Raw genomic sequence first — 57,671 nt, 5'->3', positions numbered from 1 at the left:
AAATTTTATAACCAAAGTTTTCCTCCTTTTTAATCTATTTTATCCCAAGTAAAGAGTGTATATCCTATACAAACCTAGTTAACATAATCCGACATTATCAGCAGTCAATGTATCTAAAAACTTATAAAAAATACCCTCCAGCTAAGTGATCTGGAGGTATTGCTAATTCACATACTTCTCGATATAGAAAATGACCACGCATCACTTAGTATTTTTCCTGTTAAAAATGAAAGGAAGTAAAGAGATAAAAACAACAAGTGAAGCCGCAATTAAAACAAGTTTTAGTATCCGCATGCTTTCCTGTATGGATGCCAAGCTTTCTATCACTTCTAATGTCACAATATTTCCATCTTTCCATGTCATAGGAAGATGTGCAACAGCGTACTGGACCCCGTTGATGGATTTCACTTCAGTTGTTTGAGAACTGTTAAACATAGGTTTATTTAATAGTTCTGTTTCCTTTGTAACTGTCATAATCACGTTTGAGTCCTTATCTACGATACGAATCATTCCATTCAATGGTAAACGTGCTTTTAAAATATCAGATACACTAATATCAGATACATCCGTGTGATTCATAACAGGCTTCAATGTTTCAGCAATAGTTTCAGTCTGTAAACGAATGTGATCCAATTTATCGTCCGTTGTAATTTTATAAAATAATAAATAAAGAGATATATTGATAACGGGTATAATCAGTAATAACCAAATAGTTAAAAATAGATGAATTTTCTTAGTAAACATACATTTTTTCAATTAGGATTTCGCCCCTTTTATTAAACTTAATCTCATAATAAGAGCATTAAATGATAAGAAGATAACAGGATGATTAGAAAATGGTGAGAAAATATTACCAATAAAGGTAAAGCAAAATGTATATTCTATTCACGTGAGGTTAACATATTATCGGAATTCAATGTATTTAAGAGACTAGCAAAAACCCTTCAGTTAAAGCTGTCTGAAGGGTTTTAGTTTTCATATTTTTTGTAAATATATGTATTAATTGTATTTATTTTAAGGTCCGGTACCACAAGAAACTTCATATTTCCCATTTTCTAATTTTTTAGCATAACAGATGGGAGCCATCATCTCACCAGTTGGATCATCATAATCAAACCAGTATACATTATATCGCTGTCCGTATTCTTTATCTTCATAGTCACCCTTGAAAATAAGAGCGAAAAAACTTTGATACGGGTGTCCGGACTTATAGATCATTTCTCGGAATGCTGATCTTGCTGAATCGTTACTGTGAACAACGGGTGCTAATATTGGAGGGAAAATTCCAACTAATACTACTAAGAGTGCAATGAAAATTAAAACTTTTTTCTTCATAAATTCTCCTTTTTAGTAATTACTGTCATAAATTGTATCATGTAGAAATAGAAATTTTCTAAAGAAAAATTTTCCTGTATACCCTATACATGTCAGGTTAACATAACATCTCATTATCGGGAGTCAATGTATCTAAAAAACTATAAAAAATACCCTCCAGTTAAGCGATCTGGAGGGAGCGTATTAACATAATCCTCGAAATCGGAAGTTAAAAATTCTTAGTTTCTTGTTCAATTAAAAGATTCAATTAGTTCAACAAAAGTTACTAATACCACTTTATTTTTTAGGGGACAATACTTTTGAGGTGGTTGAAGTGATTAAAAAGGTATTAGTATGTATTTTTGTTTTCCAACTAATTTCAACAAATGGGATTGCTCAAACTAATCAGCAAATACAAATATTCGATATAAATAAAGGTAAGGTAATAAAGGTTTTACAAATGAACACTAATTTACAGCAAGAGGTAGAGAAATTTTTTGAAAGCATAACAGGTGTATATGTTAAATACAATCCTATTCCAAATAAAGGATTTATGATAAGAATTCCTTTAGAACCTAATATTAAGGTTAGAAACCAATGGTTTAATGACCTTGTAGATGAAGTAACAATCATATTTTCAGGTCAAGAGGAACCATATTTAATGGTTTTTGACGATGAAAACAGACCACATTTTTTAACATTTGAAGGTAATATAAGAAAATTCCTGGGATTAATGAACTTTAAACCATAGACCTCATGAAAAAGAAGTCTTTTTGATGTTCCTAAGAAATGATATTAAAAAACAGCCCTAAGGCTGTCAGTTAACATAACATTTGTTATTGGCAGTTAATATTTAATGTTTAGATATTCCAGTAGTTCATCAGCAGGTGCAAGATGTCCATAGATTTCAATTTTGGATGGGTCATCTTTTTCATCTGATGGTACGTTGTTTGAACCATAATTATTCATTACCCAGTTTTCCAATCTTTCATCAGGCGATGGAACCAGCTTGAAATAGACAGGAGCATAATGGGTCTTTGTGTACTTATAGATGAGATAATCCCCCTGCTTTGCAATCTCATTGTCGTCAATTATCAGTTTGAGTACACCTAGTGTTTTTGTTTGTCTGGCGTTATTGAGCTGAATGATTCGTTCGAATCTCTTGTTATTACTTTTATAGACCGTTTCCACGCCATTGTGCAAATACACAAGCTGGTCGGGTGTAGCCAATTTCGTAATATCTGTTAGATTCTGTCCCTTCACTTCAACATCTTGTACAGCTTTGTCTTCGGACTTCACTGTTGTTTCTTTGTTTACAGATGCCGAGCATCCTCCCAACACTACAATGACAACAAACAGACTGAATCCCCATAATAATTTCCTCATGGTTCCCCTCCTTTTCCTTATTGTACCATTTGGAAGAATTGATTGTTATGAAGATTCGGATGTATATTCTATACATGTGCGGTTAACATAACGCGACATTATCGGGAGTCAATGTATCTAGAAACCTATAAAAGCCCTCCAGATCCAAGCAGAGGGCTCTTGTGTTCATACAATCAAGTTTATCGGTAGTTGTTGAATTATTTTAAAACTTTTCCATATGCTACATGCCAGTGAAGATGTTTAGAATCTTGGTATTCTCCAAGGTTTGTGATAATCCGGCATGCTCCATGCTGTTCTTTTACTTGCGAAGCAACCTGCTGTAAAACACATAATAAATCTTCCCATATGTCTTTATCTTTTAAAGTTAGGAATGAGTCAATATGTTTCTTTGGCACAACTACAATATGGACTTCATAATAAGGGTTTGTATGATGATATGCTAATACATGTTCTGTTTCAAGTACGATTTTTACTTTTGTTTTTCCACTGAAAACTTCTTCACAGTAAAAGTCGTTCCCCATTTATCTGTCTCCTTTGAGATTAGTTAACATAAGATTCGTTATTGGCAGTTGAAACAGGCTACTCTCGAACTCCGTATCCGATAATTTTCAACGTCTCTTTGTCGGCGTAAACGAGCATATTGTTCGGTGCCTTCTTCTCGTTCGTTGTAAAGTAAAGAACTTGAATTTCTCTGCCCATGTAAGATGTGTCCTTGATTGGATAGCTCTTAATTGTATCCTTTGTTAAAACAAAAGTAGACACTTCTGCATCTCTCCATGTACCCCGTATGAGGTCTTTCCGTTCTTGTGGGAGTTGATTCCAAACTACCTCCCTCACATCTCCCGTCTTACTACTTTTGCTCATGGATGAACTCGTATTTGAAGCATTGCTTGTCTTCTTGCCATCTTGGTTCGAACAAGCAATCAGTCCTGACATCAGAATGGCTGAAACAGATAACAGCACCCATTTTCTCAAGCCAACTCTCTCCCATCTTCCTTCAAATGAACAGCAAACCCCTCTCATTCCGAGAAAGGGTTCATATCTTTAATACTTAACTAAAAAAACGAAAAAGGAGTCCAACTAAAATCAAAAATGAAAAAAACACTCCGACAAGAATCCCAAACACAAATAAAAGGCTGGATAAAATTTCCCATAATTCTTTCATTGTTTATACCCTTTTCCCTTTAAAAAAACCATATTAACCCATCTCCTCTTCTTCATTGTACCATTCAGAAGAAGCGATTTGTCGTTCCTTTTTGGATGAATATGGTATTCATGTGAAGTTTACATAACATATCATTACCGGCAGTGCCATACCCAGGGCATCCGCACCAACACTGGGTTTCTCTCATTCTAGGACAGTAGCAAATATGCAGGATTTTATGCAATGCCCTAGCAGCGCGGGTTTGGGACTCCCCATCCTTTGACAAGTCTCCTTACTTTTTGCATAAAATCCCGCATATTTTTTGGACATATTTTATTCATGGCAGAGATATAATGACAGGGAAATGGACAAGGACTCCCTGACTTGCAAGTTTGTTCATTTCTCCTTCTTGTTTTTTTGCGCCCCCCTCTGTTTTCAACGGCCCAGAGGGGTGTTCTTATTTGTCTTAAAACACAGATATTAGCCAGTAATACATTTTAGCTAAAACCCTGATTTTCTTACGCTAAGTCGGAAGCAAAATGTATGTTTTGTTTCATTACAGTTAATTGTATTTTCGACTGAAAAGCCAATATTTCTCTTCAGTACCTTTTATAACTATATCTTTAAGCATTGATTCAGAATAAATTATATCCCCCTCCAACTTAGAGAGGTTTATTTCTATCGCAGAAATACTGCTTTTTTCAATCTTTTGTGGCTTATGCTCGTCAACCTTATAAGTGTCACTTCGGAAGATAAACTGCACTGTTTTAAAGTAATAAATTGTCCTGAAAAAAAGTTGAGTCCTAAGACGATTCAACTTCTTTTTTATCTGGTAAAGAGTTGGTCGAGTAATGTCATTTTCTTCAGCAATAGGTACTCATCTTTCAACATTTGCAAAACATGTTGATAAATGACTCTATTCTGGAGATCTTTTGATGTATTTGAATATTCAATAGGACATCCTTTATAAACACCTTTTTCTTTTGCGATTACAATTAATACAACAAGAAACTAGACAAAGCTAGCTCCCAAAAAAGCCATTTGGAGTTGCTGCTTTTTTTATAAATTGTCACAAAAGTTTGCACCCGTTCGTTATATAGAGTGCGAGGAGGAGTTACATGAAAGATACAAACAAGGATTATGAAAAGATGGAAGAGTTATATGAGCTGTATGAACAAAAAATTTATTATGTAGCCTATTCTATTTTGAATAATATTCAGCAAGCCGAAGATGCAGTCCAAGAGACGTTTATTACTCTTTACCAGCATCTAGGGAAAATCCGCAGCTTGAACACCGAAGAGCTTAAACGCTACATTTTGAGAATTGCGAAAAACAAAGCGATTGACAGCTACCGGAAAAATAAACGACATGGAATATTCTTAGAAGAATATCAAAGAGAGGCGACAGATGTAGCAGATGAAAATATTGAAGATTGGGAACAACGTTTAATGTCTGAAGCTCAAATTGATACGTTGCTAACAACGTTAAATGAATCTTACAAACATGTTTTTAAGTACAAAATCTTCTATGAATTGAATTATCAGGAAATTTCAGAGCTAATGGGGATTACTGAAGTCAATGTCCGCAAACAGTTTGAACGAGCTCGAAAACGAGTACTTAATATGATAGGAGGTAGAGAAAATGAAGAATTCAAAGAACTCAAAAAAAATGGATGACTTAGCTGAAAAAATCGCTTTAGACGATTTTGATAAACTTGATGAACAACATACATTTTCAGATACATATACGTACAAAAAGAAATTGTTTATGGAGGAAATCAAGATGAAAGGTGAACAACCACAGGCCAAGCGTAAAAGGAATCGTATTTTAATTGCAGCTGCCTGCTTATTGATTGGCATGCCGACAACTGCTTTTGGAGCAGTAAAAGTATATGATATGATTGTCCAAAAACAAAATTATGAAGTAAATGTTTCAGTGACAAATAAGAACCCCAAAAAGATTGACAATTGGTATAAGTTGAAAGTCGACTATTTACCAGAAAATATGGAAGCAATTGACGACACTGCAATGAAATATTCTTTTAAAGATAACTACGCAGAGGGTGGGTTTTCATTCATTCTCTGGAAATTGGAGGAAAATTCAGATTTTTCAACTCTGTACTCAAACAGCTTCGAAGAAAAAGAAATCAATGGCAGAAAAGCAGTAATTGTCAATAAAGATGCTGGCAACGATAATTTAATGTTTAACAGACAGGTCTTTCTCTTATTCGAGGAAGAGGGGATTATGTTAGAAAGTTATATTGGAGCCGATATAAGTGAAGAACAAATGATGAAAGTCATAGAGAACATTTCACTTGAACCAACATCAGAGGAAAATGCATCATTTACAATGGATTATGATGAAACCCTTTTAAGCAAAGCGAATGAATCAACGGAATCAAGCGTCATTCCTTTGAAAAAAGACAGCAAACAACTATTTAGCGTAGGTCAAACGGTTCCAGTAACCATAATAGGTGGCAGCAAACTTGAATATGTTATAGAAAAAGTTGAAGTCTTTGATTCAATCATAGATTTTAAACAAGAGAACTTTAATGAAGTTGGACTAGTGAAACTAAGCGAGAATCAGGCTTTAGATCAGACGAAGAAGTTGATACCGTACAGACGGGATGCATATAAACTGGGAAATGGTAAAGATTCAATTGACAAATTAGTAGAGTCTCAATTAGTTAATCCTAAATTTGTCTACCTGACAACAACATTGAAAAATAATGGTAAACAAGCAACTGAAGAAATCTACATGCATCCGTCCTTACAAGTGCTTAAATCTGAAAATAATGCATGGAACTATGCTAGAGAAGATGGAATTGCGGAAGAAAGTATTATGACGACAGAAGTTGATTATCTAGAACCGCATGGAAACGGAAAAAGCTTTTACAATATTGGCAGTATTCCGCCAGGACAAACACTGAAGATTAACTTAGGTTATTTTGTAGATGAGGATAAACTGGATTCAATCTTCCTTGATGCTTTCCATTACAGTGGGTTTGGTGACAATGAAGACATGAATGCGGAAGATCGTTGGTGGATTGATATTCGTCAATAGTAAAAATAATAGAAACAAATAGATAAAAAAGTTGCTTATATTTAGCAACTTTTTTAGTGCAAAGAAACTTTTAAAAATACTCATTTCCCTTTATTTATAATAAAACACAATCTATCTTTTGTTTCTTTCTGGAACCCGAATTATACCGACGGATATTTCTGCAGAAGGCTTAAGAAAGCTTTTATCGTTGCTTTGAAGTAAAGTTTGATCAAAAATACCTCACAAACTTATATTTTATGGCAAATAAGAAGAATCCATTTTAAAAAAAGCTTGATCAAAATGGATTCCTCTCTAGCATATTTAAGTTTCGGTTTTATCAAAAAGTTTGATCGTTTTCTATCCTTGATCTTCAACAATAGCACCCATTACTTTAAGTACAATGCTTCACAATCCCCCACAGACTAAAAACTCCCTTCTAGAAGTAAGAAAGGGAGTTTTTCAGATTAGTCGTTATAAAACAAGGGTAATAAGGTTAATAAAGATGTAAAGATTAAATTTTGCTTGTTATAATTTTTTCCCATTTGTTGCTATTACATCTTTATACCAGAAGAAGGACTTTTTCTTTTTTCGTTCTAATGTCCCGCTACCATCATCGTGTTTATCGACATAAATGAGACCATAACGTTTGGACATTTCTCCTGTTGAAGCACTGACCAAATCAATACAGCCCCAAGGAGTATACCCCATCAGTTCAACGCCATCTTCAATTGCTTCCGCCATTTGTTCGATATGGGTGCGGAGGTACTCAATTCGATAATCATCGTGAATTGAGCCATCTTCCTCTACTTTGTCTTTGGCTCCTAAACCGTTCTCAACAATAAAAAGTGGTTTACGATATCTGTCATATAATTCGTTCAAGGAAACTCTTAATCCGATAGGGTCTATTTCCCATCCCCACTCACTCGCTTTTAGGAATGGATTTTTCATTCCTCCTAAAATATTCCCTTCTCCAATGTCAGAATCTTCCTTTTCTTTCCTTTCTGTAAGTGACATATAATAACTAAAGCTAATAAAATCAACTGGATAAGTTCTCAGAAGCTCTAAATCACCAGGTTGCATTTCAAGATTAATGTTATGTTCTTTAAAGTAACGCTTGATGAAAGCAGGGTATTCTCCTCTTACCTGAACATCACCACAGAAATTATTAAGGAAGCGCGATTTTTGTAGAGCATACATTACATTTTCAGGGTTACTATCATAAGAATATATAGGTGCATATATAATCATACACCCTATTTTTGCATCAGGAATGATTTCATGGCAAGCCTTTACCGCTAAACTGCTTGCAACAAATTGATGATGGAACGCCTGAAAGGTTGGCTGGTATTTGTCCTCCTCCCTTTGAATCGCAAAACCAAGACCCAGAATTGGCAGTTCAAGACCAGAATTGATTTCGTTGAATGTCAGCCAATACTTTACCTTGTTTTTGTAACGGTTTAAAATTACTTTTGTATATCTTTCAAAGAACGTAACAACTTCTCGACTTCTCCAGCCGCCATATTCTTTCACAAGATTTACCGGCATTTCATAGTGGGACATCGTGACAACTGGTTCAATACCATACTTATGCAATTCATCAAACACACGGTCATAAAAAGCTAAACCTGCTTCATTTGGTTCCAGCTCATCTCCATTAGGAAAAATCCTTGTCCAAGCGATGGACATACGGTATACTTTGAATCCCATTTCCGCAAATAACGCGATATCTTCTTTGTAGCGATGATAGAAGTCGATCGCCTCATGGTTCGGATAACTATATTTTTCTGTATCAATTTCAAAATCGAAGCCTGGTGACTGTAATAACTTGAGTCGTTCTTTTCCACCCGGTAGAACATCTGCAATATTTAATCCTTTATTCCCTTCATGAAAACCGCCTTCTAATTGATTTGCTGCGGTAGCTCCGCCCCATAAGAAGCCTTCTGGAAATTTTTTGTTTTCATAATTCATAATGTAAATCCTCCTCCATTACTATCTATTTACAATAGTTAAAACAATTTATATGAGGAAGAGTAATCAAGTCTCTCCCCGTATTTCTAAAAGAAGATGATTAAATGACTACTGTCAGTAAACCTTCGTTTGCCTGAATAGTTTCTTTATTGGTTTCAATAACATCTACATAATGATTTGTATTTGTAATAATAATTGGGGTAGTAATTGGATACCCAGCTTCTTTTATTTTTTCAATATCAAAGTTAACTAATAAGTCACCTTGGTTCACCCGATCTCCCTGTTTAACGACCGATGAATAGTATTTTCCTTCTAATTGGACAGTATTGATTCCGATATGGATTAATATTTCTGCACCTTGGTCTGACGTGATACCAATTGCATGCCCTGTCGGAAAAATTGTTGTAACAATACCATTAACAGGAGAGACAGCTTTACCAACAGTTGGCTCGATTGCGATTCCTTTTCCCATAGCTCCTGATGAAAACACTTGATCATCCACTTCTGCTAATGGCTTAACTACCCCTGTTAACGGGCTGACAATTGCTTCTTGTTTTGCAATTGGCTGTCCTGCTTCTACCTTGTTTTCTGCAACTTCTCTTTTCTTTTTATCTTCATATCCAAAAATTAAAGTTAAAATTGTTGTAGCAGCAAAAGAAATCAGCATAGCAATGGTGTATGGTACCAATGGTGAGTAGGCTGGAATACTTAAGAAAGATGGAAACGCAATTGACATTGCTTTTGCTCCAACGGAACCACTAATCGCTCCTCCAACAGCTCCAGCTATTACAATATAAGGAATAGTGCGCTTGTTACGTAGAATTAACCCATACAGAATTGGTTCTGTTACACCAGATAATGCTCCGGGCAATAACGTAGATCCAGCAAATGATTTTATGGTTTTGTCCGTAGTTTTTAAGAAAACACCCAATGCCAGTCCCACTTGTGCAAATATAGCGGCAGCAGCCATTGCTAGCAATGGATCTCCACCATTAGCTAAGTTTGCTACAACAATCGGTGTAAATCCCCAATGAAGACCAGTTAAGACGATGAAAGGCCAAGCGCCGCCCATTACAGCACCTGTTAAGATTCCACTTTTGGTAGATAAAAAGCTGATTCCCTGCCCAATACCATTACTCAGATATACACCGAAAGGACCTAAAGCAATTACAGTTAATGGTACGATGATGATTAATGACAACATTGGAACCAAAAACATTTGTATATCTTTATGAATAATTTTCTTAAGAAATCTGTCCAAAACAACATAGGCTCCGATTGCGATAAAAGCAGGGAACACGGAAGAAGAGTAATTCATCAAAACAACCGGAATACCAAGAAAATCAGAGACATCACCCGTATTCTTTAACAAGCTTGTAAAATTCGGCTCTAGTAATGCAGCTCCAATGGCTCCGCCCACGTAAGGATTTGCTCCAAGTTTTGTAGCAATTGTAATACCTAGAAAAATTGGCAGGAAGTAAAAGACAGCGTTTGCAGCTGCGGATAAAATAAAGTAAGTTCCACTTTCTGCTGATAATACCCCAGTCATTGTTAAAATAGCTAATAACACTTTAAGCATACCTGAACCAGCAAAGGCTCCGAGCAATGGAGAAAAACCCCCTGAAATAACTTCAAAAATTTGTGCCCCAATACTTCCTTTTGGTTCGTCTTTGGATTTTGTTTCATTACCCACATTCGCAATCTTTGTAATTACTTTATAAACCTCCGACACATGGCTTCCGACCACAACCTGAAATTGTCCACCTCTCTCTACAACGCTGATAATTCCATCTAAGTTTTGAAGGGCTTGCTTATTAGCTTTGTTAGGATTTTTTAATTTAAAACGCAAACGAGTCGCACAATGCACAACACTAGCTATGTTTTGTTCTCCACCGACTAACCCTACTATTTCTTTTCCTAGTTTTTCATAACTCATTACCATACACCCCCATTTTTAAAAAGAAAAACCTAAACATTAGAATTGAAAACGTAAAAAGTCACTCCTAGTTTTCATAGCTCACTGTCATCCACCTCCATTTTTTAAAAAAGAAAAACCTAAACCACTAAAATTGAAGACATAAGAAGTCCACAGTAAGACATAAAAAGTCCACCATAAGACATAAAAAGTCCACGATTTTAGCGATTTAGGTTTTGCCTGCATGACCAGTAACAATCCTGTATCACCTTTATTGATTTTTATTCGTTATTGGGCATCTGTCTATCATTATAAACATAAGGAAATCGCTTTCAATCACCAATTTCTCACGATTCGTGTATTAGTGCACAAATCGATTAAATTGTGTAATTATTTTTATCCCATTTCTTCTTCACTAAATTGAGGTAGTTTTTCCATGGAATCTAGCAGTATCAACATTTGTTCTTCCATAACATGAGGTGGATAAGGCATTTCATTCTTGAACCACCATTCCACTGCCCCTACGTAAGCCGCTCCAAAAAATTGAAGAATAACATCTGCGCTTAAACCGCGATTTTTTCCTTCTGTTATATTCCATCCATTCTTGATATCTTCGATGACAAACTCAAGGAACCGGCTACGGAAGAAAGGGGCTCCTTTACTGGCTAACATCGCCGAAAAGAATGAATAATGACGTTCAAAGTATTCGAACCAGCCCGGACTTCCATTTAAAACATCCATTTCAGATGTTGATTCGCATATCTCCCGCATTTCGTTAATGTGTTCTTCAATAAGCTTATCCAGTAGATCATACTTATCCAAATAATGAAGATAGATGGTTCTTCGATTCACATTGGCCCTGTCAGCAATATCCTGTATCGTAATGTGATCAAAATTTTTTTCAGACATCAGTTCAATAAAAGCTTTTTTTATTGCTTCTTGAGATCTGAGTATTCTTCTATCAACCGTAGACATTGTAAGAGTCCCCCATCCTTCTTAAAAATAAATACACAATTCCAATCAATCTGTGCACTAATACACAAATCGTGGTGATTTAGTGATTGTTAACATTCTGTTTCTGTTTATAATTATACACAGATGTGGCTTAAAACATCAATATGAATTAAAAACAAGGAGGAGTAAATAAAATACCATGAAAAATACCTGGAAAATTTACATGTTAGCATTCATTAGCTTTATAGTTGGCACATCAGAATTCGTCATTGCAGGGATTCTAGATAAAGTCGCTGCCTCTGCTAATATATCGGTATCAGCGGCAGGACAATTGGTCACTGTTTTCGCCATTGCTTACGCATTTGGACCTCCAATTGTCATGATGGCGCTGGCCAAAATGGATCGACGTAAGTTATTAATGCTTGCTCTCTCTATACTTGTGCTCGGCAGCGTTATGACAGTTACCCTTTCTGGTTTTATTTTTCTAATGGCATCTCGCATTGTACTCGCTATAGGAACGGGCGTTTTTGTCATCACTGCCATTACCATCGCGCCAAAACTAGCACCGCCCGGACGTCAGGCAGGAGCGGTTGCCACCATTGCAACAGGTTTCAGTGCCGCCCTTGTCATCGGTGTCCCAATTGGTCGTGTGGTGGCCACAGCATACGATTGGAAAACTATCTTCTGGGGCATCGGACTCATATGCCTGCTGGCAATCTTCTCCGTTGCACGGACAATTCCGGTCACAGAAGGCGATGCGCCAGTCCCTCTGGGCAAGCAGTTAGCCTTGTTGAAGAAACCAAACATCTTAATGGCCCTTGGTATGACTCTATTCGTATTTATCAGCTATTCGGTGGTCAATACGTTTATGACCCCATTCTTGTCCTCCGTCATGAAGATGGGTGATCGGGAAATAAGCGTTGTTCTCTTTGGGTTAGGTATCGCGAGCTTGATCGGCTCCAAGCTTGGTGGTTTCCTGGCTGATCGAATCGGTACCACTCGTACGCTTTTCGGCAGCAATGTCTTCCAAGTTCTCGCCCTCATACTGCTGTCCATCATCTCTGGATCGGTAATGGTTTCTATCACATTGCTCATAATCTGGATGATTGCTGCATGGTCGTTCGGATCGGTACAGAACTATAACGTTGTCTCTCTTGCTCCGGAAGCGTCCGGTATTATGGCTAGTCTAAACAGTTCTTTTGTCCAGATTGGCATTGCCGCGGGTGCTGGTATCGGGGGGATTGTCGCGGGGAGCTCATCGATGCTAGCGATTATTTGGATTGGGGCTGCCTCAGTCACAATTGCTGTGCTTATTGCGGCCATCTCATCTGGCCTTACTCGTACGTCCGAAAAAAGTATTGCGACGAAGTGATGGGAAATCACATAAGAAAAAAGGTGGGAATAGAAAGAATGGCCCATGTGCAAAGAGTGCAGAGAGGGCTCGTCGAACAGAAACGGTCTGTCTAGGACCGTGGAGAAACGCTGCTACCACTGTGGACATAACTCCACAATGGCGTAACCTTAATAAGGAGCTGACTCAAAGTCCCTTTTGGGACTTAAATACAAAAGTGAATCCCAACAATAGAGGATGTAATGTGATAAAAATGCATAAATTGACACTTAATATTTAAAACATGGGAGGATTTCATATGCAAAAAGTAATTTTGAACAATGGTGTTGAGATGCCTATACTCGGCTTTGGTGTTTATCAGATTGAAGATGCAAATGAATGTGAACAGGCCGTTTATGATGCCCTTATGGCGGGTTATCGCTTGATTGATACAGCAGCGGCTTATATGAATGAAAAAGCGGTCGGCAGAGCTATCAAACGGAGTGGTGTTCCAAGAGAAGAAATATTTATTACGACAAAACTCTGGATTCAGGATGCTGGTTATGAGCGTGCAAAGAAAGCATTCGCAAAATCACTGGAACGTTTACAGGTAGATTATTTAGATTTGTATTTAATTCATCAGCCTTTGGGCGATGTATATGGTTCTTGGCGTGCGATGGAGGAATTGTATCGTGAAGGAAAGATCAGGGCAATTGGAGTTAGTAACTTCTATCCGGACCGTCTGGTAGATTTGATTACTCATAATGAAGTAGTTCCTGCAGTAAACCAGGTCGAAACACATCCTTTCTGCCAGCAAATCGAAAGTGCAAAATTTATGCAGGAAAATAATGTTCAGATAGAATCCTGGGGGCCTTTTGCTGAAGGAAGAAATAACATGTTCCAAAATGAAGTATTAGTAACAATAGCCAAAAAGTATAATAAATCCGTTGCCCAGGTGATTTTACGTTGGTTGACTCAAAGAGAAGTGGTCGTGATTCCTAAGTCTGTTCATAAAGAAAGAATCATTGAAAACTTCAATATCTTCGACTTTCAATTAAACCAAGAAGATATGGAGACGATTGCTACGTTAGATACGAAAGAGAGCGTGTTCTTTTCACATAGAGATCCCGAATTTGTAAAATGGCTCGGTAACGTTAAATTTGATATTTAAAAAACTAGTCTTTGTTTCAAGAAGGATACAGAAAAAGGCTGAATAGCATCGTTTAAGAAAAGTTCCTTTTTTTAGAGGAATCTTGCTTGGGCTTTTTTAGGAACAACATATAATCTTTTAGAAAGAAGGGGTAGTAACATGAAATATACAAAACTAGGAAATACTGGTTTGGATGTATCTAGGCTTTGTCTTGGATGCATGGGATTCGGTGATGCTAAGAGTTGGGTTCACCCATGGGTACTTAATGAGGAAAGCTCTCGTCCAATCATAAAAAAGGCTCTGGAATTAGGTATTAATTTTTTTGATACAGCGAATGTATATTCGCTCGGAAAAAGTGAAGAAATTCTAGGACGAGCTTTAAAAGATTATGCCAATCGTGACGAAATTGTACTAGCAACGAAGGTTTATAATCGCATGCATGAAGGTCCAAATGGTGCGGGGCTTTCCCGAAAGGTAATCATGAGTGAAATTGATAAGAGCCTTAAGAGACTCGGAACGGATTATGTAGACCTTTATATCATCCACCGCTGGGATTACAATACCCCTATTGAAGAAACGATGGAAGCATTACATGATGTGGTGAAGGCTGGGAAGGCAAGATACATTGGTGCTTCTGCCATGTACGCATGGCAGTTCCAAAAGGCATTACATGTAGCAGAGAAACATGGGTGGACAAGATTTGTCTCAATGCAGAATCATTTAAACCTCATATACCGTGAAGAGGAAAGGGAGATGCTGCCACTTTGTAAGGAGGAAGGAATTGGGGTAACTCCGTATAGTCCGCTCGCATCGGGGAGATTAACACGTGATTGGTCGGAAACAACGCATCGTTCCGAAACGGACCAAATTCAAAAATCTAAATACGATGCAACTGCTGATGCAGATCGGTTAGTTGTTGAGGGGGTTGCATCACTCGCAGAAAAACGTGGTGTTCCTCGCACTCATATCGCACTTTCTTGGCTTCTTCAGAAAGAACCAGTAACAGCTCCGATTATCGGTGCTACGAAAATATCACATCTAGAAGATGCAGTAGGCGCTCTATCGATTAATTTAACGCCTGAAGAAATTGCGTTCTTAGAAGAGCCGTATGTACCACACCCAATAGTTGGTCATAATTAATTGAGGTTTAACAAAATATTACTAAAATAAAAAACCCGGTTTCTGCAAATTAGGAGGAACTGCAAAGGGTTCTGCGATTTCATTGTTCTCGTTTATTCCATTTATGGGTGCAACTCTTGGACCGATTGTAGCTATGGGTATATTGAAAAAAAGTAGCTATCTTTTAACTTTTGAATTTAAATTTGTAGGAGGATGAAAAATGAGTAAAAAACTTATCGTTGTTGTTGGAGCAGGTCCTGGTGTCGGAAATCATGTTGCAAAAAAATTTGGCGGCAATAATTTCCGTGTCGTCTTGGTTTCCCGTAACCAGGATGCACTGGATCAATATGTGAAGGAGTTGAGCTCGGAAGGAATCGAAACTTACGCCGTAGCAGCGGATGCGGCAAGTCCGGCATCGCTAACAGAAGCTTTTGACCAAATCAAGAAAAACTACGGTACAACGGATGTGCTGGTGTACAACGCTGCTGTTCTGAAAGGCGGAAAACCAACTTCCCTTACGGCAGAATCCCTTGTATCCCATTATCAGGTGGACGTAGCCGGTGCATTGCATTGTGCATTACAAGTTATTCCCGATCAAGTAGAACAAAAAGCAGGAACAATCTTCTTCACAGGTGGCACGTTTGCGCTGTATCCTATGGCAGACTACGCTGCTTTGTCCATAGGCAAAGCAGCGCTGCGCAACCTAGCCTTTACTCTGGCTGAAGAACTAAAGCCTCAAGGCGTTTTTGTTGGTACGGTTACTATTGGCGGTATCGTGGCTCCTGGCACTCACTTTGCGCCTGAGCTAATTGCAGAGAAATACTGGGAGCTGTATGAAAAACGCGAACAGCACGAAATTGTGTACAGCTAAAGCTCAGGCTTTCTGATTCAAAAACATTCGTGTTGTTCGAATATAAAAGCATCACTTCAAATGCTTGGAACAAATGATCTCTGTTGGTTCAACAGAGATCATTTCCATTCTTAATTGTGCAATTTCGAACCTAAAAGTAGCCAAGGTCTCCAATGCGGACATCATCTTTTTCCAGAGAATCTATACAATGCGAACCATATACCTGGTCATTTTCTTTCCCTTCTCCTACATGAAGATGAAGTACATCTCCGCTCAATAAGTCACATTCAAACTGAATTTTCACGCCAGCTTTATGAGCACTTCCACCAGCACCTGCATACTTATCTGCGAATATATCAGGTAATTGAAATACGGTCGAATCGAGTACACGAATGCGACGAAAATGTTCCGTATGAGCACCAGAAATAGCAGGTTGTTTCGCAATCTTCTTTTGAAGCAATTCAGTGAGAATATCGTGCAATAGTTGGACAGCAGCGAGGTTAAATCGTTCATTCAGTCCCTGTGGACTGATAAGTACCTCTGTTGCTTGCTGCATAATTGATTGAGGGAGGAAGATGCGATTTCTTGACTGAGCCAGACACAGTGACACAAGGTTTTGTCCACTGTACTTACTTGTCCTGCGGACAAATCCTACCTCTTTTGCGAGTCTGTGAAGGATTTTAGGGGATAAATGACTATGTAATTCCTGTACAAAGAGTTGCAGTTGTTCGTACAATAAAGTATTCATAAAAACGCCATCCTTATCAATTACTCTACTAAAAGGATAGCCTATTTTAATCACATAGGGGATATATATGGAAATTAGCTTGATAGGCATGCGTAAGAACCCCATTTATAATAAAATATTCCTTCACATATTGACAAACTTTATATTTTATGTGTAAAGTATAATATAGCTAAATAATCGATAGATATTATTTTTAACTTCTTTATTAATTAGTGCTTTAGCATATTGTTAATACATTTTAATTGACTAATATGAAAAAGCATCATGTAAAAATAAGAAGGAAAGAATAAGATAAATCGGTATATTTCTCGACTAGGGGACTAGTACTAGTATGGGGAATATACCGTTTTTTATTAAGGGGGTAATTATGAGTAAGTCAAAAGGATATATTGAAACAGAAATAAGTAAAGCAATAACTCAATGGGAAAAAGATTTTCTTGGACGCGGTTCAGTATCCGTTAAAACTGATATTTTACGGGATATGATAATAGTGTTTTTACGTGGTATTCTGACACCCGCTGAATATTCTGTTTGTGAAACAAAGGAAGGAATGTTATCCGTAAAGCGGGTGCGATCTGAGTTGGTTGAGTCAGGTATAGACAACCTAAAAGAAATTATTCTAAATATAACTGGGGAAGAAGTAAAAAGTTTTTACACTGATATAAGCACTCGTACCGGGGAACGGATTATGGTATTTAAATTATTTAATGATTTAGGGGAAAAGCTTATAAAAATAAACATAAAGGGAGATCTTCAAAAAACTTTGAGTTAGTTGAAGATAAACCGACAACTTTTAGAATTACGGTTAAGTCCGTTTTATTCTGAAATTTGTCGGTTTTTTTATTGTACAAATCACATGTTAAACCGGAAAGGAAAGAAACCAAAGTGAAGGAAATCGTATTGCAAAATTTGCTCTCATCTATTGTTTTTATAATTGTTTTAGGAGCTTTAGCTGATACGCTCAAATCATTTCAATGGAGGGATATTGGATGTTGGTTTCACTGAACTTTTTGTCATTTCCGACAGCATTTTTTGTATCACTTGCTGTCGCTGCGCTTAGCGCGTTATTGCTGTTACATCCACGGATTCCCTTGAATATGGTTCGTATTCACGTGGGTATCATTGCGATCCCTCCATTAATCGCCCTGTTAGCCCTTGTCGCTAACAATACGAATGGGATATTGGGACCTTGGCGCTTCGATCCCCTGGCTTGGTTGATGGCACTGTTTGTTCTTACGATAGGCTTGATTATACAGCGTTACTCCGTCCGTTACTTACTTGGTGATCAATCTTATCGTAAATATTTTGCACTTTTAACGCTCACTACAGGTGCTGTATCAGTTACTTGGCTAAGTGATGATCTTCGTTGGTTGTTAGTTTGCTGGGGAGTAACTCTTCTAGGACTGACATTACTCATAGGGTTAAACAGAGAGTGGCAAGTAGCGAGAAATACAGCTGCACTTTCCGGTCGCCTATTTGCGCTCAGTTGGCTGGTTTTGTTGTTAGCGATAACCTGGCTGGCGCAAGTCACGGGACACTGGCAGTTATCACTTGCACTATCTGGTGACGGTTTAGAGAAACTTGTCTCATGGGAGCGGACGGGGGTCAATCTGCTGCTAGTATTGGCAATGGTGATACCAGCCGCACAATGGCCTTTCCAACGCTGGCTGTTAGAATCGGCGGTTGCTCCGACACCGGTTTCCGCGGTTATGCATGCAGGGTTAGTGAATGTCGGTGGAATTATGCTGACTCGATTCGCACCTCTTTTTAATGGTGATTTAGCTCAGATCTTTTTGCTTGGCCTGGCTAGTATCTCAGTCTTGCTAGGGACTGGAATTATTTTGGTTCAGGTTGATTACAAACGTCAGTTAGTTGCCTCTACAATTGCGCAGATGGGGTTCATGCTGATTCAATGTGCGTTAGGTGCTTATGTGGCTGCCATAATCCATCTCATATTACATGGCCTATTTAAAGCAGCCCTTTTCTTGCAGGCTGGCTCCGCGGTGCGCCGCTACGAGATAACGTCTTGTACGTCCCAACGATCATCATTGTTATGGAAAATCGCAGGGATGGCTTTAGGTTTTTTAGTAGGGGCCGGTTTTTGGTTGGCGTCTCCTGAAGAGGGGTATCAACTGATTAGTTCCCTCATCTTAGGATGGTCACTGTCGTTTGCTTGGACACGGCTGATCGCTTTCAATCAAGGAAGCATCGGTCGTGTTGCGGGATTTTCCATGTTGGGAGCATCGGTAATGGTGTTCGGCATCATTCATCACGTCTTATCCGGATTGTTATATACAACGGTTCATCAAGGTGCACAACTGCCTATGCCAGTGGCTGTTTTAGTTCTATTCATCTTGTTATTCGGTGGTGCTATAGGGATGTGGGTAGCTCGCAATCGTTCTTCCACTTCCTTCGCAGTGCTTTATCTTTGGCTCGTACGGCTAGGTGATCCTCATCCAGTGTCGGTCGAAAGTCACCCAAAGTATCTTACGCAATACCTTTCCCGAGGAGGTAATGAATAATGAATGCAACGTCAACACTACCCAAAACATTAGAGGAAAATTTAACTCTTGATTCCATTGATCTCGACATAAACGATTTAGTGAAGTCAGCCAGCCGAGTCATTGCACCACTTTGGCCTATTGCTACATTTGCGGCACGCAATCCTTGGATGGGACTTGAAGGACAATCATTTGAACAGGTGGCACGCTGGCTCAAAGATACTCGTGATGTGGATATATATCCTAGTGCTTCCGTGATACAATCTGCGCAGCAGCGAGGAGAGATTGATAAGGATTTTCTTGAAATGAGGCTTCAATGTTGGCTTGACTTACAATCTCTTGATTTGCCACGCGGGGTGGCAGAACGATTTTGTCGGGCTGCACTTAAGCTGGATGAACTGCCTTCCGACCTATTGGTAGCACCTGAGTTACAGAGCTTAGCACAGAAACTAATCAGTTTGGAGCCTCAAAACACTGAGAAATATTCGTTAAAACCATTAAGTCTTTGTTTAGAACAGCAGGGCGGTGAGAAAGTGGCTCACACTCTTGATCATCACGTAATCAAGTGGTGTAAGTTGTTCTTGGATGATTCCCAGGCAGCTTGGTCTCTGCCAAATCGTGAGGAGGGTTTCTATCGTGCGTGGCGTAAACTTGTTGAGCATGATCCTGCGCTCAATCGTACTCAGCGGAAGCAACTTAAAAATTGGCCGCAAGGGGCGAATGCTGCACTAAAAGAGGCATTGTCGGCACTTGAAATCCCTCAGTCAGAGATACAAAGCTATCTTGAAGCTCATTTACTTACTTTGCCAGGATGGGCAGGAATGATGCTCTGGCGCTCGCAACAATCCACCCAAGAAAGCTCACTTCTAATGGAATATTTAGCCGTTCGGATTTCCATGGAGTGGATTTTACTTAAACCTTATCTGCCTCTACCTAAGCAAACATCTGAAAGTAAAGTATCACTGGTTCCGCTCATTGCGGCTTGGGCTCATTGGGGGAACATGCCGATTGAAAACTGGTTGCGGTTGTCTTCCACCGAACAAAAAGAATATTTAACGCTCGCCTATCGCTTTGATGAGATGGTTCGCAGGAAGCTCTGGTTGGAAGCCTGGGAGGAAACATACGCAGATGAATTAAGTGAGAAAATTGTCTCGAAGAAGCATGAAACAAAAAAGATAAAGTCGACTTTAGCACAATTTGTATTCTGTATTGATGTACGTTCGGAGCCTTTTCGCCGTGCACTAGAAAAAGCCGGTCCTTTTGAGACGTATGGAATGGCTGGTTTTTTTGGATTACCTATTGAAACATGTGAACTTGGAAGCGAACATACTCATTCCTCTTTGCCCGTCATACTTGAACCGCAGCATAAAGTAAAAGAGTATTCATCTGAGTGTGAATCCAAACAATATCAACAACGCCGAAATGCGGTGAATTCACTCAGCTACTCGTTTAAAGCGATGAAGCAAAACTTGCTTACCAGTTTATTATTGCCAGAAGTAAGTGGTCCCTGGTTTAGCCTGCAAATGTTGACGCGCAGCTTTATTCCACGTAGCGCTGGTCATACCTTATCTCAACTTCGGGAAGCATGGTTGCGGAAACCTTCTACAAAACTGTCAATCGATCACGTGCAAACTTCAGAAACGGAGTTGTCGGTTGGTTTTTCTGAGGAAGAGAAAGTGCACTATGTACGACAAGCCCTGAAAATGATGGGACTCAGAAATAATTTCGCACCATTAGTCGTGATTTGTGGGCATGGAAGCCGTAGTACTAATAATCCATATGCTGCTGCGTTAGAATGTGGTGCTTGCGGAGGGGCATCGGGTGGATTCAATGCACGGGTTCTAGCGACTTTGTGCAACCTTCCAAAGGTAAGGGCGGCCCTCAAGGCTGATGGGATTTTGATTCCAGAGGACACGGTTTTCGTGGCTGCTGAGCATATAACCACGCTTGATGAATTACGTTGGCTGTATGTGCCTGAGCTTTCAGAGGCGGCTCAACACGCATTTCATGGTATCCAGGCGACGTTACCACAGGTTAGCCATCATGCGAATGCAGAGCGGGTATCACAATTGCCCAATTTGGGTTCCCGTTTCAAAAATCCGAAGAATGAGGCACAACGCTTTGCTGAGGATTGGAGTGAAGTACGTCCGGAATGGGGGCTAGCGCGTAACGCCGCGTTTATTATCGGCCATCGCGATCTAACAAAGGAGTGCAATCTGGAGGGAAGAACCTTTTTACACAACTACAACTGGCAAGAGGATGAAAATGGTGAAATACTTGCCAATATTATCGCTGGCCCAGGCACAGTTACCCAATGGATTAATCTACAGTATTACGCATCTACCGTTGCACCTCATTATTACGGCAGTGGAAACAAAGCTACCCAAACAGTTACGGCAGGTCTTGGTGTTATGCAGGGAAATGTCAGTGACTTGTTAGCCGGGCTTCCTTGGCAATCGGTGATGCAATCAGATCATGAGGTTTATCATGCTCCTCTCCGTTTACTGGTAGTTATCCAAGCACCACGGAAATATGTGGAGCGATTGCTGGATCGTGATTGTGCGTTTCGTCAAAAAGTAAAAAATGGATGGATTCGCCTGGCAACCATAGATCCAAAAGGATATTGGGAGAACTGGTCTTAAACACTTATATTATGAAGATGTTTCATCGTTTTTATAATCATTCATTTTATAAATCAATTGACAGCTACGTCATGGCTCGATTTCTAGTACGTGTGGTCAAGGGAATATTATTTTAAACAATTTTCAAATAATCAATGGGGTGAATGTTATGTATTTAGATGAAAACAAAAAAGCGTTATTTGTGATCGGAATGGATCAAAAATTGGAACAACTCTTACAACAAGCGACTAATATCCATCCAAAAAATATGTTAGTCCTAAGTAGTTTTGGACCTGTGATTTCACACCCTTACAGCGATTTAATGCGAGATATCATTATTGCAATTTATCAGGAAAATATTGAGGAAGTTTTTGTTGTTGGTACAACAGAGGGTCAAGGGAACACAGTGGATAAACAAAATTTACTTAACAAAATATGTGATAGTGAAAGAGTAAAGAAGAACATACAAACTTTTGATTATCTTTTTCAAAATTGTATGCCGGAATTCCCAAATGTCAGTGTGAGTGATTGGTTAGAGGGAAGCAAAACTGTAGCTGAGGGCATACAGAAAAGTGTCAACATCATTCGTCATCATCCGTTGATCCCATCTCATGTTAAGGTTCATGGTTTATTTATGAATAGTGAGAAAGAACAATTAGTAGAAGTCGATGTTTCATGAAAAAACGACTACTATAGGGTTTAAAAGTTCTATTTCATTGTTATATTTTTAAATCCACATTTCTACTTAGATGAGTGATTGAAGTTGCATGGACTGTGTACTGTTAAATAAAAAAGATTTTCATTATGTTGTAAACCGTTTTCCACATTTTGAGATGTTCAAAGGAGCTTACATCTTTCTAGGATCAACTCATTGAAAATAAATTAAATATAGTTAAAAAATCCTTTTAGAATTGAATCTAGAAGGATTTTTTTATTTAAGGTTATGGTACTTCCCTTACTTTTTGGGGTACTGACGCATAGCCATCAATCTAACAAAAATAAACTACCCCAAAACGAGAAAATTGAGCAATTTGCATAAGATCTTTGTTTTGGAGTAATTCTAAATTCTTACCTTGATGGGCATGGGGTCCTGCCGACAAAACACGGATATTATACGCTAAGACATTATTTGGAAGATGAAACCCTGATTTCCTTATGCTAAGCAAATTCAAACCTAAAAAAGCCGATTCCTGTGCGGTTCTTTTTTATACATGTGTTTAACCTAAATTTAAGAAAGATCTGCTTTCTACCGATTTTTGTAAAATTAGAAATTCGTATTATTTTATTGGATTTTTTTATACTTCGGATAACTTTATCCCACCTAATAAATAGGGAATAGCAGTTTTAATATATTCTTCAGCTAATAACGAGCCATTATGCTGCCAATCCACACAAGCCCCATATAAACCCCAACTTAGCAAAACAGCACCGACTTTAATTGATTCATTTTCACGTTTGTTATTCTATTTTAAAAGAAGTGAGTAAAGAACATGCTCTAATTCTTTTTTTATTTTGTTTTCAATAACCGTACTAAATGATTCATAATTCTTTTTACATTGAATACTTAAATCTGTTTGAAATTTTGTAACAGCTAGGAAGATTTTAATAATTGTTTGCTCATTTAATTGATCGTGACAACTCAGTTTCTCTTGGATATTTTTTAGTATGTTTTCTGAAAGCACAGCATCTTGTAAATCATATTTATCTACAAAATGAGCGTAAAATGTAGCACGATTAACTTCTGCTTCATCGGTGATGTCCTTGATTGTAATGTCTTTAAAACTTTTGATTAGAGCTAATTTGATGAAAGCTTCAATTAATAGTCTTCTAGATATTGCAAATAGCTTTACAATCCATATAAGGATTATTGTAACAATTTACCTTAGTAAATTAAATGGTTTATTCAAGTAACCTGTACCGTTAGCTTAAGTATATTTCTTCAAAATCTTCTCTATATTTCAACATAAATATCCAATTTCCTTATTGAGTGTTATTCAAGAAAACAGCCCGATTGCTGAACAAGAAAAAATCCTGCTTATCAATACAGGATTTTGGGTCAAACTTTTTTATAAATTATCGAACTTTATTTCGAAACCACAGTAGCGACATATAATTCTGAAGAAGATACATCAAATAACAAAGAAAGTCACAATAAAACATATGTTTATTACAACTTGTTTTTTTATATTTTTATTATAATAAAATCCCACAAAAAAACAGGCATTTCCTGCCTGTTTCTAACCTTATAAAAAACAATTGTTTTTTATAATCTCAATATCTAACTTGAAGGTGTAGGTTTGAAATAAATGATCATTTTTCTAAAGTCTAAGGCTATCTGGCCAACATATTGGTTCCCCAGATAATGTCTTTACGTAGCTTTGGTATATTGTTAAGTTGATGGCTAAGCGTCAGAATCCCCATAAGAAAAGCGGGCATGACCTGTATTTAGGTCAGCTGCTACCCTTCGACAGGATATTGTTTCATTTGCTTTGTCGAAACAAGGTAATCATAGGCTTGGAGCATAAACTCAATCACAAGACGTTTTTCTGAATTCATAAAATCACTGCCAAGTAAGCCCTCTAGCTTTGTAATCCGATGATATAATGTTTGGCGCACCACAAATAGCCGATTTGCTGTTTCTTGCTTTGAACCATTGCAGGATAAATACACCCGCAATGTTTCCATTAGCTTTCCATTGTATTTCTTATCATAACGAACGACTGGGTCTAAATATTCCATAACAAATTCCTGCAGATCACTATGCTGATTTATCATGGAAAGGATGCGGTACATATGTAAATCCTCATAAAAATGACATACCTTCGCCAGATTGCTTTGTACCTTTACCGTTTCCTGTGCTGTTTTAAAGCTCCTATGCATATCCGTCAGCTGCTCAATTAGCTTTCCAACCCCTACCGTCACGGCTGTCTTTCGTTTCTTAATAAATTCCGAGTTTAATAATTTTTCAATCCCCGTCTCTAGACGCTGCTTCTGGTTTTTAGTATCCCGATAGTTTAGTAAAATAAAGGTGATTTCATTTCTCCTTTCCGTAGACAGCGTATAGAAGCCCAACTGCTCAAAAATGGTCCGAAACAGCAGCTTAAAGTATGTTTTATCGGAGCTGGATTGGTGTGATTCATGGAATTTGCAGATACATACTGTTCCGCCCTTGCATTTTCCATTTGTGTAGGAGCTCTTTAGAAAGTCAGTAATCTCAATCTCCGTATGCTCTCCATGAAGCCAGCTGTTTACCCATCCCTCTTCTTCTGCCTGCTTCTTTTCCTCCACATATAAATCCCGTAATAAGTGCTGTGCCACAGCGGTCGCAGTCCGATCTAAAATTAACTTATCATATTCACCAATTTCCTCGTCCTCAGAATAAATATATAAGTCAGCATAGTTATGCCCTAACACTTGGATAGATTGATGCGCAACCCGTTTTTTTAACAGCTCCTTCCCCTGACATTCTACCAAAAAGGTATAGGAAACATCGCTGCTAGACGGAATTACCTGCACGTCATTTCCCTTCATACGAAACAACACCGTATGGCAAAGATGTTCGTGCAGCAGCTGCAAAATCTCTTTATAATGCTGAATGGACAATAATTTCTTATTAAGCTGCTGAGAATACTCTTCTAAATTCGAAATCATTTGATAATGCTGGTGAATTAAATGAGAGTGGATATCGTGGGTAATTTCAACGAAAGGAACTTCCTTTAGGAAAAGCAAAATAGGGAATTGATGCTCATTAGCCAGCGCAATTCCTTCCTGCGGAATAGGAAAGGCTGATGAACCCATATCAATGCATAGACCAGAGGCATTACTTTCAATCAATTCCTGCAAAAAAGCTAAAAATGCCTTCGGATCGTTACGCCAGCCGACTCCAGTTGACAAAATAAGTTCATTTCCCTTTAGGAGCGATTTAATTTTCGCCACCTCTACAACATGAACCCATTTCACAACTCGATACAGTCCTGTCTGTCCAGCAATAAATCGAATGTTTTCAAAATGCTTTCTTTTTAACACATCCGCTACGGTAAGCTGGAAATGATATTGCATACCCTCACTCCTTTTTTGGAAACATAGTGTTTTATAGTATTCTTGCAGGCTATCGCTTTTCCCTTTTTAAATGAATAATACCCGCTTTTTCTTTATGTATAGGGCAACTATACGATTATTCAAATTCTTCTCTCTACCGATTTGTCAGATTATCTGACTCTATTTCTTTTTATCAAAAAATATGAGGGTGTCCCAAAAGTTATGGGACACCCTCTTTTGATACGACATATATCCATACATTACTGACAAGAAACCCATATACGGTATTCCTCTTAATAAGTAGAGACCTTTTGAGACAGCCTCACGCTATCCTCTTGCTCCTTGCTGAATCAGAAAAGCAGAAAAATATTTTCTGCCATCCGCCGTCATAATATGCAGCGTTTCTGTTTCACTTTCTCCATTGTCGTTTTTTTCAAACTGTACGAAGGCGCCATCCAGGTTCTCCTGAACTGCCCAAATGCTATATCCCTTCTGCATAAGAAAGTCAATTTTATCCCGCTCCGCTAGAAACTCCTGATAGGACATACATACACTCCTTTTTTAAGCTTTCGGCCATTCTCACGTACGATTTGCGATTTCAGAAGGCACCTGCTCATTTATCTTTGGCACTTCCACCTTCATCGTGATTTCCTCATACTCACCAGCAAGCAGTACACTTTTGTCCTGCTTCATCAAATATGCGTAAACTACAAGGGCGATCAGCAACCCAAATGCCAAGGCATTTTCCCAAATAAAGTGCAATCCCGGAATAATAAGACCAAGCACCGGAATCACAATCCCAGTTACAAGGGCATATACACCGTTTTTATTAAACCCGCTTGAATAGTTATAACGCCCATTCACCTCATACAGTTCCTTTAATACCATTTTCCGGCGGCGAACGAGCCAATAATCTGCAATCGCAATGCCGTCAATCGGACCAAGCAGGGCGCCGTATGTGCCAAGCCAGCCAAAAATATAGTTTCCAAAGTTGGACATAATGTACCAAGGCTGCATAAGAATCGCGAAAACTCCGGTAATGAGTACACCCATTCCAAATGTAATCCGTTTCGGATTTAAATTCTCAACAGCTCGGGCGGGAGCTACAATATTTGCACCAACATTAATCGTTACAGAAGAAATTACAATTACAACTGTTCCTACAAAAATGATGAAAGGAGGAAATTTAGCAAGCAGTTGTACAGGATCCCAAATCGCTTCACCGAATATCACAACAGTTGCCGACGTGACAGCAATACCCATAAAAGAAAAGATTGTCATTGTAATCGGAAGAGATGCTGCTTGTGCAGTCATTTGTGATTTCTGGCTTTTTGCATAGCGGCAAAAATCAGGAATATTTAAGGCAAGTGTAGCCCAAAAGGAAATAACCCCCATTAATGCAGGAAAAAAGATTTTTAGAAACTCCCCTGTTGTTTGAAACTTAGATGGCGTTTCTAAAATCGGACCCCAACCACCCGCATTTGCGAACGCCCATCCGAATAAAATAATAGCTGCAACCGCAATTGTCGGAGCTGCCACTGCACCTAATGTTTTAATCGCCTGCGGACCCTTGTATGCGATCCCTACATTTAATGCCCAAAATAAAGCAAATACTATTGCTGTATGACCCGGAAGGTTTTCCCATGATTCAAACGATGCCGACAATAGGGTATCAATTGCACCTGTCCCAATCCATGTGTTAATGCCGAACCATCCAGCAGCTACAACCGCACGTGCTAGTGCAGGAATGTGCGCTCCCTTAGAACCGAACCAAAGACGAGCGAACACAGGATAAGGAATTCCGAATTTTGTCCCAGCGTGCGCATTGAGCAGGATAGGAATAAGAACAATGATATTGCCGAGAAAAATCGTTCCGATTGCTTGCTTCCAGTTCATCCCTAGTGCAATCATCCCGCTCGCCATTGTATACGTCGGAATACATAAACACATTCCAATCCAAAGGGTAGCAAAATTCCACCCCTTCCACGAATGCTCCTCAAGCGTCGTCGGGCGTAAGTCATCGTTCCACATTGGACTGTCACTTAGTTGACGTGCTGCTTCATCCGTTAAGGTCACAATACCGTTTTGTTCAATCTGTGTTTTCATAAAAAGCCCCCTTCATTCGAAGTAACCACTATATGGTGAAACCGGCATTGTTAATCTGGCAATGCCGGTCTGAACCCCATTTGGCTCCGATCAGCTGGATCGGGGGAGAATGAACAATTACTGGGATTATTGAACTGAGATTGGCTCCTGCTGCTTTTTCGTATCTTCACCGTATTTTTTTCTCTTGAGGTATGATCCATAACCAGCCTTTCCAACAAACTGTCTGTTGCGTACAACAAATTCTCCGCGGCACAGCACGCTAATTGGTTCTCCTGTTATCTTCATACCTTCAAATGCATTATAATCCACAGCCATATGATGAGTTTCCCTAGAGATGATGCGCTCTACATTCGGATCAAAAATGACGATGTCCGCATCTGAACCAACTGCAATCGTTCCTTTTTGCGGAAATAAACCAAACAGCTTCGCAATTCTTGTAGAAGTAATATCAACGAACTGATTGAGCGTAATTCTTCCCTTTTTTACACCTTCAGAAAATAGAATGCTAATGCGATCCTCAATTGTCGGACCGCCATTTGGAATTTTCGTAAAATCTCCGCGTCCGAGTTCCTTTTGTCCTTTAAAATCAAAGGAGCACTGATCGGACCCAAGCGTTTGCAGCTGTCCATTTTTTAATGCCTTCCATAGTACATCCTGATGCCATTTCTCGCGTAAAGGCGGTGACCATACATATTTCGCCCCTTCGAAATTCGGCTTTTCTAAATAGGAACGATCCAGCACTAAATATTGCGGGCACGTCTCACCCCAAACATCAAGTCCTTTATTTCGTGCCTCCGCAATTTTCTCTACCGCATCAGCACAGGAAACATGCACAACATACAGCTGTGAATTTGCCAGGCCTGTTAGCTGACAAGCGCGGCCTGTTGCTTCACCTTCTATTTCAGGCGGTCTTGTAAGCGCATGATAGATAGGGTCCGTATTTCCTTCCGCAAGTGCTTGCTTCGTTAAATAATCAATAACATCCCCATTTTCCGCGTGTACCATTACAAGTGCACCAAGCTCCTTTGCTGCGAGCAGCGTACGGTACAGTGTCCCGTCATCCGCCTGAAATACGTTTTTGTAAGCCATAAATACCTTGAATGAGGTAATTCCTTCCTCATCAATAACCTGCGGAAGCTCCGCAAGCACATCGTCATTTATCTCGCCAATCATTAAATGAAAGCCGTAATCAATGACTGCTTTATCCCGCGATTTTCTATGCCACGTCTGGATTGCATTGTTGAGAGGTTCACCCTTATTAGTTAAACAAAAATCAATAATAGTAGTTGTTCCTCCAAATGCAGCAGCTATCGTACCCGTCTCAAAATCATCCCTCGTAACTGTCCCGCCAAAAGGCATATCCAAATGTGTATGCGGATCAATACCGCCTGGGAACAGATAGCGCCCTGTCGCATCAATAACCTCTGCACTCTCCGCCTTCAAATCTGTACCAATGGCTGCTATCTTTCCATCTTCGATTAACACATCAGCTTCGTATATATCAGCAGCTGTCACAACTGTTCCATTTTTAATTAGCTTTCTCATCTATAAATTTCCCCCTTTATCTATCCTTCTGTTTGTTTCTCCTCAAGGTCCCCCAATTTGCTTACTTTACAATATTGACCTCACAATTTGATACAGCTCCTAATGCAGCCTGACGTTCATTCCACGTCATTGGCGCAAGCTCATTTGGAAGCTCTACCATCGAAATCGCACCGTCCACAGGGCAAACAATGGAGCATAAATTACAGCCTACGCAATCCTCCTCACGAACGCGAAGGAAGCTTTTACCGGATGCATCCTTCAGCATATCAATACATTGATGGGATGTATCCTCGCAGGCAATATGGCACTTATTACAGTTAATGCAAGTTTCAGTATCAATACGGGCAACTACCTTATAATTCAAGTCAAGATCGCCCCAATTGGAATAACGCGGAACCGATTTTCCTACGATGTCCATAACAGAAGCAATTCCTTTATCATCAAGATAGTTACTGAGCCCATCAATCATATCCTCAACAATCCGGAAGCCATGGTGCATAGCAGCCGTACAAATCTGAACCCCCGTTGCGCCCATGAGTAAAAACTCGACCGCATCCTTCCAGCTGGAAATACCGCCGATACCGGAAATCGGTACATTAATATGCGGATGACGCGCGCACTCTGCCACCATGTTTAACGCGATTGGCTTTACCGCCGGCCCGCAATAGCCGCCGTGCGCCCCTTTTCCGCCAACATGCGGAATCGTATTCCATGTATCAAGATCTACACCCATTAGGCTGTTAATGGTATTAATCATACTGATGGCGTCAGCTCCGCCCTTCACTGCTGCCTCCGCGGTTGCCGTAATATCAGTAATATTTGGCGTAAGTTTTACAATAACCGGTGTTTTTGCAGCTTCCTTCGCCCAGTACGTTTGCTTTTCAACAAGAGCAGGAACCTGACCGGAAGCAGATCCCATACCACGTTCTGCCATACCATGCGGACAGCCGAAATTTAACTCAAGCCCATCAACACCAACATCCTCGACACGCTTCACAATTTCATGCCATTTTTCCTGCTTTGGTTCAACCATAAGCGAGGCAATAATCGCATGATTGGGAAATCTCTTTTTCGTTTCGTAAATTTCCTTTAAGTTGACTTCAAGCGGACGATCTGTAATGAGTTCAATATTATTAAAGCCAGCCATCCGTTGACCGTTAAAGCTGATCGCTGCAAATCGGGAAGAAACGTTTAAAATTGGATCCCCAAGCGTTTTCCATACAGCTCCGCCCCAGCCAGCTTCAAATGCACGCTGCACCTGATAGCCAGAATTCGTAGGCGGTGCCGAGGCCAGCCAAAATGGATTTGGAGATTCAATACCTGCTAAATTAATTTTTAAATCCGCCATGTTCCGTTCCCCCTTTTCCTGAATTAAACGGTTTCTTTCACAGACGCAAATTGCTTATGAATTGCATGGGCTGTCAGCTTTCCTTGCTGGGCTGCAGTCACGACCATCGCCTCTCCCTGTCCTTTGCCGAACACAACATCCCCACATGCATAGACCTTTGGATTTGATGTTTGAAACGTCTCTCTGTTAATCGCCACAATACCGCCGCTATGCGCAAGACCGAATCCCTCAATCGTCTCTATATAACGCGATTGACCAATCGCTTTAATCACAACATCCACTGGAATTACAAATTCAGAGCCTGCTACCGCTTCCGGGCGTCTTCTACCGTCCATATCAGGCTCACCAAGTGCCATTTTCACACACTCAATACCTGTAACAATCCCATTTTCGCCGATAATACGCTTAGGGGCTGTCAACCATCTGAATTCTACGCCATCCTGCTTCGCAAACTCGTACTCGAAATGGTATGCACTCATCTCCTCACGTGTACGGCGATATAAAATCTTGACATTCTCCGCTCCAAGCCTCACCGAGCATGTCGCACCATCAATCGCTGTATTCCCCGCGCCAATGACCGCAACTCTTTTCCCGATAAATTCATTTGTCAGCTCGTTTGTTTTTGTCCGTTTTACAAAATCAATTGCGTCGTACACACCGTCCAGTTCCTCTCCATCAATACCAAGCATCGGAACCTTTCCCATGCCAATTGCAAGCACGACAGCATCATACCCGGCTAAAAGCTCATCCGCTGAAACATCGTGACCAATGCGTGTGTTTGTCCGAATCTCCACATCCAAGCCTCTCACTTGATCCACTTCCCAATAAGACACAACCTGCGGCAAACGGAACGAAACAATACCGTACGTATTTAAACCGCCTGCTTCTGCCTCCGCTTCGAAAATCGTCACCGTATATCCAAGACGGGCAAGCTCACGTGCCGCCGACAAACCTGCGGGTCCTCCGCCGACAACAGCTACCATTTTCCCGTTCTTCTCCCCCGCTTCAAACAAAACCTGTTCATTTTGAATCGCCCAATCCGTCGCATAGCGCTGCAAATTTCCGATCATAATCGGCTTAGTGGAGTGGTTCAAAACACAAGCCCCTTCACATAGCTCCTCCGTAGGACATACACGGGAGCAGCTTGCACCAACTGGATTTGAAAGCATAATCGTCGCTGCCGATCCCTTTAGGTTCCCAGAGGCAATTTTCTTAATAAATGTCGGAATATCGATTCCCGTTGGACATGCCTTTATACAGGGAGCATCATAACAATATAAGCAGCGATTTGCTTCCTCAATCGCCTCTCTGTTCGAAAGTCCACTCTGAATTTCCTCAAAGTTCAACCGTAAATCTGTTAATGACAGATTTGCTTTTTTCGTTTTATTCAATCTCCCCCAGCCCCCTTCAGAAAATATGAAAAACGAATTCTATGAAAAAAGAGCGAGCATTTCACCTAAAAAATAATCAGGAAGTCTGCTCAAGCTCATTTCGCATTACGGTATTATATAGTTAGGTATGTAACCTTTCTAATCTCACTTTACTTAAATTAATCCTTACCTTCATCTTCACTGCTGCGCCCCCTTTATATGATTTTGCAAGCCTTCCCTTTTACTTTCCCCTATTGTACTAATTTTCCGAAAACTTTCCATTATACACTTTGTAAAAAGTTTACAGCTTCTTGTTAAGCATAATGTCAAGCGCTGGGAGGCAGCATGGAATGGCACTAGCTGCCTTTTAGTCTATTACCTTTCCAGCTTGAGCTTAGATGCATTCTCATCATAGATAAGGTGATTTGACATATTTTTCATTGAATTAGTTACCTTTCCTCTTATTCCCCGGGAAAACCCGTATTTTCGACAATGCTTCATAACAAAATATACTTCTATTCCGGTTTAATCAAACGTTTGTTTAATTTGTTCTCATAAATCTGAGAGATTTCTTAGTTGCCCATTTCATTCTAGAAACACCAATTCTTTCTATTTTTTCTATCCTAATTCAAATAGAAGATATACAATAAATCTATAAACGGATAGGAGGTGGTTTTTTTTGACAAATTCATTTCGCGCATTTGTTGTGAACAAAACAGAAGCTGACTTTTCTGCAAAGATTCAACACCTTACATTAGATGATTTACCTGAGGGAAATGTAACAATTCGCGTGGCGTACTCAAGCGTTAATTATAAGGACGGCCTGGCAAGTATTCCAAAAGGGAAAATTGTTCGATCATATCCATTCGTACCTGGCATTGACCTTTCCGGTACAGTAACAGAATCGGAGGATTCCCGCTTTCAGGCAGGGGATGAGGTCATTGTTACAAGCTATGAGCTTGGAGTATCCCACTTCGGCGGTTTTAGCGAATATGCACGGGTCCCAGGCGATTGGGTTGTCCCGCTTCCAAAGGGGTTAACGCTAAAGGAAGCGATGGTATTTGGGACTGCAGGCTTTACGGCCGCTCTATCCATTCACCGTTTAGAGGAAAATGGGCTTACACCAGAAAAAGGACCTGTGCTCGTAACAGGTGCAACAGGCGGAGTTGGAAGCACGGCTGTCGCAATGCTTGCAAAACGCGGCTATCATACTGTTGCTAGCACAGGCAAGGCATCCGAGCATGAGTATTTGCAAACACTCGGTGCTGCTGAGGTGATTTCTCGTGAGGATGTTGTGCTCGACCCGATTCCGGTACTTGGCAAACAAAGATGGGCAGCGGCAATCGATCCAGTCGGCGGCAAAACACTTGCTTCTATACTAAGCACGGTACAATATGGCGGCTCTGTTGCAGTGAGCGGTTTAACAGGCGGCGGAGATGTACCAACAACTGTTTATCCATTTATTTTACGCGGAGTAAATTTGTTAGGTATTGATTCCGTGTATTGCCCAATGGAACTGCGTAAAACGCTCTGGGAGCGTATGGCGGCAGATTTAAAGCCGGATACGCTTCTAAACTACATTGGCCAAGAAATTACATTGGACGAGCTGCCCCAGGCATTGTCCTCGATTTTGAAGGCTGAAACGCGCGGAAGAACAATTGTGAAGCTATAGTCCGTTCGTTGTTCATTTGATGCAGCATGCAGATATAATCAGCATGCTGCCTGATTTCCTGCAAATCTCTTACATGTCTACGAATTTATTCAGCAACAATAACCGGAGCATCGCTTCGAAGGATTACATATTGATATTTCTCATGCCCATCTAATTCGACTATGACAAGCTGAACTCTAGACTAAAAATAGAAAAAATACCAACCATTCACATACTTAATCTTTTTTGTACAAAACAATCATCAATATTGCAAGATTTGTAAAATAAAGCTTGATCAGGGGGAAATACAAATGAAGTACATACAACAGGGTACATGGAATGCTGCGCTGTACGATACAAAACACTCCTTTGTTTCAACATTCGGCCAGGATTTGGTTACTTTATTAGCTCCAAGGGAAACAGAACATATTCTTGATGTGGGCTGCGGTACGGGAGATTTGGCACATGCAATCCATAAGCTTGGAGCTACTGTTACAGGGATTGATGCATCTGAAAATATGATCCAGCAGGCACAGCATAAGTACCCGCATATCAATTTTGTTGTTCGCGATGCAACAGCCCTAGACTATCATGAAGAGTTTGATGCAGCGTTCTCGAATGCTGCACTTCATTGGATTAAACCGCAAAAACAAGCTCTGCATAGTATATACCGCAGTCTGAAGCAAGGGGGGCGATTCGTTGCAGAGTTTGGAGGTAAGGGCAATATTCAGATAATTACAGATGAAGTGATTAATCAATATAAGGCCCATGGAATAGAATACGATATGGAAAACTTCCCTTGGTATTTTCCGAGCACTGGTGAATATGCAACTTTAATGGAAGATGTGGGCTTTACTGTAGCATATACTCAATATTTTAGTAGGCCTACACCTTTAGAAGGGGAACACGGGATCAGAAATTGGCTGTATATGTTTGGAAGCGGGCTGTTTACGGGGGTGTCTGAGGATATAAAGGAAAGCATGATCATAGCAACAGAGCAAAACTTGAAGGAAAAGTTTCCTTATGATGGGCAATGGATTGCCGATTACAAAAGAATTCGTGTGATAGGGATTAAGGAATAACTGTATTTGACTTAACACTTACAAAGAAGAGCGGAGTTCCGCTCTTCTGCATTACCGAAGCTTCCGAAGCAGCTTCTCTCGATACATTCCAAAGGCACCAGATCCTCGCATTTTTCGCTTTTCCATTAATTGATTGAAGCGAAGCTCCTTTTCTGTTAGCTTTCTTTGCAATGATGCCCGCTCCTGTTCATCTATGCAGCAAGCAAGTAAATCTTCAAGCTTCAGCATATCCTTTTTCAGTTGGACCTCCTCCGGAACCATTCCGGCATTCTTTAAAATTTTGTACCCCATACGCAAATCTTCTGGTACACCAGATAAATCCTCCAGCTCCAATGGCTTGCCCTTGCCCGGTAAATCCTTAAAATCACCATTTTTTATCGACTGTCGAATGCGTTCCTCCGCTATAGTTAAGAATATATCCATGAGTTCACACCCCTTGTAATTTCAAAATCTTACTTATACGTTTTCTTCAAATGTTACTTATTGTTTCTGATTATATTTTACTATTATATCCCCTATGATACCGCTGCTTCTTGAAAATACATAATCTACTAAAATATTTCATGACAATATTTTTCTGAACATAGACATGAGCGAAATACCCTATTCATATACTTTTTATATCTATGAACGAACAGATTGCCTAAAGCTCCCCAGCTATTCGTTCATAGTAATACATTAGCATGAGTTATAGAAAGGAGGATGTGTATGGGTGTTCGCTTCATTAAAATTTCAACATTATATTTAGTAATTGGAGTCTGTATGGGTATGTTCATGTCAATCGCGCATGACTTCACATTAAAAGGGGTCCATGTGCACATAAATCTGCTCGGCTGGGCAGTAATAATGTCATCTGGAATTGTATACCACCTCTTCCCGCAGGCAGGAGCCTCTAAACTTGGAAAAACACATTTCTGGATTCATAATATCGCTCTGCCTGTCATGATGATCGCCCTAGCGCTTCAGCTGTACGGGAATACTGCTGTGATTCCGCTTGTTGCAATCGGCGGAACACTTATGGCAATTGCTATTATCTTATTTATGATTAATGTTTTTATAAATGTAAAAGCTTCGGAAGGCGTACAGGAGAAAGGAAATTAGACAACATATAGATAAACAAAAAATCCCGCGAATTTTGGCGGGATTTTTTGCTGCAGAGGCTTATGCAGTAACATAACAGTGCTCTCTTATACCTTCTGAAAGGATAACACATACACCTCTAACTCGCGTGCATAGTGGAGCAAGACTGTTTCATCCTTTTTTGTAAAGGGTGTAGACAATGTATCATAGTAAATTTCGCAAGCAGCCCTTTGCAGCGGCCATTTTTGATGAGCAATATCCCCTCGGTAGACCTGATCATTTTTAACAGTATATAGAAAATATCGTTCTGTTAACCAATATTCAAGACTTCCAGGTTGGCTATCATAACGCGCTGAAAGCGGCCAATACGTAAGGTTAAGTTCAAGCGGCTCCATGCCGCGATGGGTTCTTTTTGAGAAAAAGTGCGTTTTCTCCCCCTCCTTGTGAACCGTCATAGCCGCACTACAATATGGAAGATGGAAAAAGTTTCGAGCAATAAAAGCACCAAGAGGCTTGCTTGCATCTAAGCTAAAAAAATACACCCCAGGCTTTCCCTTGTACGTCACGTATGTCCGCACGTTTAATTGATAAAACTGGGAAACATAGGGCATCGCAGGCATCCCCGGAAAACGAATTTTCATTTCAAACGGCACAATTCCAATCCAAGCACTACCTTCATATGTATCCAGCACTAAAGGCTGTGAAATAAGGGGCCTTATCTCTTTTATCTCTACCGGAAAATGAAGAAACAATAAATTGCTCCACGTTTGCTTCATCAGCCAACGTATCCTATTTTTCTCATTATACATTCCTATCATCACCCAATTTCATGAATTAAAACGCATCTGCATCTCTGTTCCTGCCGCCCCCTCTCTGGGGATTACAATTGGCAGTTGTTTTTCATAATCCTTTCCCCTTATTAGAAACCAATGCAGCCCACCTATTCCTATACAAACAGAATCCATATGTAATTATTATATAATCTTTGCACAACTAATATTAAATAATGATGCTTTGCTTAATAAAATACAGAAACTTTGTTTAATATTTGTAATTTTCCGCTAAAATCTCCAGGCAAAGTAACATACCTTTAATCAAACGTTTGTTTAAAAGCAAATAACTAACGAAGATGACCTTTGTATAAAGACGAGAGCCATATTTACCAAACTTGACGCCACGTATGGAATACAAAAAGGATGGCTAAACAACGAATAAAAAAATCTATCAGCTAGTCTCCCTTTACATAAAACATACGGTATTGGGAATAATATCCTCAAGTAGGTTATTACACTATTTTCCTCCTCCTAAAATAAGCGGCCTTTTCCTAAACATATTAACTGGAAATTTATACATTCCTAAAATACAAAAATGCTTTGAGGTGAACAAATGGGACTTTTTAGCGCATTCTATAATTGGCAGGCTCAAAAATATGAAAAACATAAGTCTGAAATGCAATCCCTAGGTAAGTGCCCTGATTGCAGCGGAAAGGGATTTATTGCTATTGCACCCGCATTCAGCGACGTGTATATGGCTCCATATGAATGCCCTAACTGCAATGGAAGCGGCTTGTATTCTGATTGGCTTGGAACTACTCAATAATGTTTCTTAATACTTTCTGGATTTGTTGAATCTGTCGGAAGTTCCTTACAATCATCCCTTTCTCAATATCGAGATACTCTATAAACAACAGCACAGATTTCCAACTATTTGTTCGGATGGTATCAAACCGATTGAAGATTCTATTACATTTTCTTCGAAAAATTGCTAACCAAGGCAAAAAAGCCCTCAGTTTCAAAAACTGAGGGCTTTTCATTTATATTAGAATTTCGCGTGATATTTTTCGATTTCCCAAGAGTGTACAGCTGTACGATAGCTATCCCACTCAGCTTTTTTCAATGAAACGTATTCGTTGAATACATGCTCGCCTAATGTAGCGCGACCGATTGTACCGTTCTCTAACTCAGCTACAGCTGCTTCTAAGCTGCCAGGAAGGTTGTCGATACCGTACTCAGCACGAACTGCATCACTCATGTGGAAGATGTCCTCATCAACTGGAGCTGGAGCAGTTAATCCTTTTTCTACGCCGTCTAGACCTGCTGCTGCGATTACCGCAAACGTTAGGTATGGGTTCGCAGATGGATCTGGACAACGAAGCTCTACGCGCGTAGCAAGACCACGTTTTGCAGGGATACGGATCAATGCAGAACGGTTAGATGCAGACCATGCGATATAGCAAGGTGCTTCGTATCCAGGTACAAGACGCTTGTAAGAGTTTACTAGAGGGTTTGTAACCGCTGCAAAGCTCTTTACGTTTGCGATTAGACCAGCGATGAATTGGTATGCAGTTTGAGAAAGCTGGCGAGAATCAGCAGGATCGAAGAATGCGTTTTGACCATCTTTGAAGAAGGACATGTTTACGTGCATTCCAGAACCGTTGATACCGAAAACTGGTTTTGGCATAAATGTCGCATGAAGACCATATTTCGCCGCAATTGTTTTTACAACCCATTTGTAAGTTGTAGAGCTGTCTGCAGCACCTAAAGCATCTGCATACTTGAAGTTGATTTCATGTTGACCTTCAGCTACTTCATGGTGAGATGCTTCAATTGTGAAGCCCATTGCTTTTAATGCACGATAGATTTCTAAACGAACGCGCTCACCAAAGTCTTTTGGAGACGGCTCGAAGTATCCGCCGTTATCATGTAAAGCAGTTGTTGGGTTACCGTTGTCGTCTGTTTTGAATAAGAAGAACTCTAGCTCAGGACCTACAGAAATTGTGTAGCCTTTTTCACCCGCTTGTTCTACTACTTTTTTCAATACGTTACGAGTGTCACCCTCATAAGGAGTGCCATCTGGGTTAGCTGCGCTGCAAAGGAAACGCGCTTCAGAATAGCCTTCCTCTACTGTCCAAGGAAGAACAGCAAATGTATTTAAGTCTGGTTGAAGATATAAGTCAGATTTGTTAATTGGAGAAAATCCAGTAATAGAAGAACCATCAAACATCATTTTTCCTTCTACTACATCCTCTAATTGTGCAGCCGTAACTGTTACGTGCTTTAAAATTCCTTCGATATCTACGAATTGTAAGTGAAGAAGCTCTACATTTTTTTGCTCTACGATTTCTTTAATTTTTTCAAGAGTAAGTGTACCGCTGTTTGCTTGAGAAATTTGACTCATGTTACTCTCCCTCTCATTTCCGTGTCATATTTTATAACATACGCTTATTATAGTCTAAATACCTTGTTCTTTTCAATATATTTTTTGAATTTTTATTCGTTAAAATTTTCCTAAAAGGGTGGAAATTTCGGAAATTCCCTAACGAAAACGCTTTCTTTTTAAGGTAATGTTCATTTTGTACACGAAAAAGACAAAAATACTCAAAAACACTCAAAAAAATCATTGTTCCAGAAGAAAATGCTTTTCTATAAACGAACAATCCTTTAAATCATTAAATATAAAGTCTATATGCACAAAAAAAGTAAAGTTTTCCGCTTAAAATAAGGATATTAAAGGTATCAATAATAATCACTTTTGCATTTTTATGCAAAACACATTTTTCTTAAAGCTAATTCACATAAAAAAGAGCAACGAGCTAAGCACCCGTTGCTCTTCTTTAATTTTAGATTGCCCAATTACCACTTCTAAAAATCGGCTCGCGTTTTCCATCTTTTGTTACACCGTCGATGTTCATATCGGCAGATCCAATCATAAAATCTTCGTGTACAAGACTTTTGTTTGCACCGCGCTCCGCCAGCTCCTCTGGTGTCATTGATGTTCCGTTTTGAAGGTTAACTGGATATGCTTCTCCCAATGCAAGATGGTTCGATGCATTCTCATCAAATAACGTGTTATAAAATGTCAACCCAGAATCTGAAATCGGAGAACGGTGCGGAACAAGCGCTACTTCTCCAAGCCGGCGTGCACCTTCATCCATATTTAATAGCTGCTCCAGCGTTTCATAGCCTGCTTCTGCCGTGAAATCGACTACAACCCCATCCTTAAACGTTAGCGTAAAATTATTGATCACGTTGCCGCCGTAATTCAGCGGCTTCGTGCTGCGCACAGTACCATTTACGCCGTTCTTATGCGGCATTGTGTATACTTCCTCTGTCGGCATGTTTGGATTAAAGCGTATGCCTCCTTGATCTACAGAGCCACCGCCCTGCCACACATGATTCTCCGGCAAGTTTACGACGAGGTTCGTCCCTTGCGCTTCATACACAAGCTGCACATATTGCTTTGCATTTAAATATTCTACTTTTTGCTTTAATGTCTCATTATGCGCATGCCATGCCGCAATCGGGTCCTCCTGGTCGATACGGACGATTTTGAAAATAGCATCCCATAGCTTCTCAATAGCTTCTGTTTCCTCAGCACCAGGAAACACCTTTGCCGCCCACTCTGCTGTTGGAACAGAAATGAGTGACCAGCGCGCTTTGTCTGCCATCATATAGCTGCGGTATTTTTTCAGTGCTGTGCCGGCTGTTTTATTCCACGCTGCAATACGCTGCGGATCAATTCCTTTTAAAAGCTCAGGATTCGGTGAGTAAATAGACAAAAATGCCGCACCATTTTCCGCCATTTCCTCCATTCCCTTCGCTCTCCACATCGGATATTCTGTAAATGCTTCATCCGGTGCTTTTTCATATTTAATGCGCGTGATGTTTTCATCTTGAAATTCTACATGCACATTTTTTGCACCAGCTTCATATGCCTTCGCAACAATTTTGCGCACAAATTCTGCTGCCGGAAGCGGAGCATTTACGACAAGTGTTTGTCCTTGTTGGATGTTTACCCCGACATGCACTGCCAGCTCAGCATATTTTTCAAGCATTTGTTCAAATTGTTTCATGTTATCCCCTCCATATGTATCTGTTCACTTGCTACCTTATAGTATACAATCCGAAATTCGGAGCGCCAAAAAGATGTATGCAGCCTAGCTGTTATAGTTAGAGGAACTAAAGAAAACTGATGTCCGCTTTTATTTTTCCAAATATAGAAGCCGCTTCTTGCGGCTTCTTGAACAATATGTGATCAGGAATTATTTACTCGATGATTTGTACACCATAGCCCTTTTGCTGCATCGCTTCAAAAATCTGAATAATATGGGCTTGATCTTTTGTCTCAAGTGAAAGATGCAGCTCCGCATAGCCCGGAAATACCTTCGTACCAATGCGCTCGTGATGAACGTTCAGCACATTTGCCCCAGCTTCCGCAATAATTTGCAGCACCCTTTGCAGCTGTCCCGGCTTATCAGGCAAGGTAGTAGAAAAGTGGACGAAGCGGCCAGCCTCTACCATGCCGCGCTCAATAATGCGGGCAATAAAATTTACATCTACATTGCCGCCGCTCAATATAACAGCAATGTTTTTCCCTTCAATCGGAAGCTTTTTGTATAAAAGCGATGCAAGCGCACTAGCACCTGATCCCTCTACAAGAAGCTTGCTGCGTTCTAATACCATTAGCATTGTGCGAGCAATTTCCATTTCGTCGACAGTGACGATATCATCTACATATTTTTGAATCAGTTGAAAGGTTACTTCCCCTGGTCTTTTCACAGCAATACCATCCGCCATTGTCGGAAGCGCATCAACTGTTGTCACTTTCTTTTCATCCCATGATTTCTTAATACCCGGGCAAGCCACAGCCTGCACCCCATATACCTTCACAGAAGGTTTCTGCTCTTTAATAGCTAGTGCCACGCCAGCAAGCAGCCCCCCTCCTCCAGCCGGACACAGAACAGCTTCAACATTAGGCATCTGCTCTATTATTTCTAGACCAACCGTCCCTTGTCCTGCAATAATCGCTGCATCATCAAACGCGTGTACAAACGTTGCTCCCGTTTTCTCTTTTAGCTGGAGTGCATAGGCGAGCGCTTCATCGAAAACATTTCCATGCATCTCCACCTTTGCACCGTATCGTTTCGTCGCCGCAACCTTGCTAAGCGGCGCACCCTTTGGCATCACGATTGTACATGGAATTTGCAGCATACTGCTCGAGTATGCTACACCCTGGGCATGATTACCCGCAGAGGCGGCAATCACCCCTTTTCTAAGTTCATCCTCTGACAGGGACATAATTTTATTGTAGGAACCTCTTACTTTAAAAGATCCTGTTTTCTGTAAATTTTCCAGCTTTAAATACACTTCGTTTTTTGTTAATTCACTGAAGGTTCGAGAATAATCTAAAGGAGTTTCATGAACAACCCCCTTCATTTTCTCTCGCGCCGCGAAAACATCCTGTATGGACACCATGCCCAATCCCCCATATCCCACATTGTATCAAGGAAGTTTTTGTATAGCTGTATTGTTTGCAAGGAGGGTAAGTTTATTCTCCCCCTGCCTAATAGCCTCTTCATACTGCATTAACGCAGAGTTCATACTAAATCATATACAAAATGGTAAATTTCGTGCTCATCATCACGGTACCTTGCGGAGGATACGGGTGTGCTATGCAAGGAACAAGTGAAGAAAGGGCAGGCTTTAAAAAATCAATTACCTGCAATTCATGAATACATAATCCTCGTGATCACAGTCGGGGTCGAAGGATAGTGATCACATACATCCAATCTAGAAATACAAAAGGCCGCTGTTTGTTGTCTCGGCCTTCACAACTCTGAAAAACAAGCCAGGTACCTAACATAAAAAGAAAAAAGGGCTGTACTATTTTTTAGTACCCCCTCTCAATAAAAACTTGGTTGTATAAAGGTCTCCCGTTCTCTAGACAATGCAGTGTCTCTAGAAAATCTGCTGCTGCCGGTACGTATCGTGAAGCTGTACATCCCGCAGCATATAGCTTAAACAATATTCACTTATTTTCCTTCCAAACGAACCAACTGTACGAGTGAGCAGCACATCCCGCTTCCAAATGCGATTGTACAAAAAACTATCTACTCCCGCTCCAAGCGAGTGCACCCATCGTATATTACCAAATTCAAAATTCGCGGTCGGCTTAAAGCTGACATATGCATCCGCCCAAGCAAAATCTCCGGGGGATACATCTGTTTCTGCTAAAAACCGAAAATGCTTTTGTATATTCTTCTTGGCAAGAACGTTCTGGAGTTCCTTATATACACGTCCTGTTACAAGAATATTTTGGATATTCAAGCTGCTTCACTTCCTTCATCGTTGCTCTATATCCTTTTTCATTCTTTAGTTACGGAAGATTGCCCTAGCCTTGTTGCCTCTCTATGACTAAGGTGCAGAACTAATTTCACCTTCCATCACATCATTTGGGCGAGCCATAATCCACTCGTTCTCCCGAATTTGAATCCAACCATTCTGCTTACTATGGATGGTGTACAGCTCACCGTGCATAGCTGTATCAACCTGTCTTGCTTGTAAACTTGGTGAATCCCGCACAACTAATTGCTTTGCAGTAATCGTGACCGTTGGAATGGTTCCTGTCTCCCCTTGGACTACGGCCTGGACCGCAGAAGCTTTATCTGTATTCGTCTCCCTTTTAAAGGAAGGAATTAGTTTTGGCGCTATCTCATAAGCACCAAGTGTGAACAATATAAATAGTAAGGCAATAGCATACGGACGCAAGTAAACATACTTCATCCGTGTGAGCTTCGGTATAATTGGCTCAAATTCTTCACAAATTCGCAGTGGAACCTGCTCCTGAATTTTATACGGAAGCGAGGCGCTTTCCGGTACTCGTATATCCTCAGGCTGTAAAGCTTCCATTATGTCTCCGCCGTCTTCATCAAAATGGACAGGAATGCTATATTCCTTAATTCTAGCTAATATATATGCAATTTTGAAAATATAGGAAGAAAGCTCCGTGTCCTTCTCCCCCCACTTCCTTAGAAATGGAAGAAACTCATGTTGCAAGTATCGCTGAAGCTCATCCATATGCGCATATTCTTGTAGAAACCTACATGATTCTTCATACAGCGAAGTCTGCGCTGACACACGATTTGCATATTTTTGCTTAGCATCATATGCTTTTTGAACAAACTGTTCTCTTTTTTTGTACACTTCCTGTTCTATGTCTGCGAGCGTCGTTTTTAGCCTTTGTTTCATTTGCTGCTGAGAGTGCTTGATTTCTTCTCTCCAACGCGTACACGCTAAATGCTTATGTTCCACACTTCGAGAAAGATTTTCCATTTCCTGCAGTACTTGTTTTCCAGCAAATATACGCCGCCATTTTCCAATGCCGCTCCCCAGTCTTTCTCTATGCTGCTCCAAAACTTGCTGCTGCAGCTCCTCAAACTCTCGAACACTTCTCTTAAACTCGGATATACGAGAAAACAATGAGGAAAGGAACGGCAGAATTTTTGTATAGTCTGTGCTTAACGGTGAATCCTTCAGCGTATCATACAGCTGCTGCAGAGTAGTAATGTCCTTCGAAAAAAAATCCCATTTCTCAACTTCCTCTTCTTGCCGCTGAATTTCCATAATTGTGCTGTTTTTTAAATGAGCCAGCTCCTTACTTCGCTCATTCACAAACTCGGCTATCCTTTGACAATGGGCTTTATATTGCGGATGCCCTAGCTCCGATTGAAATAACGAAAGCAGTTCCTCCATCACAGGAGTTAGCCTCTTTAACAAACGTTTCTTCCTCTGCACAGGATTTTGTACAGATTGCTCTAAATATTGTATAAACTCTGCATAAGCTCTTTTGGGTATCGGAGAAACACCTAGTAAACCACGCAGCACATGTTTTCTCTTTGCAAGCTCCTGCTGGAAATAGGTAGAAGCATGTTCTGCTCTATCAGAAGGAAGATTCGTAACAATTCCAATAGGAACTACATCCAGCTCTGCAGGCGGCATTTGTTCTGACCCGCTGCAAAACAACCAAACAGCATCGTCGGCTTGTTCAAGAAGGAGTCTCCTTTCCGCAGAATCTTCCCCTTGATGTACATAAAGCAGTACTATATTTTCAAGAAACTGATAGGGAGCCTCTAGAATAAAATACTCTAGATAGGTTTGAAAAAAGGAGCTCACACTCTCTCTATCACGTGATAACATTTGCAATAGGTCGATTCTAAATTCTCTTGTATTTCCTGTCTTGAATATGCCGATAAGTCTTTTTTTCTGGCCATATTTAATCTTAATCACAGCAGAAGTACCTGCAATAATACTTGCTGGAAAAATCTCTTCTCCAAACAACCCATTTAAAAAAGAAGAAATCTCCTCACTAGTTTCTCCGGTAACAGCAACAGTATATGTTTCATTTGCAGCATAAAGTAATCTTTCTAGTTCTTGGGCAGAAGCTGACAATGAACTTTCCTTTTTCACATACTCATTCAGCCTTTCTAGCTCCTTCACTAATGCATCCACGGATGTTTTACACCTCCTTCAAACCTTTTTCCTGAAGAAACCTGCAAACAGAATAGGTTCTAATCGAATTATATTATATTCATTTATACAAAAAAACAAAAATATATAAAATCATGCAACCCCATTTATAGGAAAAGTTCCTATGGAAGAACAATCCGTACACAAAACGTACGGCTCAAGCGAAATTGATTCATCCAAGCCTTCCATGTGCTCCCCATGTACAAGGCGCTTTCTACCTAATAGCTCTGAAGTCTCCTCCCCGCAGCAAGCAGGCCAATGGCGCTAGACAATAACCCCAATTTTATACTTTCTTATTAAAAAATCGCCCTATTTTTGCTTCACAAGACCCTTGTCCAATCCAACTCTTCTCTTTCTGCATTAATATAGAAAGGAGAATTTTTTTAAGAGAGGAGATTTGGCGTGCTTTCAGATCGTATTATTGAAACAGGATTGCGGTACTTAGGGACTCCATATGTATTTAATTCATCACCGTATCAAACTGAAACCTTTGACTGCAGCTCCTTTATACAGCACATTTTCAAACGAAACGGTATCACTCTTCCAAGAAATTCACGGCAGCAATATCAGGCTGGTGTCACCGTACCCTACTCTAATATACAAAGAGGAGATTTACTATTTTTCACAACGCTGCAGCGCATGAATAGACAAGGGATAGAGAAAATTGGACATGTAGCTATCTACATGGGGCAAGGCCGCATGCTTCATACCTCACGTAATGAAGGAAGGGTATCTGTCGTTCCATTTGCTGGTGATTGGAAAGAAAGATTCATCGGAGCAAAAAGGTTTGGATAAAGAAAACTCACTGATTGGCGAGCCTTTAGGCAAAGACAGAGGCGTAGCTGCCCTTATACCTTATCCCCAAAATTTCCCACCCGTCAAATTAGCTCCTAGATGGGGATTTATACCACCTTAAAATATAAGAAAAGCGGACACGATCCGCCCTGTTCCCGGAGGAGACAGTTCCACGCCCATTGAGGCGCTTTTGCCTATCGAGCTAAAGCCTGTTTCTTCTTTATGTAGAATGATATTCCTCTTTTCTGCTCTTCTTAACTTCGGTATAATCAACTATGTGTAAAAAACGAATAATTCCGTGAATAAATATTTTAAATACATTAGGATAAGGTGCATAACTATGAGTATTTTAACGGTAAAGGATTTAAGCCATGGCTTCGGTGACCGTGCTATTTTTAACAACGTCTCCTTTCGTCTATTAAAGGGAGAGCATATTGGTCTCATCGGTGCGAACGGTGAAGGAAAGTCAACATTTATGAATATCATTACAGGCAAGCTCCAGCCGGATGAGGGAAAGGTTGAATGGTCGAAAAACGTACGTGTCGGCTACTTGGACCAGCATGCAGTGCTGCAGCGCGGCATGACCATTCGTGATGTATTGCGCAGTGCATTTCAATATTTATTTGATATGGAAGCACAAATGAATGAATGTTATGTCAAGATGGCGGAAGCAACTCCGGAGGAGCTAGAGCAAATGCTTGAAGAAGTCGGAGTTATTCAAGATATGTTAACCAACAATGATTTCTATGTCATTGATTCTAAAGTTGAAGAGGTAGCTCGCGGACTTGGACTTGATGATGTCGGTCTTGATCGAGATGTGCAGGATTTGAGCGGCGGTCAGCGTACGAAGGTTCTTCTTGCTAAGCTTCTTCTTGAAAAGCCCGAGATTCTCTTATTGGATGAGCCGACAAACTATCTCGATGAGCAGCATATTGAATGGCTGAAGCGTTACTTGCAGGAATACGAAAATGCATTTATTTTAATATCCCATGATATTCCATTCCTAAATAACGTAATCAACTTGATTTATCATATGGAGAATCAAGAATTAAATCGATATGTCGGTGATTACGATAACTTCATGCAGGTATACGAAGTGAAGAAGCAGCAGCTTGAAGCAGCTTATAAAAAGCAACAGCAAGAGATTGCGGACTTGAAGGACTTCGTAGCCCGTAACAAGGCCCGCGTTTCCACCCGTAATATGGCAATGTCTCGACAGAAGAAGCTGGATAAAATGGAGATTATTGAACTTGCGCAGGAAAAACCGAAGCCAGAGTTTCACTTTAAGGCTGCCCGCACGTCTGGAAAGCTGATTTTTGAAACAAAGGATCTAGTTATCGGATATGACAGCCCGCTTTCTAAACCATTAAACTTACGGATGGAGCGTGGACAAAAAATCGCCCTTGTCGGAGCAAACGGAATTGGAAAAACAACACTTCTCAGAAGTATTCTTGGTGAACTTCAGCCAGTTTCTGGTTCTGTACAATTAGGGGAACACTTGTATATTGGCTACTTTGAACAGGAAATCAAAGAGGCAAATTATAATACATGCATTGAGGAAGTATGGAATGAATTCCCATCCTTTAATCAATATGAAGTCCGTGCTGCTCTCGCTAAATGCGGATTAACAACAAAGCATATCGAGAGTAAGGTAGCGGTGCTAAGCGGTGGGGAAAAGGCAAAGGTACGCCTTTGTAAGCTCGTGAACAAAGAGACAAATCTTCTTGTACTCGATGAGCCGACAAACCACTTAGACGTAGATGCAAAGGAAGAGCTAAAGCGCGCCCTAAAGGAGTATAAGGGCAGCATTCTTCTTATCAGCCATGAACCGGAATTTTACCGCGATGTGACTACCGATATTTGGAACTGTGAATCCTGGACTACAAAAGTCTTTTAATACAACAAAACGCCCGGCTTATGAGAAAGCCGGGCGTTTTATGCTATTAAAATACAATTGTTTTATTTCGATCAACAATCACACGGTCTTCCAAATGCCACTTCACAGCACGCGCCAATACGCTGCGCTCGATGGAACGTCCGATTTTTTTGAGCTCCTCAACATTGTGGTGATGATGCACCCGCTCTACTCCCTGTTCAATAATTGGACCTTCATCTAGATCGTTCGTTACATAGTGAGACGTAGCCCCAATCAGCTTCACCCCGCGCTCATACGCACGCTCATATGGTCTCGCACCGATAAAGGCTGGAAGAAACGAGTGATGAATATTAATAATTCGGTTCGGATGCGCAGCTACAAAATTAGGAGTTAGAATTTGCATATAGCGAGCTAAAATAATCAAATCAATCTTATACTCCTCTAGTAATTGCAGTTGCTTCGCTTCCGCCTCTGCACGGTTCTCCTTGCTTGCAGGGATATGGCAGAAAGGAATGCCAAATGATTCCGCTGTTTCGCGGGCATCCTCATGGTTGCTGACAATTAGGGCGATATCTGTTAATAAGTCCCCGCTTTGCCATTCCCAAAGCAATTCTAATAAACAATGTAATTCTTTCGAAACAAAGATTGCTGTTCGTTTTAAATCATGTACGTAGGACAGCCTCCATTCCATGGAAAACTGCTCAGCAACCGCTCCAAAGGCTTGTTCCATTTCCTTTGCTTTTGTACTTAAGCTAGGGCATTCGAATTCAATCCGGATAAAAAACGTGCCGCCTTCTGGGTTTGTAGAATATTGGCTGGATTCAATAATATTAGCGTTGTACTCGAATAGGAAACGAGATACAGCTGCCACAATTCCCGGTTGGTCAGGACAGCTAATTAATAAACGGCCTCTATTTTGATTTTGCTCCTGAAATGCTTGTATATGCTTCTGAATATATGGTTTCATATGTTCTACCTCTCTAATTACTATTGCTTATCAATTATACTTTGTGTGAAGCAATATGCAAATATAATGTTTATAATTTCAAATTGGAAATGATAGGTGCATGTTCATGAAAGGCCCTCCAAAACTTCTCTTGTGTATCAATAATATCCCTTTGTAATGGAACCCCTGCTGCAAAGGGGGCAAAATGGCTAAGAACAAAAATACAGCAACACTTTCTTTTATTCCGGTTTCTTTCAGTATATGATATATACTGACACAATTTATGAAGGAGACTTATTTCCATGTCTAATTTCGAAAATAATGAACAAGCTGCGCCAAAGAAAATCAGTCTTCAGGAAGCCATGAAACAGATGCTCGCTAATAAAAAGCAAGGGCAGACAGCTGGGAAAACAGATAACAGCCTTGTCAAAAATACAAAAGCAATGAAAAGCCAGCAAACGAAAAAACCAAATAACCAACGCCGAAGAACAGGCGTTTAAAAAAGCGCTGCATAAGGCAGCGCTTCAGACTGCAGGCAAATCCCTCAAAATACGGATTTGCCTGCAGTCTGTTTGTATAATGAAGTTACTACTTCCTTCTATGCTGTTTACTATAACGTCTCTTCATCATTACCCTTTTGTGTACCTATTTTTAATTTCTAAAATAGAAGGAAAGATATCTTGAAAATTCTTCACTAAAGAAGGATCAAAATGGGTACCGCTTGATTCCACAATATATTGCATAGCAGCTTCATCACTCCATGCAGCTTTGTAGGGACGCTCAGATGTAAGTGCATCAAAGACATCGCATACGGCAACGATACGCCCTGTCAGCGGAATAGCTTCTCCCTTTAATCCATGTGGATAACCTGTCCCGTCCCACTTCTCATGATGCGTTAGAGCAATATCGTATGCCATTTGCAAAAGCTTAGATGAACTCCCGCGCAGCATATTCGCCCCAACCACTGTATGTACCTTCATCTGCTCGTATTCCTGATTTGTCAGCTTCCCAGGCTTCCGTAAAATGTAATCCGGAATAGCAATTTTCCCGATATCATGTAATGTGCTAGAGTGTAAAAGGAGATCTACCGTTTCATCTGAAAGGCCTGCTGCCTTTCCTAGGGCCGCTGTGTAATGGGACATACGCGTAATATGGAATCCTGTATCCTGATCTCGAAATTCCACCGCTTGACCTAGTCTCTCAACAAGCTCCAGCTGTGTTTCTTTGAGCTGTGCTGTACGTTCTGCCACCTTTATTTCTAACAATTGATTTGCTTTTCGAAGCTGATTATGAAGCTGACGAACCTCAAGTAAGTTCCGAACGCGCATCAGCATCTCCGACTGATCAAATGGCTTTCCTACAAAGTCCCTTGCTCCTAGATCAAGTGCCCGAAGACAGCTGTCCCTGTCATTTTGTGCCGTAATCACTAGAATAGGAAGATAACTCGCCTCTGGAAATCGTTCTCGAAGCAGTTCCATTACCTGAAAGCCATCATAATGCGGCATACGTAAATCTAGAAGAAGCAAATCTGGTTGATAGAGCTCACAGACAGATATAATCTCACGCGGATCGGTAATGCCCTTGATGTCCTTATATCCTGACATTTGCAGTATGCACTCTAATATCCGAATGTTGCTTGGACTGTCATCCAAAATGAGAATGCGGGAGCTTTGCAATAGATCTATTGCAATTGTCTGCATCTTTGTATCTTCCTTTCTATACACCCGTAAAAATTTCTTATAATAATCGTATGAGTGTTTAGTTGCTTCTATTCCCTGCCCATTCTCTATTGAACTGCCGCCTACTCGCTAACGCTCCTTTCCCACAAGGGGTCTTCCGTTGGTCGAAGGCAGGGAGTGTCACACCTTCTTCCTAAGAGACAAAATACAGGGCCGTTCAACAGGCTTCTCATAAGGCAGATAAGGAGAGCTCACACCTTCTGTACTGACACAAAGGCACAATGTAAAAATGTGCTTTTTATTACATGCTGCAGCTATTTCGCTCATCCACCAAAGCAACTGTTTTCGTTCCATCAGCTATTTATGGTATGATTGAGATATTCGTGCCTATATAGTTTTTTTCGGAATTTATCATTATAATATATTCAGTTCCTGAAAATACTGGAGAGAACAGCATTTGTGAGTACGTGAAAACGAGGCTTTCAAACCGTTCTTAAAAACATGCTACAAGGAGGTTGAGAAGATGGAGCATAACACATCTAACTTCATTCGAAATATTGTAAAAGAAGATCTAGAAACAGGAAAGCGCGATTATGTAATCACTCGCTTCCCGCCAGAGCCAAATGGTTACCTACATATTGGCCATGCAAAATCAATCGTATTAAACTTTGAACTGGCGGATGAATTTAAAGGAAAAACAAATTTACGATTTGATGATACGAACCCTTTAAAGGAAGATATTGAATATGTAAATTCCATTAAAGAAGATGTGCAATGGCTTGGCTACGAGTGGGACGGCCTGTTCTTCGCATCTGACTATTTCGGAGAAATGTACGAACGTGCAGTCCTCCTTATTAAAAAAGGGCTTGCTTATGTGGACGACCTATCAGCCGAAGAAATTCGTGAATACCGCGGCACACTTACACAGCCTGGCAAGGAAAGTCCATTCCGTAATCGTTCTATTGAGGAAAATCTTGACTTATTTGAACGGATGCGCAATGGGGAATTTAAGGATGGCGAAAAGGTATTACGAGCTAAAATCGATATGTCCTCTCCAAATATTAATATGCGTGACCCTGTCATTTACCGCATTTCTCATGCAACGCACCATAACACAGGCGATACATGGTGCATCTATCCGATGTACGCGTTTGCCCACCCTCTTGAGGATGCGATTGAGGATGTTACACACTCTATTTGTACAACAGAATTTGAGGACCAACGTCCTTTATACAATTGGGTGATCGAACATTGTGAAACAAAAAGCAAGCCGCAGCAAATTGAATTTGCTCGCTTAAACCTCACAAACACCGTTATGAGTAAGCGAAAACTAAAGCAATTGGTAGACGAAGGCGTGGTGGACGGCTGGGATGATCCGCGTATGCCGACAATTTCCGGCTTACGCCGAAAAGGCTACACACCAGAAGCTATTCGTACCTTCTGCCGTGAAATTGGTGTCGCAAAAGCATTTAGCACAGTCGACTCGCAAATGCTTGAACATTTTGTCCGTGAAGACTTAAAATTAAAAGCACCGCGCACCATGGGAATCATCCGGCCATTAAAGGTTGTCATTACAAACTACCCAGAAGGCGAAGTAGAATGGCTCGATGCGGAGATTAACCCAGAAAATCCTGAAATGGGCATGAGAAAAATCCCATTCTCTCGTGAAATTTATATCGAGCAGGATGACTTTATGGAAAACCCGCCAGCGAAATATTTCCGACTCTTCCCTGGCAACGAGGTACGATTAAAGCATGCGTATTTCATTAAGTGCAACGATGTTGTGAAGGATGAAAATGGCAATGTCATCGAGCTTCACTGCACATACGATGTGGAGACAAAGAGCGGCAGCGGCTTTACAGGACGTAAGGTAAAAGGAACCATTCACTGGGTTGAAGCATCTAAGGCAGTACCGGCTGAATTCCGTTTGTACGAGCCTCTCATTCTAGATGACCAAAAGCAAGAAGAAGGCGAAACCTTCCTTGATCATATCAATCCAAATTCCTTAGAAATTTTGCAAGGCTACATCGAGGAAAACATGAAGAATGTACAGCCTCAGGATAAATTCCAATTTTTCCGTCACGGTTACTTCAATGTAGATTCGAAGCATACAACTAAGGATCGTATCGTGTTCAACCAAATTGTTTCCTTGAAAAGTTCATTTAGAATTTAATTAGAGAGGAAAAATAAGCTGTGGAGAAGAACTTCTCCACAGCTTATTTTTTAAATATGAGAAAGAGCAGGAATTAGCTGTTCCTCAAATCCGCTTTCTATCATTTATCAGACTTCTATAGAATATGCATCTGTATATCAGGGAGCATCCTACACTTTACTTATAAATATAAAAAAATTAATACGAGCTATTGCTAGAGGAAGCAGAAGAGCCTGCGGAAATAACAGCAACATATGAGACCATCGCTGCCTGCTGCGCTTGAATAATTGTCTCGATTGCTGTATATAATCCTGTTTCAAGCATACGCGGATCTGATATTTTATCACTCACAAGGAAGTTTACTGCCAGCATAAAGTTTAAATCCCGGTAGGCTTTAAATCGTTTTTCCCGATTTAAATGCTCCATAGCTTTGCTAATCTCTCCTATTGCCTTCGTGCCATCCTCTAATAGAGCAAGTAAGCCAATCGTAGAATAATGCATTTTCTTTACCTTCTGCCCCGATTGTTTTAACCCTTGAAGCAATACCGCACAACGCTCAATTAGCACATTCTGCGCTATTTCACGATGTAAGGAGAGAATATGGCTTAAAAATTGCAAATCGTTTCCCTTTTTAAATCCGCTTTCACTTAGCTTTTCATAAAATTGTTCCATCTGTTCCACTATGTCTTCTATGGCACCGTCTGTTTTCCCAAGAAGGACTGCCAAGGGATAATCACTGCTTGCTGTGAGAAACTTATGCTTTACCTTCATCCCTTTATATATAGTTAATGACCGTGTAATGGCCTCCTTATAGTCATCCTGATTAGACAGCATTGCCGCCGCCGCAATGTAAGTAAAGAGACCCTTGGCAAAGCCGCCAGCAACAAGACTGTTGTACAACTCTAGCAGCCTATGAAATGCTTCAGCCGGTCGTTCAAACCGTACATCCAGCATAGCTGCTATTGTGAAGCGCGAATATGATTTCAGCGGCGAGAAGAAGCCAGCCTGCTTTTTCACATACTGGCTTAGCTCGAAAAACTGAGGGAAATGAAACGGCTTGTCGTTCACAACATACATTGACGCAACAATCATCAATGTTCGCTTATCACCAATCTTCCATCTTAGCTTTTCCTTCAACTGCCCATATATATGCTTATATTCGTCCAGTCTCCTCTGTACTACTGTCATCATACTCCCCTCCCGTTCTCAAAATAATCCTTACTCATACATTCGTAACAGGAGGGGAATATTCCTTGCTTCCTAATTCATATTCTTGTGAAGCCTTAGATTTCTTCTTTAAACTACTCGCTAATGCTCTTGGATGTTTTCACCTGCTTTGTGATAACAGTTATGTTTCTATAACACCTGTTTATTTTTAGAGCTTCTCAGCATTAGATTTTGAACCTGAGGATTCCCTAATAATCAATTCATCCTTCAATACAAATTTTTTCTTTTGTAAGGTTTCTCCATTCACTAGCTTTAATAATAAATCCATTGCCTTTTTACCAATCTCGTACTTCGGCTGATCAATTGTTGTTATATTAGGTTCAAATACAGACGTCATCCTAATATTATCAAAGCCTACCACAGCTATATCTCCCGGAACATGCAATCCCTTATCCTTTACAGCCTTAATTGCCCCTATCGCCATTAGGTCATTAAAAACAAAAACAGCAGTAGGCGGAACCTCTAACGCCAATAAATTCAACATCTGATCGTAGCCAGATTCAAGACTAAAATCACCTTCTTTAATATATACAGGGTCAACACTCAATTGGTAACTCATCATAGCTTGTTCATAGCCCTTTAGACGATCTCGGCTTAATATAACATTCATAGGGCCAGCTATATGTGCAATTCTAGTATGGCCTAGCTGAATGAGATGTTCAGTCGCTTTTCTAGCACCACTAATATTGTCAATAGATACAGTCGGAATCTCTAGCTCATCAATATATTCACAGGCAAGCACCACTGGAAATTGATTTGAAATTTCCTCTAAACTCGCCCGATCCATTCTGGCAGTTAATAGAATCATTCCGTCCGCTTGCTGCTGGAGTAACAACTCAATATATTCTCGCTCTCTGTTGATATCATTCTCTGTGTCCCCTAAAATCACCCGATAACCGCTTTCAAGAGCTGTATGCTCAATTCCCCTAAGTACTTCCGAAAAGAAAGGGCTTGTTACATCTGGAATTACGACTAAGATTGTTTTTGTTTCCTTTGTCCTAAATTGTCTGGCGACCATGTTCGGTTGATAATTCAGCTCTTTAATAGCCTCCAAGACCTTTTGCCTAGTTTCCTTGCTCACCTTATCCGGCTTTCTAAGAACCCGGGAAACAGTTGCTGTAGATACATTTGCCAGCTTTGCCACATCGCTCATTTTCATCATTCTATATTCACTCATCCTTTTGATGTAATCGATTACATAAAAACCCAGATAAAATAACCGTCTATCTTAAAGTAAATACTATAAATAGAAGGTGTCTCTTATATGATAACGGATGATGACCAAAATAATCAACTATCCTATATATCATATCAAGCGAATTTATTATCATAATATAAGGAAAATGGAACTCCCCTTGTTTAGCTCCGAGAGGCAAACAACCCGCGTACAAAACGTGTGGTTTAAGCGAAGACAGAAAAGCAGCTATACCTATCCTTACAATTTCCCGCTGCGCCGAATGAGCTTCTAGCTGAAATCTTATTCTTTCTTAAAGCATAAAAAATACCGGGCATATCTACAGAATATGCCCGGTATCCCCCGAATAGCTTAACAAGTTCTCTACACCAATCAAGCTGAATGCTTATACTGTTCAAATTTTTCCTGCGTGGCACTGCTTGGTTGTGGTGTTAAAAGACTTACTACATAGATAGCAAGTAGATTTGCAATAAATCCTGGTATCATTTCATAAAGTGTATCCTTCAAAAATGGAATGCTTGTCCAAATGATAACCGTACTTGCCCCTGCTATCATTCCCGCTAGGGCTCCCCATCTGTTCATCCGTTTCCAATAAAGGCTCAGCAGAATGACCGGACCAAATGCAGCTCCAAATCCAGCCCATGCATATCCTACTAATGATAGGATTGTACCTGTTCTGCCGTAAGCTATGATTACTGCAACGATTGAAACAAGCAAAACAGAAAGACGGCCAACTAGTATAAGCTCCTTATCTGTTGCAGAGCGTCTAAAAAGCGTCTTATATAAATCTTCAGTCAATGCACTTGAAGTAACAAGAAGCTGTGAAGAAATCGTGCTCATAATCGCCGCAAGAAGAGCAGCCAACAAAAATCCAGTAATAATAGGGTGAAATAAAATTTCACTTAATTCAATGAACACAGTCTCTGGATTTGCTAAGTTTAGTCCCTGTTTAGAGTAATAAGCGATCCCTACAAATCCCGTAAGCATAGCACCGCCAACGGAAAAAATCATCCATCCCATCCCGATGCCACGTGCCTTTTTAATTTCCTTCACAGAAGAAATTGCCATAAAGCGAACGATAATATGCGGTTGCCCGAAATAACCGAGTCCCCACGCAAATAAAGAAATAATACCTAGGAGGGTTGTTCCTTTAAACATATCGAACAGGGTAGGATCAATAGTTTTAATCTCAGTAAACGCCGGTCCAATTCCCCCAACGTGCATAATTGTAACCAAGGGAACCATAATAAGAGCTATAACCATAATCATTCCCTGTACAAAATCAGTCCAGCTTACAGCAAGAAACCCGCCGAACAATGTATATAAAACAACAACACCGGCAATTACCCAAAGACCGATTTGGTAATTAAGACCAAAGGTGTTTTCAAACAAAACTCCGCCTGATACCATTCCAGAGGATACATAAAATGTAAAGAATACCATAATAATAAGGCCCGAAATTAAACGTAACATCTTTGATGTATCACCAAAACGATTCTCTAGAAAAGCCGGAATAGTCATGGAATTGTTTGCAACTTCAGTATAGCTTCTTAATCGCGGTGCCACATACAACCAGTTCGCATAAGCACCTAATGTAAGGCCAATTGCAATCCAAGATGCGCTAATTCCTTGAACAAACATAGCCCCAGGAAGCCCCATCAACAGCCATCCGCTCATATCGGATGCCCCTGCGCTAATTGCAGTGACTACAGGCCCAACCGTTCTTCCTCCCAGCATATAGTCAGACAAGCTGGATGTACGCTTGTAAGCATAGTAACCTATCATAAGCATGCCTAACATATATACACTAATAGAAGCTAACAACTCAACTTTCATCTACATCTCTCCTTCCACCTTTTCTAATATAATAGTTTGTTCTGAATAGTGCAATGATTTATACATAATATACTCGGTTGTTTCCTAATGTAAAAAAATTCCCAAATGGAAGTGAAAAGAAGTTATTTCCACAAAACAGCAAGTAGATCATAGGGGCTGGACAATGTCCCCAACAGTTATACTTTCTTCATCTAAAAAAGCCTTGGATTTTATATGTATCCAAGGCTTCCCAGCAACTGCTTGTGTGATTTCATACACGATTACTCGAATATCTTTCTGATTTTGTCCATCGGGCCTTTCCCCATTCCCTTTTTACCCTTGATTACGTTTGTATATAAAGCATCAATGAGGCTCAACTGAACAATTCTAGAAAATACATCCTCAGAGCGTGCCTCAAT

The 57,671-nt window shown here is 40.2% G+C and carries 48 protein-coding genes (2 of these 48 only partly in view); 18 read left to right on the top strand and 30 right to left on the bottom strand.

Going from position 1 to position 57,671, the window contains the following annotated elements; all coding sequences use genetic code 11:
- The 3 genes from AC6HZ4_RS01930 to AC6HZ4_RS01920 form a co-directional block, all read right to left on the bottom strand.
- Positions 1 to 15 carry the beginning of a VanZ family protein gene (locus AC6HZ4_RS01930; protein WP_497493354.1) on the bottom strand. It extends 534 nt beyond the left edge of the window, so only the first 15 of its 549 coding nucleotides appear in the window; the start codon lies at positions 13 to 15; its stop codon lies beyond the left edge, outside the window.
- Positions 16 to 201: 186 nt separating this feature from the next.
- Positions 202 to 756, bottom strand: coding sequence for a hypothetical protein (locus AC6HZ4_RS01925; protein WP_497493353.1), 555 nt, complete (start codon positions 754 to 756; stop codon positions 202 to 204).
- Between the two features lie 258 nt (positions 757 to 1,014).
- A complete protein-coding gene (locus AC6HZ4_RS01920) occupies positions 1,015 to 1,335 on the bottom strand; it encodes a YjcN family protein (protein WP_497493352.1) in 321 nt (106 codons plus the stop codon).
- A 313-nt stretch (positions 1,336 to 1,648) separates the two neighbouring features.
- On the opposite strand from AC6HZ4_RS01920, the gene AC6HZ4_RS01915 reads away from it, so the two are divergent.
- Positions 1,649 to 2,065, top strand: coding sequence for a hypothetical protein (locus AC6HZ4_RS01915; protein WP_497493351.1), 417 nt, complete (start codon positions 1,649 to 1,651; stop codon positions 2,063 to 2,065).
- Positions 2,066 to 2,160: 95 nt separating this feature from the next.
- Here AC6HZ4_RS01915 and AC6HZ4_RS01910 read toward each other — a convergent pair whose 3' ends face one another.
- From AC6HZ4_RS01910 to AC6HZ4_RS01900, 3 genes are all read right to left on the bottom strand, one after another.
- Positions 2,161 to 2,700: a hypothetical protein gene (locus AC6HZ4_RS01910; protein WP_497493349.1), complete on the bottom strand. Its 540-nt coding sequence runs from the start codon at positions 2,698 to 2,700 to the stop codon at positions 2,161 to 2,163.
- Between the two features lie 197 nt (positions 2,701 to 2,897).
- Positions 2,898 to 3,221 (bottom strand): HIT family protein, encoded by a 324-nt coding sequence (locus tag AC6HZ4_RS01905; protein ID WP_497493348.1) that lies wholly within the window; start codon positions 3,219 to 3,221, stop codon positions 2,898 to 2,900.
- 58 nt (positions 3,222 to 3,279) lie between these two features.
- Positions 3,280 to 3,675, bottom strand: a complete 396-nt coding sequence (locus AC6HZ4_RS01900; RefSeq protein WP_497493347.1) for a hypothetical protein — start codon at positions 3,673 to 3,675, stop codon at positions 3,280 to 3,282.
- A gap of 1,287 nt (positions 3,676 to 4,962) precedes the next feature.
- Between AC6HZ4_RS01900 and AC6HZ4_RS01895 the strand changes: the two genes are divergently transcribed.
- Together AC6HZ4_RS01895 and AC6HZ4_RS01890 are read left to right on the top strand one after the other, a co-directional pair.
- Entirely contained in the window at positions 4,963 to 5,520 is a 558-nt protein-coding gene (locus AC6HZ4_RS01895; protein WP_497493346.1) for an RNA polymerase sigma factor, read from the top strand.
- Positions 5,486 to 6,907, top strand: coding sequence for an anti-sigma factor (locus AC6HZ4_RS01890; protein ID WP_497493345.1), 1,422 nt, complete (start codon positions 5,486 to 5,488; stop codon positions 6,905 to 6,907). The genes AC6HZ4_RS01895 and AC6HZ4_RS01890 overlap by 35 nt, the downstream gene beginning before the upstream one ends.
- Before the next feature lie 504 nt (positions 6,908 to 7,411).
- Here AC6HZ4_RS01890 and AC6HZ4_RS01885 read toward each other — a convergent pair.
- The 3 genes from AC6HZ4_RS01885 to AC6HZ4_RS01875 all read right to left on the bottom strand — a co-directional run bounded on the left by AC6HZ4_RS01885 (position 7,412) and on the right by AC6HZ4_RS01875 (position 11,744).
- Positions 7,412 to 8,854 (bottom strand): glycoside hydrolase family 1 protein, encoded by a 1,443-nt coding sequence (locus tag AC6HZ4_RS01885; RefSeq protein ID WP_497493344.1) that lies wholly within the window; start codon positions 8,852 to 8,854, stop codon positions 7,412 to 7,414.
- Between the two features lie 100 nt (positions 8,855 to 8,954).
- A complete protein-coding gene (locus AC6HZ4_RS01880; protein WP_497493343.1) occupies positions 8,955 to 10,790 on the bottom strand; it encodes a beta-glucoside-specific PTS transporter subunit IIABC in 1,836 nt (611 codons plus the stop codon).
- A gap of 375 nt (positions 10,791 to 11,165) precedes the next feature.
- Complete coding sequence (locus AC6HZ4_RS01875) at positions 11,166 to 11,744, bottom strand: TetR/AcrR family transcriptional regulator (RefSeq protein ID WP_497493342.1); 579 nt, start codon at positions 11,742 to 11,744, stop codon at positions 11,166 to 11,168.
- 178 nt (positions 11,745 to 11,922) lie between these two features.
- On the opposite strand from AC6HZ4_RS01875, the gene AC6HZ4_RS01870 reads away from it, so the two are divergent.
- The 4 genes from AC6HZ4_RS01870 to AC6HZ4_RS01855 all read left to right on the top strand — a co-directional run bounded on the left by AC6HZ4_RS01870 (position 11,923) and on the right by AC6HZ4_RS01855 (position 16,193).
- Complete coding sequence (locus AC6HZ4_RS01870; protein WP_497493341.1) at positions 11,923 to 13,095, top strand: MFS transporter; 1,173 nt, start codon at positions 11,923 to 11,925, stop codon at positions 13,093 to 13,095.
- A 277-nt stretch (positions 13,096 to 13,372) separates the two neighbouring features.
- Entirely contained in the window at positions 13,373 to 14,224 is an 852-nt protein-coding gene (locus AC6HZ4_RS01865) for an aldo/keto reductase (protein ID WP_497493339.1), read from the top strand.
- A 138-nt stretch (positions 14,225 to 14,362) separates the two neighbouring features.
- Positions 14,363 to 15,343, top strand: a complete 981-nt coding sequence (locus AC6HZ4_RS01860) for an aldo/keto reductase (RefSeq protein ID WP_497493338.1) — start codon at positions 14,363 to 14,365, stop codon at positions 15,341 to 15,343.
- Positions 15,344 to 15,542: 199 nt separating this feature from the next.
- Complete coding sequence (locus AC6HZ4_RS01855) at positions 15,543 to 16,193, top strand: SDR family NAD(P)-dependent oxidoreductase (RefSeq protein WP_497493337.1); 651 nt, start codon at positions 15,543 to 15,545, stop codon at positions 16,191 to 16,193.
- Positions 16,194 to 16,323: 130 nt separating this feature from the next.
- On the opposite strand, the gene AC6HZ4_RS01850 is transcribed toward AC6HZ4_RS01855, so the two are convergent.
- Positions 16,324 to 16,920 carry an IS4 family transposase gene (locus AC6HZ4_RS01850; RefSeq protein ID WP_497493336.1) on the bottom strand — a complete coding sequence of 199 codons (597 nt, stop codon included), beginning with the start codon at positions 16,918 to 16,920 and terminating at the stop codon, positions 16,324 to 16,326.
- Between the two features lie 367 nt (positions 16,921 to 17,287).
- Between AC6HZ4_RS01850 and AC6HZ4_RS01845 the strand changes: the two genes are divergently transcribed.
- The 4 genes from AC6HZ4_RS01845 to AC6HZ4_RS01830 all read left to right on the top strand — a co-directional run bounded on the left by AC6HZ4_RS01845 (position 17,288) and on the right by AC6HZ4_RS01830 (position 22,721).
- The gene (locus AC6HZ4_RS01845; RefSeq protein WP_497493335.1) at positions 17,288 to 17,692 is read left to right on the top strand and encodes a Na-translocating system protein MpsC family protein; all 405 of its coding nucleotides are present in this window, start codon (positions 17,288 to 17,290) and stop codon (positions 17,690 to 17,692) included.
- Positions 17,693 to 17,909: 217 nt separating this feature from the next.
- On the top strand, positions 17,910 to 19,442 hold the full coding sequence (locus AC6HZ4_RS01840) for an NADH dehydrogenase subunit 5 (protein ID WP_497493334.1): 1,533 nt from the start codon (positions 17,910 to 17,912) through the stop codon (positions 19,440 to 19,442).
- Entirely contained in the window at positions 19,442 to 22,063 is a 2,622-nt protein-coding gene (locus AC6HZ4_RS01835) for a DUF2309 domain-containing protein (protein ID WP_497493333.1), read from the top strand. Before AC6HZ4_RS01840 ends, AC6HZ4_RS01835 begins: the two co-directional genes overlap by 1 nt.
- A 148-nt stretch (positions 22,064 to 22,211) precedes the next feature.
- Positions 22,212 to 22,721: a carbonic anhydrase gene (locus AC6HZ4_RS01830; protein WP_497493332.1), complete on the top strand. Its 510-nt coding sequence runs from the start codon at positions 22,212 to 22,214 to the stop codon at positions 22,719 to 22,721.
- A gap of 784 nt (positions 22,722 to 23,505) precedes the next feature.
- Here the strand turns inward: AC6HZ4_RS01830 and AC6HZ4_RS01825 are convergent.
- From AC6HZ4_RS01825 to AC6HZ4_RS01795, 7 genes are all read right to left on the bottom strand, one after another.
- The gene (locus AC6HZ4_RS01825) at positions 23,506 to 23,832 is read right to left on the bottom strand and encodes a TetR/AcrR family transcriptional regulator (protein ID WP_497495565.1); all 327 of its coding nucleotides are present in this window, start codon (positions 23,830 to 23,832) and stop codon (positions 23,506 to 23,508) included.
- 667 nt (positions 23,833 to 24,499) lie between these two features.
- Entirely contained in the window at positions 24,500 to 26,101 is a 1,602-nt protein-coding gene (locus AC6HZ4_RS01820) for a PucR family transcriptional regulator (protein ID WP_497493331.1), read from the bottom strand.
- A gap of 306 nt (positions 26,102 to 26,407) precedes the next feature.
- The gene (locus AC6HZ4_RS01815; RefSeq protein WP_497493329.1) at positions 26,408 to 26,626 is read right to left on the bottom strand and encodes a hypothetical protein; all 219 of its coding nucleotides are present in this window, start codon (positions 26,624 to 26,626) and stop codon (positions 26,408 to 26,410) included.
- A gap of 33 nt (positions 26,627 to 26,659) precedes the next feature.
- The gene (locus tag AC6HZ4_RS01810) at positions 26,660 to 28,186 is read right to left on the bottom strand and encodes an NCS1 family nucleobase:cation symporter-1 (RefSeq protein ID WP_497493328.1); all 1,527 of its coding nucleotides are present in this window, start codon (positions 28,184 to 28,186) and stop codon (positions 26,660 to 26,662) included.
- Between the two features lie 126 nt (positions 28,187 to 28,312).
- On the bottom strand, positions 28,313 to 29,731 hold the full coding sequence (gene hydA / locus AC6HZ4_RS01805; protein ID WP_497493327.1) for a dihydropyrimidinase: 1,419 nt from the start codon (positions 29,729 to 29,731) through the stop codon (positions 28,313 to 28,315).
- 61 nt (positions 29,732 to 29,792) lie between these two features.
- On the bottom strand, positions 29,793 to 31,079 hold the full coding sequence (preA, locus tag AC6HZ4_RS01800) for an NAD-dependent dihydropyrimidine dehydrogenase subunit PreA (RefSeq protein WP_497493326.1): 1,287 nt from the start codon (positions 31,077 to 31,079) through the stop codon (positions 29,793 to 29,795).
- Positions 31,080 to 31,102: 23 nt separating this feature from the next.
- Positions 31,103 to 32,470 carry an NAD(P)-dependent oxidoreductase gene (locus AC6HZ4_RS01795; protein WP_497493318.1) on the bottom strand — a complete coding sequence of 456 codons (1,368 nt, stop codon included), beginning with the start codon at positions 32,468 to 32,470 and terminating at the stop codon, positions 31,103 to 31,105.
- A 658-nt stretch (positions 32,471 to 33,128) separates the two neighbouring features.
- On the opposite strand from AC6HZ4_RS01795, the gene AC6HZ4_RS01790 reads away from it, so the two are divergent.
- Positions 33,129 to 34,121 carry an NADPH:quinone oxidoreductase family protein gene (locus tag AC6HZ4_RS01790; protein WP_497493316.1) on the top strand — a complete coding sequence of 331 codons (993 nt, stop codon included), beginning with the start codon at positions 33,129 to 33,131 and terminating at the stop codon, positions 34,119 to 34,121.
- Positions 34,122 to 34,411: 290 nt separating this feature from the next.
- Positions 34,412 to 35,182, top strand: coding sequence for a class I SAM-dependent methyltransferase (locus AC6HZ4_RS01785; protein WP_497493314.1), 771 nt, complete (start codon positions 34,412 to 34,414; stop codon positions 35,180 to 35,182).
- A 51-nt stretch (positions 35,183 to 35,233) separates the two neighbouring features.
- Here the strand turns inward: AC6HZ4_RS01785 and AC6HZ4_RS01780 are convergent, their stop codons facing one another.
- Positions 35,234 to 35,605 (bottom strand): DnaJ family domain-containing protein, encoded by a 372-nt coding sequence (locus tag AC6HZ4_RS01780; RefSeq protein ID WP_497493312.1) that lies wholly within the window; start codon positions 35,603 to 35,605, stop codon positions 35,234 to 35,236.
- A gap of 279 nt (positions 35,606 to 35,884) precedes the next feature.
- On the opposite strand from AC6HZ4_RS01780, the gene AC6HZ4_RS01775 reads away from it, so the two are divergent.
- Positions 35,885 to 36,283 carry a cytochrome-c oxidase gene (locus tag AC6HZ4_RS01775; protein ID WP_497493311.1) on the top strand — a complete coding sequence of 133 codons (399 nt, stop codon included), beginning with the start codon at positions 35,885 to 35,887 and terminating at the stop codon, positions 36,281 to 36,283.
- Positions 36,284 to 36,369: 86 nt separating this feature from the next.
- Here the strand turns inward: AC6HZ4_RS01775 and AC6HZ4_RS01770 are convergent, their stop codons facing one another.
- From AC6HZ4_RS01770 to AC6HZ4_RS01745, 6 genes are all read right to left on the bottom strand, one after another.
- Complete coding sequence (locus AC6HZ4_RS01770) at positions 36,370 to 37,038, bottom strand: YqjF family protein (protein WP_497493309.1); 669 nt, start codon at positions 37,036 to 37,038, stop codon at positions 36,370 to 36,372.
- Between the two features lie 1,042 nt (positions 37,039 to 38,080).
- The gene (gene glnA / locus AC6HZ4_RS01765) at positions 38,081 to 39,439 is read right to left on the bottom strand and encodes a type I glutamate--ammonia ligase (RefSeq protein ID WP_497493308.1); all 1,359 of its coding nucleotides are present in this window, start codon (positions 39,437 to 39,439) and stop codon (positions 38,081 to 38,083) included.
- Between the two features lie 442 nt (positions 39,440 to 39,881).
- Positions 39,882 to 41,114 carry an aminopeptidase gene (locus AC6HZ4_RS01760; RefSeq protein WP_497493307.1) on the bottom strand — a complete coding sequence of 411 codons (1,233 nt, stop codon included), beginning with the start codon at positions 41,112 to 41,114 and terminating at the stop codon, positions 39,882 to 39,884.
- Between the two features lie 193 nt (positions 41,115 to 41,307).
- A complete protein-coding gene (gene ilvA / locus AC6HZ4_RS01755; protein ID WP_497493306.1) occupies positions 41,308 to 42,516 on the bottom strand; it encodes a threonine ammonia-lyase in 1,209 nt (402 codons plus the stop codon).
- A gap of 483 nt (positions 42,517 to 42,999) precedes the next feature.
- Positions 43,000 to 43,368 (bottom strand): Rossmann-fold NAD(P)-binding domain-containing protein, encoded by a 369-nt coding sequence (locus AC6HZ4_RS01750; protein WP_497493305.1) that lies wholly within the window; start codon positions 43,366 to 43,368, stop codon positions 43,000 to 43,002.
- An 87-nt stretch (positions 43,369 to 43,455) separates the two neighbouring features.
- On the bottom strand, positions 43,456 to 45,549 hold the full coding sequence (locus tag AC6HZ4_RS01745) for a hypothetical protein (RefSeq protein ID WP_497493304.1): 2,094 nt from the start codon (positions 45,547 to 45,549) through the stop codon (positions 43,456 to 43,458).
- Positions 45,550 to 45,969: 420 nt separating this feature from the next.
- Here AC6HZ4_RS01745 and AC6HZ4_RS01740 point away from each other — a divergent pair, with 420 nt between their 5' ends.
- Together AC6HZ4_RS01740 and AC6HZ4_RS01735 are read left to right on the top strand one after the other, a co-directional pair.
- Positions 45,970 to 46,362: a C40 family peptidase gene (locus AC6HZ4_RS01740; RefSeq protein WP_497493303.1), complete on the top strand. Its 393-nt coding sequence runs from the start codon at positions 45,970 to 45,972 to the stop codon at positions 46,360 to 46,362.
- A 340-nt stretch (positions 46,363 to 46,702) separates the two neighbouring features.
- Positions 46,703 to 48,259, top strand: coding sequence for an ABC-F family ATP-binding cassette domain-containing protein (locus tag AC6HZ4_RS01735; protein WP_497493302.1), 1,557 nt, complete (start codon positions 46,703 to 46,705; stop codon positions 48,257 to 48,259).
- A gap of 46 nt (positions 48,260 to 48,305) precedes the next feature.
- Here the strand turns inward: AC6HZ4_RS01735 and purU are convergent, their stop codons facing one another.
- On the bottom strand, positions 48,306 to 49,205 hold the full coding sequence (gene purU / locus AC6HZ4_RS01730; protein WP_497493301.1) for a formyltetrahydrofolate deformylase: 900 nt from the start codon (positions 49,203 to 49,205) through the stop codon (positions 48,306 to 48,308).
- A gap of 281 nt (positions 49,206 to 49,486) precedes the next feature.
- Between purU and AC6HZ4_RS01725 the strand changes: the two genes are divergently transcribed.
- Positions 49,487 to 49,684, top strand: a complete 198-nt coding sequence (locus tag AC6HZ4_RS01725) for a hypothetical protein (RefSeq protein WP_497493300.1) — start codon at positions 49,487 to 49,489, stop codon at positions 49,682 to 49,684.
- Positions 49,685 to 49,813: 129 nt separating this feature from the next.
- Here the strand turns inward: AC6HZ4_RS01725 and AC6HZ4_RS01720 are convergent, their stop codons facing one another.
- Complete coding sequence (locus AC6HZ4_RS01720) at positions 49,814 to 50,884, bottom strand: HD domain-containing phosphohydrolase (protein ID WP_497493299.1); 1,071 nt, start codon at positions 50,882 to 50,884, stop codon at positions 49,814 to 49,816.
- Positions 50,885 to 51,386: 502 nt separating this feature from the next.
- Between AC6HZ4_RS01720 and AC6HZ4_RS01715 the strand changes: the two genes are divergently transcribed.
- Complete coding sequence (locus AC6HZ4_RS01715) at positions 51,387 to 53,036, top strand: glutamine--tRNA ligase/YqeY domain fusion protein (protein ID WP_497493298.1); 1,650 nt, start codon at positions 51,387 to 51,389, stop codon at positions 53,034 to 53,036.
- A 177-nt stretch (positions 53,037 to 53,213) separates the two neighbouring features.
- Here the strand turns inward: AC6HZ4_RS01715 and AC6HZ4_RS01710 are convergent, their stop codons facing one another.
- From AC6HZ4_RS01710 to AC6HZ4_RS01695, 4 genes are all read right to left on the bottom strand, one after another.
- Entirely contained in the window at positions 53,214 to 54,206 is a 993-nt protein-coding gene (locus AC6HZ4_RS01710; protein ID WP_497493297.1) for a DUF4003 family protein, read from the bottom strand.
- Between the two features lie 184 nt (positions 54,207 to 54,390).
- Positions 54,391 to 55,404, bottom strand: a complete 1,014-nt coding sequence (locus tag AC6HZ4_RS01705; RefSeq protein ID WP_497493296.1) for a LacI family DNA-binding transcriptional regulator — start codon at positions 55,402 to 55,404, stop codon at positions 54,391 to 54,393.
- A 405-nt stretch (positions 55,405 to 55,809) separates the two neighbouring features.
- Complete coding sequence (gene putP, locus AC6HZ4_RS01700) at positions 55,810 to 57,273, bottom strand: sodium/proline symporter PutP (protein WP_497493295.1); 1,464 nt, start codon at positions 57,271 to 57,273, stop codon at positions 55,810 to 55,812.
- A 260-nt stretch (positions 57,274 to 57,533) separates the two neighbouring features.
- Positions 57,534 to 57,671 carry the 3' portion of a MurR/RpiR family transcriptional regulator gene (locus AC6HZ4_RS01695; protein ID WP_497493294.1) on the bottom strand. It continues 705 nt past the right edge of the window, so 138 of the gene's 843 nt are visible here — the last part of the coding sequence; its start codon lies beyond the right edge, outside the window — the gene reads right to left on this strand; it ends in the stop codon at positions 57,534 to 57,536.

It is taken from the genome of Ectobacillus sp. OTK (assembly GCF_059698935.1).
This window is presented reverse-complemented; position numbering and strand designations above follow the sequence as displayed.

Coding starts and splice junctions, on each gene's coding strand:
- AC6HZ4_RS01715 (WP_497493298.1), top strand. CDS start 51,387: ATGGAGCATAACACATCTAACTTCATTCGAAATATTGTAAAAGAAGAT.
- AC6HZ4_RS01815 (WP_497493329.1), bottom strand. CDS start 26,626: ATGTCCTATCAGGAGTTTCTAGCGGAGCGGGATAAAATTGACTTTCTT.
- AC6HZ4_RS01735 (WP_497493302.1), top strand. CDS start 46,703: ATGAGTATTTTAACGGTAAAGGATTTAAGCCATGGCTTCGGTGACCGT.
- AC6HZ4_RS01720 (WP_497493299.1), bottom strand. CDS start 50,884: ATGCAGACAATTGCAATAGATCTATTGCAAAGCTCCCGCATTCTCATT.
- AC6HZ4_RS01885 (WP_497493344.1), bottom strand. CDS start 8,854: ATGAATTATGAAAACAAAAAATTTCCAGAAGGCTTCTTATGGGGCGGA.
- AC6HZ4_RS01840 (WP_497493334.1), top strand. CDS start 17,910: ATGTTGGTTTCACTGAACTTTTTGTCATTTCCGACAGCATTTTTTGTA.
- AC6HZ4_RS01820 (WP_497493331.1), bottom strand. CDS start 26,101: ATGCAATATCATTTCCAGCTTACCGTAGCGGATGTGTTAAAAAGAAAG.
- AC6HZ4_RS01875 (WP_497493342.1), bottom strand. CDS start 11,744: ATGTCTACGGTTGATAGAAGAATACTCAGATCTCAAGAAGCAATAAAA.
- preA (WP_497493326.1), bottom strand. CDS start 31,079: ATGGCGGATTTAAAAATTAATTTAGCAGGTATTGAATCTCCAAATCCA.
- AC6HZ4_RS01710 (WP_497493297.1), bottom strand. CDS start 54,206: ATGATGACAGTAGTACAGAGGAGACTGGACGAATATAAGCATATATAT.
- AC6HZ4_RS01865 (WP_497493339.1), top strand. CDS start 13,373: ATGCAAAAAGTAATTTTGAACAATGGTGTTGAGATGCCTATACTCGGC.
- AC6HZ4_RS01890 (WP_497493345.1), top strand. CDS start 5,486: ATGAAGAATTCAAAGAACTCAAAAAAAATGGATGACTTAGCTGAAAAA.
- AC6HZ4_RS01770 (WP_497493309.1), bottom strand. CDS start 37,038: ATGAAGCAAACGTGGAGCAATTTATTGTTTCTTCATTTTCCGGTAGAG.
- AC6HZ4_RS01855 (WP_497493337.1), top strand. CDS start 15,543: ATGAGTAAAAAACTTATCGTTGTTGTTGGAGCAGGTCCTGGTGTCGGA.
- AC6HZ4_RS01760 (WP_497493307.1), bottom strand. CDS start 41,114: ATGAAACAATTTGAACAAATGCTTGAAAAATATGCTGAGCTGGCAGTG.
- AC6HZ4_RS01830 (WP_497493332.1), top strand. CDS start 22,212: ATGTATTTAGATGAAAACAAAAAAGCGTTATTTGTGATCGGAATGGAT.
- AC6HZ4_RS01835 (WP_497493333.1), top strand. CDS start 19,442: ATGAATGCAACGTCAACACTACCCAAAACATTAGAGGAAAATTTAACT.
- AC6HZ4_RS01785 (WP_497493314.1), top strand. CDS start 34,412: ATGAAGTACATACAACAGGGTACATGGAATGCTGCGCTGTACGATACA.
- AC6HZ4_RS01845 (WP_497493335.1), top strand. CDS start 17,288: ATGAGTAAGTCAAAAGGATATATTGAAACAGAAATAAGTAAAGCAATA.
- AC6HZ4_RS01810 (WP_497493328.1), bottom strand. CDS start 28,186: ATGAAAACACAGATTGAACAAAACGGTATTGTGACCTTAACGGATGAA.
- purU (WP_497493301.1), bottom strand. CDS start 49,205: ATGAAACCATATATTCAGAAGCATATACAAGCATTTCAGGAGCAAAAT.
- AC6HZ4_RS01850 (WP_497493336.1), bottom strand. CDS start 16,920: ATGAATACTTTATTGTACGAACAACTGCAACTCTTTGTACAGGAATTA.
- AC6HZ4_RS01905 (WP_497493348.1), bottom strand. CDS start 3,221: ATGGGGAACGACTTTTACTGTGAAGAAGTTTTCAGTGGAAAAACAAAA.
- AC6HZ4_RS01780 (WP_497493312.1), bottom strand. CDS start 35,605: ATGGATATATTCTTAACTATAGCGGAGGAACGCATTCGACAGTCGATA.
- hydA (WP_497493327.1), bottom strand. CDS start 29,731: ATGAGAAAGCTAATTAAAAATGGAACAGTTGTGACAGCTGCTGATATA.
- AC6HZ4_RS01895 (WP_497493346.1), top strand. CDS start 4,963: ATGAAAGATACAAACAAGGATTATGAAAAGATGGAAGAGTTATATGAG.
- AC6HZ4_RS01725 (WP_497493300.1), top strand. CDS start 49,487: ATGTCTAATTTCGAAAATAATGAACAAGCTGCGCCAAAGAAAATCAGT.
- ilvA (WP_497493306.1), bottom strand. CDS start 42,516: ATGGTGTCCATACAGGATGTTTTCGCGGCGCGAGAGAAAATGAAGGGG.
- AC6HZ4_RS01870 (WP_497493341.1), top strand. CDS start 11,923: ATGAAAAATACCTGGAAAATTTACATGTTAGCATTCATTAGCTTTATA.
- AC6HZ4_RS01910 (WP_497493349.1), bottom strand. CDS start 2,700: ATGAGGAAATTATTATGGGGATTCAGTCTGTTTGTTGTCATTGTAGTG.
- putP (WP_497493295.1), bottom strand. CDS start 57,273: ATGAAAGTTGAGTTGTTAGCTTCTATTAGTGTATATATGTTAGGCATG.
- AC6HZ4_RS01775 (WP_497493311.1), top strand. CDS start 35,885: ATGTGTATGGGTGTTCGCTTCATTAAAATTTCAACATTATATTTAGTA.
- AC6HZ4_RS01705 (WP_497493296.1), bottom strand. CDS start 55,404: ATGATGAAAATGAGCGATGTGGCAAAGCTGGCAAATGTATCTACAGCA.
- AC6HZ4_RS01860 (WP_497493338.1), top strand. CDS start 14,363: ATGAAATATACAAAACTAGGAAATACTGGTTTGGATGTATCTAGGCTT.
- AC6HZ4_RS01920 (WP_497493352.1), bottom strand. CDS start 1,335: ATGAAGAAAAAAGTTTTAATTTTCATTGCACTCTTAGTAGTATTAGTT.
- glnA (WP_497493308.1), bottom strand. CDS start 39,439: ATGAGTCAAATTTCTCAAGCAAACAGCGGTACACTTACTCTTGAAAAA.
- AC6HZ4_RS01880 (WP_497493343.1), bottom strand. CDS start 10,790: ATGAGTTATGAAAAACTAGGAAAAGAAATAGTAGGGTTAGTCGGTGGA.